This window comes from Kitasatospora sp. NPDC089797, from assembly GCF_040684795.1.
Lineage (GTDB): Bacteria > Actinomycetota > Actinomycetes > Streptomycetales > Streptomycetaceae > Kitasatospora.
In genome coordinates this window covers 1-41,847 of sequence record NZ_JBFBGS010000071.1, presented here as the reverse complement: position 1 = coordinate 41,847, position 41,847 = coordinate 1, and the positions used below count along the sequence as shown (strand labels likewise).

35 protein-coding genes, 1 pseudogene and 1 riboswitch are annotated in these 41,847 nt (G+C 75.2%); of the genes and pseudogenes, 15 read left to right on the top strand and 21 right to left on the bottom strand.

Annotated elements, in window-relative coordinates:
- Positions 1-104: 104 nt before the first annotated feature.
- The 3 genes from AB0O91_RS37700 to AB0O91_RS37690 all read right to left on the bottom strand — a co-directional run bounded on the left by AB0O91_RS37700 (position 105) and on the right by AB0O91_RS37690 (position 3,863).
- Positions 105-1,061, bottom strand: coding sequence for a TAXI family TRAP transporter solute-binding subunit (locus AB0O91_RS37700; RefSeq protein ID WP_363443063.1), 957 nt, complete (start codon positions 1,059-1,061; stop codon positions 105-107).
- Between the two features lie 95 nt (positions 1,062-1,156).
- On the bottom strand, positions 1,157-2,983 hold the full coding sequence (locus tag AB0O91_RS37695; RefSeq protein WP_363443061.1) for an alkaline phosphatase family protein: 1,827 nt from the start codon (positions 2,981-2,983) through the stop codon (positions 1,157-1,159).
- Positions 2,984-3,218: 235 nt separating this feature from the next.
- Positions 3,219-3,863 (bottom strand): TetR/AcrR family transcriptional regulator C-terminal domain-containing protein, encoded by a 645-nt coding sequence (locus tag AB0O91_RS37690; protein WP_363443059.1) that lies wholly within the window; start codon positions 3,861-3,863, stop codon positions 3,219-3,221.
- 70 nt (positions 3,864-3,933) lie between these two features.
- On the opposite strand from AB0O91_RS37690, the gene AB0O91_RS37685 reads away from it, so the two are divergent.
- Entirely contained in the window at positions 3,934-5,367 is a 1,434-nt protein-coding gene (locus tag AB0O91_RS37685) for an FAD-dependent monooxygenase (RefSeq protein WP_363443057.1), read from the top strand.
- A 91-nt stretch (positions 5,368-5,458) separates the two neighbouring features.
- Here AB0O91_RS37685 and AB0O91_RS37680 read toward each other — a convergent pair whose 3' ends face one another.
- The 4 genes from AB0O91_RS37680 to AB0O91_RS37665 all read right to left on the bottom strand — a co-directional run bounded on the left by AB0O91_RS37680 (position 5,459) and on the right by AB0O91_RS37665 (position 10,276).
- Entirely contained in the window at positions 5,459-6,889 is a 1,431-nt protein-coding gene (locus AB0O91_RS37680; RefSeq protein ID WP_363443055.1) for a SufS family cysteine desulfurase, read from the bottom strand.
- Complete coding sequence (locus AB0O91_RS37675; RefSeq protein ID WP_363443053.1) at positions 6,876-8,291, bottom strand: family 2B encapsulin nanocompartment shell protein; 1,416 nt, start codon at positions 8,289-8,291, stop codon at positions 6,876-6,878. Before AB0O91_RS37675 ends, AB0O91_RS37680 begins: the two co-directional genes overlap by 14 nt.
- A 316-nt stretch (positions 8,292-8,607) precedes the next feature.
- Positions 8,608-9,129 (bottom strand): signal peptide protein, encoded by a 522-nt coding sequence (locus tag AB0O91_RS37670; protein ID WP_363443051.1) that lies wholly within the window; start codon positions 9,127-9,129, stop codon positions 8,608-8,610.
- Positions 9,130-9,310: 181 nt separating this feature from the next.
- The gene (locus AB0O91_RS37665; RefSeq protein ID WP_363443049.1) at positions 9,311-10,276 is read right to left on the bottom strand and encodes an iron-siderophore ABC transporter substrate-binding protein; all 966 of its coding nucleotides are present in this window, start codon (positions 10,274-10,276) and stop codon (positions 9,311-9,313) included.
- Between the two features lie 82 nt (positions 10,277-10,358).
- On the opposite strand from AB0O91_RS37665, the gene AB0O91_RS37660 reads away from it, so the two are divergent.
- From AB0O91_RS37660 to AB0O91_RS37650, 3 genes are read left to right on the top strand one after another with little or no spacing between them, the layout of a single operon-like run.
- On the top strand, positions 10,359-11,357 hold the full coding sequence (locus AB0O91_RS37660; protein WP_363443047.1) for an iron ABC transporter permease: 999 nt from the start codon (positions 10,359-10,361) through the stop codon (positions 11,355-11,357).
- Positions 11,354-12,448 carry an iron ABC transporter permease gene (locus AB0O91_RS37655; RefSeq protein ID WP_363443045.1) on the top strand — a complete coding sequence of 365 codons (1,095 nt, stop codon included), beginning with the start codon at positions 11,354-11,356 and terminating at the stop codon, positions 12,446-12,448. Before AB0O91_RS37660 ends, AB0O91_RS37655 begins: the two co-directional genes overlap by 4 nt.
- Positions 12,445-13,260 carry an ABC transporter ATP-binding protein gene (locus tag AB0O91_RS37650; protein WP_363443043.1) on the top strand — a complete coding sequence of 272 codons (816 nt, stop codon included), beginning with the start codon at positions 12,445-12,447 and terminating at the stop codon, positions 13,258-13,260. The genes AB0O91_RS37655 and AB0O91_RS37650 overlap by 4 nt, the downstream gene beginning before the upstream one ends.
- Before the next feature lie 18 nt (positions 13,261-13,278).
- On the opposite strand, the gene AB0O91_RS37645 is transcribed toward AB0O91_RS37650, so the two are convergent.
- The 4 genes from AB0O91_RS37645 to AB0O91_RS37630 all read right to left on the bottom strand — a co-directional run bounded on the left by AB0O91_RS37645 (position 13,279) and on the right by AB0O91_RS37630 (position 17,719).
- Complete coding sequence (locus AB0O91_RS37645) at positions 13,279-14,490, bottom strand: cytochrome P450 (protein ID WP_363443067.1); 1,212 nt, start codon at positions 14,488-14,490, stop codon at positions 13,279-13,281.
- Between the two features lie 173 nt (positions 14,491-14,663).
- Entirely contained in the window at positions 14,664-16,586 is a 1,923-nt protein-coding gene (locus tag AB0O91_RS37640; RefSeq protein WP_363443041.1) for a cellulase family glycosylhydrolase, read from the bottom strand.
- 193 nt (positions 16,587-16,779) lie between these two features.
- The gene (locus AB0O91_RS37635) at positions 16,780-17,184 is read right to left on the bottom strand and encodes a peptidoglycan-binding domain-containing protein (protein ID WP_363443039.1); all 405 of its coding nucleotides are present in this window, start codon (positions 17,182-17,184) and stop codon (positions 16,780-16,782) included.
- A 136-nt stretch (positions 17,185-17,320) separates the two neighbouring features.
- Positions 17,321-17,719: a peptidoglycan-binding domain-containing protein gene (locus AB0O91_RS37630; protein ID WP_363443037.1), complete on the bottom strand. Its 399-nt coding sequence runs from the start codon at positions 17,717-17,719 to the stop codon at positions 17,321-17,323.
- 721 nt (positions 17,720-18,440) lie between these two features.
- On the opposite strand from AB0O91_RS37630, the gene AB0O91_RS37625 reads away from it, so the two are divergent.
- Positions 18,441-21,218: an SdrD B-like domain-containing protein gene (locus AB0O91_RS37625; protein WP_363443035.1), complete on the top strand. Its 2,778-nt coding sequence runs from the start codon at positions 18,441-18,443 to the stop codon at positions 21,216-21,218.
- Positions 21,219-21,363: 145 nt separating this feature from the next.
- A complete protein-coding gene (locus AB0O91_RS37620; RefSeq protein ID WP_363443033.1) occupies positions 21,364-22,176 on the top strand; it encodes a hypothetical protein in 813 nt (270 codons plus the stop codon).
- 108 nt (positions 22,177-22,284) lie between these two features.
- Here AB0O91_RS37620 and AB0O91_RS37615 read toward each other — a convergent pair whose 3' ends face one another.
- Entirely contained in the window at positions 22,285-23,952 is a 1,668-nt protein-coding gene (locus AB0O91_RS37615) for an FAD-binding dehydrogenase (RefSeq protein WP_363443031.1), read from the bottom strand.
- A gap of 100 nt (positions 23,953-24,052) precedes the next feature.
- Between AB0O91_RS37615 and AB0O91_RS37610 the strand changes: the two genes are divergently transcribed.
- The gene (locus AB0O91_RS37610) at positions 24,053-25,291 is read left to right on the top strand and encodes a helix-turn-helix domain-containing protein (RefSeq protein WP_363443029.1); all 1,239 of its coding nucleotides are present in this window, start codon (positions 24,053-24,055) and stop codon (positions 25,289-25,291) included.
- Here AB0O91_RS37610 and AB0O91_RS37605 read toward each other — a convergent pair.
- Positions 25,288-26,829: a fatty acyl-CoA synthetase gene (locus tag AB0O91_RS37605; RefSeq protein ID WP_363443027.1), complete on the bottom strand. Its 1,542-nt coding sequence runs from the start codon at positions 26,827-26,829 to the stop codon at positions 25,288-25,290. The genes AB0O91_RS37610 and AB0O91_RS37605 overlap by 4 nt on opposite strands.
- 276 nt (positions 26,830-27,105) lie before the next feature.
- Between AB0O91_RS37605 and AB0O91_RS37600 the strand changes: the two genes are divergently transcribed.
- Positions 27,106-27,363: a DUF6296 family protein gene (locus AB0O91_RS37600; RefSeq protein WP_363443025.1), complete on the top strand. Its 258-nt coding sequence runs from the start codon at positions 27,106-27,108 to the stop codon at positions 27,361-27,363.
- A gap of 46 nt (positions 27,364-27,409) precedes the next feature.
- Here AB0O91_RS37600 and AB0O91_RS37595 read toward each other — a convergent pair whose 3' ends face one another.
- The gene (locus AB0O91_RS37595; protein WP_363443023.1) at positions 27,410-28,504 is read right to left on the bottom strand and encodes an alanine racemase; all 1,095 of its coding nucleotides are present in this window, start codon (positions 28,502-28,504) and stop codon (positions 27,410-27,412) included.
- A 111-nt stretch (positions 28,505-28,615) separates the two neighbouring features.
- Positions 28,616-29,398, bottom strand: a complete 783-nt coding sequence (locus AB0O91_RS37590) for an SDR family oxidoreductase (RefSeq protein ID WP_363443021.1) — start codon at positions 29,396-29,398, stop codon at positions 28,616-28,618.
- A 244-nt stretch (positions 29,399-29,642) separates the two neighbouring features.
- Positions 29,643-29,814: riboswitch (M-box (ykoK) riboswitch) on the top strand.
- A gap of 220 nt (positions 29,815-30,034) precedes the next feature.
- Between AB0O91_RS37590 and AB0O91_RS37585 the strand changes: the two genes are divergently transcribed.
- The gene (locus AB0O91_RS37585; protein ID WP_363443019.1) at positions 30,035-30,688 is read left to right on the top strand and encodes a hypothetical protein; all 654 of its coding nucleotides are present in this window, start codon (positions 30,035-30,037) and stop codon (positions 30,686-30,688) included.
- A 334-nt stretch (positions 30,689-31,022) separates the two neighbouring features.
- Here the strand turns inward: AB0O91_RS37585 and AB0O91_RS37580 are convergent, their stop codons facing one another.
- The gene (locus AB0O91_RS37580; RefSeq protein WP_363443065.1) at positions 31,023-31,886 is read right to left on the bottom strand and encodes a serine hydrolase; all 864 of its coding nucleotides are present in this window, start codon (positions 31,884-31,886) and stop codon (positions 31,023-31,025) included.
- A 101-nt stretch (positions 31,887-31,987) separates the two neighbouring features.
- A complete protein-coding gene (locus AB0O91_RS37575; RefSeq protein ID WP_363443017.1) occupies positions 31,988-32,935 on the bottom strand; it encodes a LysR family transcriptional regulator in 948 nt (315 codons plus the stop codon).
- A gap of 130 nt (positions 32,936-33,065) precedes the next feature.
- On the opposite strand from AB0O91_RS37575, the gene bla reads away from it, so the two are divergent.
- From bla to AB0O91_RS37560, 3 genes are all read left to right on the top strand, one after another.
- Positions 33,066-34,001 carry a class A beta-lactamase gene (gene bla / locus AB0O91_RS37570; protein WP_363443015.1) on the top strand — a complete coding sequence of 312 codons (936 nt, stop codon included), beginning with the start codon at positions 33,066-33,068 and terminating at the stop codon, positions 33,999-34,001.
- 27 nt (positions 34,002-34,028) lie between these two features.
- A complete protein-coding gene (locus AB0O91_RS37565) occupies positions 34,029-35,066 on the top strand; it encodes an MBL fold metallo-hydrolase (RefSeq protein WP_363443013.1) in 1,038 nt (345 codons plus the stop codon).
- A gap of 76 nt (positions 35,067-35,142) precedes the next feature.
- A complete protein-coding gene (locus AB0O91_RS37560; RefSeq protein WP_363443011.1) occupies positions 35,143-35,493 on the top strand; it encodes a hypothetical protein in 351 nt (116 codons plus the stop codon).
- Between the two features lie 183 nt (positions 35,494-35,676).
- Here AB0O91_RS37560 and AB0O91_RS37555 read toward each other — a convergent pair whose 3' ends face one another.
- Positions 35,677-36,243 (bottom strand): CGNR zinc finger domain-containing protein, encoded by a 567-nt coding sequence (locus AB0O91_RS37555; protein WP_363443009.1) that lies wholly within the window; start codon positions 36,241-36,243, stop codon positions 35,677-35,679.
- 51 nt (positions 36,244-36,294) lie between these two features.
- Here AB0O91_RS37555 and AB0O91_RS37550 point away from each other — a divergent pair, with 51 nt between their 5' ends.
- On the top strand, positions 36,295-37,824 hold the full coding sequence (locus AB0O91_RS37550; protein ID WP_363443007.1) for an FAD-dependent monooxygenase: 1,530 nt from the start codon (positions 36,295-36,297) through the stop codon (positions 37,822-37,824).
- On the opposite strand, the gene AB0O91_RS37545 is transcribed toward AB0O91_RS37550, so the two are convergent.
- On the bottom strand, positions 37,798-38,613 hold the full coding sequence (locus tag AB0O91_RS37545; RefSeq protein WP_363443005.1) for a hypothetical protein: 816 nt from the start codon (positions 38,611-38,613) through the stop codon (positions 37,798-37,800). The genes AB0O91_RS37550 and AB0O91_RS37545 overlap by 27 nt on opposite strands.
- A 174-nt stretch (positions 38,614-38,787) precedes the next feature.
- Between AB0O91_RS37545 and AB0O91_RS37540 the strand changes: the two genes are divergently transcribed.
- Positions 38,788-39,768: a DUF4232 domain-containing protein gene (locus AB0O91_RS37540; protein WP_363443003.1), complete on the top strand. Its 981-nt coding sequence runs from the start codon at positions 38,788-38,790 to the stop codon at positions 39,766-39,768.
- Here the strand turns inward: AB0O91_RS37540 and AB0O91_RS37535 are convergent, their stop codons facing one another.
- Together AB0O91_RS37535 and AB0O91_RS37530 are read right to left on the bottom strand one after the other, a co-directional pair.
- Entirely contained in the window at positions 39,769-40,533 is a 765-nt protein-coding gene (locus tag AB0O91_RS37535) for a phosphatase PAP2 family protein (RefSeq protein WP_363443001.1), read from the bottom strand. It lies immediately after the preceding gene.
- A 111-nt stretch (positions 40,534-40,644) separates the two neighbouring features.
- Positions 40,645-41,076 (bottom strand): GNAT family N-acetyltransferase, encoded by a 432-nt coding sequence (locus AB0O91_RS37530; RefSeq protein WP_363442999.1) that lies wholly within the window; start codon positions 41,074-41,076, stop codon positions 40,645-40,647.
- A 215-nt stretch (positions 41,077-41,291) separates the two neighbouring features.
- Here AB0O91_RS37530 and AB0O91_RS37525 point away from each other — a divergent pair.
- A pseudogene (locus AB0O91_RS37525) lies at positions 41,292-41,847 on the top strand (AraC family transcriptional regulator); the annotation flags it as partial.

Genomic DNA, 41,847 nt, shown 5'->3' with positions numbered 1-41,847 from the left:
GGGGGGGGGGTGGCACCCCGACCCCCGCCGGGGGGGGGGGGCCCCCCGCCCCGGGGGCCGGGGGGCCCCCCCACCCCTGCGGTCCAGGCCCGAAGGAGGGGGGCCTAGCCGTACACCGAGCGGTAGTAGGCCGCCGCGCCCGGGTGCAGCGGGACGGCGCCGGTGGAGACGGCGAACCGGGGTTCCAGCCGGGCGCCCGCGGTCACCGAGCGCAGCAGGGTGGCCCACTGGTCGAAGAGGATGCCGAGCAGCCGCCGGACGTCGGCCTCGGGCACCGCGGGCCGGGCGGTGAGGTAGTTGCCGACGCCGAGGGTGGTGACCGGGGCGGGCAGGCCGTACGCGCCGGCGGGCAGGGTGACGGCGGTGTACACCGGGCCGTAGCGCTCCCGCAGGCGGGCGGCGACGGCGTCCAACGGGACGAACCGCAGCGGCAGTTCGCGGGCGAGCGCGGACACCGCGGGGGTCGGCACGCCGCCGGACCAGAACACCGCGTCGAGCGCGCCGGAGCGCAGCGCGTCGAGGGATTCGGCCAGCCCGAGCGCGTACGGCCGGACGTCGATCCCCGCCTGCCGCAGCAGCCGTCCGGCCGTCACCTGGTTGCCGGAACCGACCGCGCCGGTCGCCACCCGGCGGCCGGCCAGGTCGGCGAGTCCGCGCACCGGTCCGTCGGCGGGGGCCAGCAGGTGCAGGTAGTTGACGTACACCCGGGCCAGCGCGGCGAGGCCGATCGGGTGGTCGAAGGTGTCGTGGCCGAGCACCGCGTCCTCGGCCACGTCGGCGGTGGTCAGCGCGAGGTCGGCCGAACCGTCGGCGAGCATCTGGAGGTTGTCGACGCTGGCCGAGCTGCTCACCGGGGTGAGGGTGAGGTGTCCGCCCGCCGTGACGGCCTCGGTGAAGGAGCGGCCGAAGGCGTTGTACGGCCCGCCCTCGGGCCCGGTGGCCAGCCGCAGCGGGTGCGCCGGGCCGTCCCCGGTGGTGCAGCCGGCCGCGGAGCCGGCGGTGAGGGCCGCGCCCAGGGCGGCGCCCAGCAGGGTGCGGCGGCGCGGGGTGGCGGCGGTCATGGCACGGAAGGGTAGCCGGGGGCCGGAACGCGGACACCGTCGGGCCCCCGGTGGAACGGGGGCCCGACGGTGTCCGGCGGTGGGGCGTCGGTGCGTCAGGCGCGGGTGCCGCGCTTGCGGCGGGCGAGGTAGACCGCGCCCCCGCCGACCGCCAGCAGGGCGACGGCCGCGATCGCGATCGGGCCGGTGTCGGAGTTCGCGCCGGTCTCGGCCAGCGGCGGGCCGGAGACGGTGCTGGTGGCGCCGGCGACGGTGGTGCTGCCGGTGCTGCCGGTGCCGCCCGGGGTGGTGGCCGGGCCGGCCGGGGTGGTGCTGGGGCCGCCGGTGGGCTGGTCGCCGCCGGCCGGCTGGCCGGTGGCCGGGTCCAGGATCAGGGTGGCCGACTGCGGGCTCTTGAAGTCGAACATGCCCTCGATGGAGCCGGCGTGCTCGTCGAAGGAGGAGTCGCCGATCCGGCCGGTCTTCCAGTTGTCCTCGACGAAGCGCAGGACGGAGGACTGGTCGGTCCGGGTGTGGTCGACGAAGTTCGCCTTGGCGTACGGCGAGGCGACCAGCAGCGGCAGGCGCGGGCCGTAGCCGCAGCGGTCGGCGTAGCCGCCCCAGCCGGCGTCCTTGCCGCACTGGCCGACGCCGCCCAGGCTGTCGTTGGCCTTGTCGCTGGAGCCGTTGACCGGCTCGGCGAACTTGTGGTCGTACCAGCCGTCCGAGTCGTCGTAGGCGATGACGACGGCGGTGGAGGCCCAGTCCTTGGACTTCTGCAGCTTGTTCAGGGTGTCGACGACGAAGTGCTGCTCGTCCAGCGGGTCGGAGTAACCGGCGTGGCCGTCCTGGTAGTTGGCGGCCTTGAGGTAGCTGACGGCCGGCAGGTTCCCGCCCTGGAGGGCGGCGTCGAAGTCGGTCAGGTCGTACTGGTGGTTGGCCTGGCCGTTGTGGCCGATCTCGGCCACGTCCTTGGGCGCGAGGTGCTTCGGGTTCGCCGTGGACTTGTAGTACTGGAAGGGCTCGTGGTGCGGGTTGTAGTCGGTCTGCGAGGCGCCGACGATGTTGTTGTGCGCGGTGTCGCAGACGGCCTTGCCGTCCTTGGTGCCGGTCGGCTTGAAGCCGCCCTGGAACCAGCCCCAGCTGACGCCCTTGTCGTTGAGCAGGTCGCCGACGTTCCTGCCGGTCATGACCAGCTGGTTGTGCGCGGGGCTGGAGCACTCGTCGTAGCCCGGGTCCGGGTCGTTGATGACGGTGCCGACGCCCTTGGCGTCCGGGGAGGCGACCACGTAGGCGTCGGTGGTCTGCTGGCCGGTCTTCGGGTCGACCGGGTAGCCGCCGTGGGTCTGGCCCGAGACCAGGTTGATCGCGCCGGGCGTGGAGGGCCCGTAGTTGGTGCCGAAGGAGTTGTCGCTCATCGCGAAGCGCTGGGCGTAGTTCCACATGCCGGTGACGGTGTTGCCGTCGTAGTAGTCCATCACCAGGCCGGGCGCGGTGTACATCGGGGCCTTGCAGCTCTCGATGTCGGTGTGCTCGACGAACTTGTCCATCTTGCCGCCGTCGAAGGCGAGTTGTTCGTCCTTGTAGGTGTGGTCCTGGTCGCAGGTGACGGCCTGGGAGGGCGTCAGGCGCACCGGGTTGTTCCGGTTCGGGTTCTTGTGCAGCAGGTCGTCGCCGAGGCCGTCCACCGTGGGGGTGCCGGGCTTGGCGGTGAACTTCACCGTGTCGTCAGCGGTGTTGGCCGCGTTCGGGTAGGTGCCGAAGTAGTGGTCGAAGGAGACGTTCTCCTGGAATACCACCACCAGGTGCTTGATCGGGGTGGCGGTCTGCGGGCCGTCGGCCGCGAAGGCCGCCGGTGCACCGCCGAAGGCGGCCAGCGAGGCCGCGCCGATCAGGCCGGCACCGGAGCGGAGCCACCTGGTACGGCTGGGAACTGCGTGCATGGTCGGTTCCTCGGACGTCATCGTCATCAGTGTCATGAGTGGGGCCGTGACGCGCGTAGCTACGGGCGGCGCGGCGGCTAGACGCTAGAGCGTAGCGGTGAACACGGTTGACGAGTACATGTGAATACCTGGTGAACCGCCGGGGCACGGAACCCGGCACCCAGGCTGCCGACGGGCGGACAAGTCCGTTGAATGCCCGCCGAATCCGATGAATACGGGACGCGTTCCGAGGGTTTCAGGCCAGGAAGACCGCCTCCATCCCGGCCAGCACGGCGGTCAGCCCCTGTTCGAAGCCGTGGTCGAAGTCATCGAACATCACCCGGCCCGCCGCGGCGGCCAGCGGGTGGTCGGCGAGCCGTTCGGCCCGGGCCTCGACGTCGTAGCCCGCCTCCCCCCGGAACGGGTCGGGGCCCATCGCCTGTTCCTCGATGACGTAGCCGACGGTGTAGCTGTACGCGGTGTACCAGGCGCGGGCGGCGGCCTCCGGGGTGAAGCCGGCCCCGGTCAGCACGCGCAGCGCGGCGTCCAGGGCCGGGGCGTAGGAGGTGTCGGTGAACCGGGCGCCGCTGTAGACCCGGGCGCCGTCGCGGTAGCGCAGCAGCTCGCGGCGCAGGGTGCGCATGGTCGCGAGGTAGGTCTGCCGCCAGTCGTCCGCGGGCGGTGCGGGCGCGGCGGACATCCGGCGCATCATCTCGGTCGCCATCTCGTCGAGCAGCGCCTGTTTGTCCTTGAAGTGCCAGTACAGCGCGGGCGCCTTGACGTCCAGTTCGGCGGCGATCGCCCGCAGGGTCAGGCCGTCGAGGCCGACCCGGTCGAGCAGTCCCAGGGCGGTGTCGACGACCAGGGCGCGGTCGAGCTTGGGGGTTCGTTGCGGCGTCACGGTTGACAGTTTAACGCCGTTAAGTGCAAGCTGCGGACACCGGTTGCTTAACAACGTTAAGGGGGTTGTCGTGACCGATCACGACACGGATGTCCAGCAGGTCGACACGGACGTCCTGATCGTCGGCGCCGGGCCCACCGGCCTCGCCCTGGCCGTGGACCTCGCCCGGCAGGGCGTCGCCGCCCGGCTCGTCGAACGGGGGGCGGAGCTGTTCCCCGGCTCGCGCGGCAAGGGCCTCCAGCCGCGCACCCTGGAGGTGCTGGACGACCTCGGCGTGCTCGCGGAGATCCGCGCCACCGCCGGCCACTACCCGCCCAACCTGTTCTGGCGGGACGGCGAGCCGCAGGGCGAGCGCCGGATGTACGACCCGACCGAGCCCTCCGAGGCCGAGCCGTACACCGAGACCCTGATGCTGCCCCAGTGGCGCACCCAGCAGGTGCTGTACGGGCGGCTGCGGGACCTCGGCGGCGAGGTCGCCTTCGGGCGCGAACTGGTCTCCCTCGCCCAGGACGGGGCCGGGGTGACGGCCGGGTTCGCGGACGGGGGGCGGGTGCGGGCGCGCTACGCCGTCGCCGCCGACGGCGGGCGCTCCACGGTGCGCCGGCTGCTCGGGATCGCGATGACGGGGGAGACCGTCGACCCGGCGCCGATGCTGGTCGCGGACGTCCGGATCGACGGGCTCGCCCGCACCCACTGGCACGTGTTCCAGGCCGAGCAGGGCCTGCTGGCGCTCTGCCCGCTGGCCGGCACGGAGGAGTTCCAGCTGGTCGCCCGGTTCCCGGCGGGGCAGGCCGTCGACCCGACTCCGGACAGCATCCGCGCGCTGGTCGCCGAGCGCACCCACCTGACCGCCGACCAGGTCGCCGGGGTGGGCTGGACCTCCGAGTTCCGGCCGCGCGCGGCCCTCGCCGACCGCTTCCGGGAGGGCCGGGTGTTCCTCGCGGGCGACGCTGCCCACGTGCACTCCCCGGCGGGCGCCCAGGGCCTCAACACCAGTGTCCAGGACGCCTACAACCTGGGCTGGAAGCTGGCCGCGGTGCTCTCCGGCCGGGCGGACCGCGCCCTGCTGGACAGCTATCAGGAGGAGCGGCGGGCCAACGCGGAGGCGATGCTGAAGCTGTCCACCGGGGTCCACCGCGGCGAGGTGCGCCGCGGCCCGGCCACCCAGCAACTCGGCCTCGGCTACCGGGAGTCCGCGCTCGCGGTGGAGACCCGGGCGGACCTCCCGGCGGACGCCCTGCGGGCCGGGGACCGCGCCCCGGACGGCCGCCGCGGCGGCATCCGGCTGTTCGACGCCTTCCGGGGCCCGCACTGGACGCTGCTGGCCGTCGGCACCGACGCCGAACTCCCGGAGCTGGGTGTCCCGGTGGTCCGGATCCCGCCCTACGGGGCGTACGGCACCGGGGTGTTCCTGGTCCGGCCGGACGGTTACGTCGGCTGGGCCGGCCCGGACGCCACGGGCCTGGCGGAGTACGCGGCCCGGCACGGCGCCGCGCGGGGCTGAGGGCCGGGGCGGCGCCGTGCCGGGGGAGAGGCCGCGCGGGGCCGGGGGACCGGGGGCGGGCCGGTCGGGGAGTGCCCGCCCCCGGCCCCGGTCAGGCGGCGGCGCCCTCCGCCTGGACGCCCCGGAGTGCGGCCACCAGGGCGTCGACGTCCTGCACGGTGTTGTACAGCGCCAGCGAGGCCCGCGCCGCGCTCTGCAACCCGTAGGCGGCGAGGGCGGGTTGGGCGCAGTGGTGGCCGGCCCGGACGGCGATGCCCTGCCGGTCGAGCGCCCCGGCGAGGGCGATCGGGTCGGTCCCGGCGAGCAGGAAGGTGAACACGCCGATCCGCCCCGGGGCCTCACCGAGCAGCCGCAGCCCGGGCACCGTCCGCAGCGCCGCCAGGGCGTACCCGGTGAGCTGCTCCTCGTAGGCGGTGGCGGCCTGCCGGTCGAGCCCGGTGAGGTAGCGCAGGGCCGCCCGCAGCCCGGCGACCCCGCCGATGTGGCCGGTGCCGGCCTCCAGCCGGTGCGGCACGGGGGCGTAGCGGGTCTCCTCGAAGCTCACCGAGTCGATCATGTTGCCGCCGCCCTGCCACGGGGGCATGGCCTCCAGCAGCTCGCGCTTGCCGTACAGCGCGCCGATCCCGGTCGGGGCGAACACCTTGTGGCCGGAGAAGGCGTAGAAGTCGGCGTCCAGCGCGGTGACGTCCACCGGGAAGTGGGCCACCGCCTGGGCGCCGTCCACCAGCACCCTGGCGCCGTACCGGTGGGCCAGTGCCGTCATCTCGGCCACCGGCGGGACGGTCCCGAGCACGTTGGAGGCGTGGGTGAGCGCCACCAGCTTGGTGCGGAAGCCGAGCCGGTCCCGGTAGGCGTCCTGGTCCAGCTGCCCGTCGGGCAGCAGCGGGATCGGCACCACCCGGGCCCGGCGCTCCTTGGCGATCAGCTGCCAGGGCACCAGGTTGGAGTGGTGCTCGGCGGCGGAGACCAGGATCTCGTCGCCGACGCCCAGGTTGGCCCGGCCCCAGGTCTGGGCCACCAGGTTGACGGCCTCGGTGGTGCCCCGGACGAAGACGATCCCGTCCGGATCCGGCGCGCCGAGCACCTTGGCGGCCTCGGCGCGGCCCTCCTCGTAGATCTCGGTGGCCTGCTTGGCGAGGGTGTGGGCGCCGCGGTGGACGTTGGAGGTGCCCGCCGCGTAGTGCTCGCCGACCGCCTCGATCACCTGGCGGGGCTTGAGGGTGGTGGCGCCGTTGTCCAGCCAGACCAGGGGGCGGCCGTTCACCTCGCGGTGCAGCTGGGGGAAGTCCCGGCGGACGGCCTCGACGTCGAAGCCGCCGGCCGGTGCGACGGGCGGTGCGGTGGCCGGTGCGGCGGGCGCGGACGTCCGGTCGGCCCCGGTGGGCAGCCAGTACCGGGGGCCGCCGGCGGCATGGGCGAGGGCCCCGGGGAGCGGGGGCGGGAGGGCCGGTGCGCCGGCGGGGCGGCCGACCGCCGCCCCGGTGAGCCCGGTGCCGCGCCCGGATCCGTCAGGAGTAGTCATGGTAGGTGGACACCTCGACGTTCTGCAGCACGGCGACGGCGTCGTCCACCAGCGCGGCGGCGGAGAAGTAGGCGGTCACCAGGTAGGAGGTGATGGCCTGCCGGTCGACGCCCATCGCGCGCACCGCCAGGCCGGGCTCGACCTCGTCCGGGACCTTGGCGGGCCGCAGGCCCACCACGCCCTGGCGCTCCTCGCCGACCCGCATCAGCAGGATGTTGGTGGTGCCCGGCGCGGAGGTCGCCGAACCCTTGAGGTCCAGCTTGTCGGAGGGCAGCAGCGGCACCCCGCGCCAGGTCAGGAAGGGGCTGCCGAACAGCTCGACGATCTGCGGCGGCACCCCGCGCCGGGTGCACTCGCGGCCGAACGCGGCGATCGCCCGCGGGTGGGCCAGGAAGAACGCGGGCTGCTTCCAGACCCGGGTGAGCAGTTCGTCCAGGTCGTCCGGGGTGGGCGCGCCCCCGCGGGTGCGCACCCGCTGGGCCGGCGCCACGTTGCCGAGCAGGCCGTAGGTGGGGTGGTTGAGCATCTCCCACTCCTGGCGCTCGCGCAACGCCTCGACGGTCAGGCGGAGTTGGGCCTGCACCTGGTCCATGTCGGAGTTGTAGATGTCGGCGACCCGGGTGTGCACCTTGAGGACGGTCTGGGCGATGCTCAGCTCGTACTCGCGCGGGCTCTCCTCGTAGTCCACGAAGGTCTCCGGCAGGTACGGCTCGCCGGAGTGGCCGGACCGGAGGGCGATCGGGTGCTCGGGGCCGGCGGGGGCCTGGCCGGCCGTGAACTCGTCCAGCCGGGCGCGCAAGGCGGGCTCGCGGTCGGCGAGTTCGACCAGCGTCCGGCGGTCCAGCGACAGCACGGTACAGCCGGTGACGGCCTTCACCCGGTACGGCACGGTGGTGCCGGCGGCCCAGGCGGCGGCGTCGAAGACGTCCCCCTCGCCGAGCACGGCCAGCAGGGTGTCGTCGCCGTAGGCGTTGGTGGCGCGCTTCTCGGCCCGGCCGAAGGCGATCAGGTGCAGTTGCCCGGCCGGGGCGTCGGCGTCGGCGATCAGCTCGCCGGCCGCGACCTCGCGCTCGGTGAAGGCGGCCGCGAGCGCGGTCAGCACCGGGCCGTCGACCTGGCTGAGGACGGCCACCTCGCGCAGGTCCTCGGGGATCACCCGGGTGCTGCCGTCACCGTCGACGTAGGTGGCGACCAGGCCGTCGCCGAGCATGAAGCCCCGGCGGCGGTTGACCCGGTAGACGCCGGCCTCCAGGTCGACCCAGGGGAGCGCCCGGAGCAGGTAGCGCGGGGTGGTGCCGAGCATCTGCGGCACGGTCTTGGTGGTGGTGGCGAGGTTGCGGGCGGCGGCGGTACTGAGGCTCTGCTGGCTGGGCTGGCTCTGCGGAACGGCCTCGGTGGTCACGACTGGTCCCCTCTGCGGCAGGTGTGGGAGGACGGGGCCGACGCTGCGTCGGACCGCCCTGCCGATTCTTGCCGCAGGGATCCTGTGTCATGAGCACGTTTGGGAGCTCCGGATAGCGGACAGCCACTGCACAAATGTGCTAATCCCGGTCGCCAAACTCACTCGATCGGGTGACGTTCGTATAAGCGGCGGCGATCCCGGCGAAAGCAGGGCTTGGAAGCACGGGGGGCGGCTCGGGGCGTGCCCCGACCCGCCCGCGCGCGCCCTCCGGGCCCACCGTGCCGCCACCCCGGCGCTGCCGCGGCGTCGCCGAGGCTCAGGGGTAGATCGCGATGCGCGGCTCGACCGTCCCCCGGGCCGGGCCGTGGAGCGCGGTGAGCCGGTAGCCCTCGGTGAGGGTGTGGCCGGAGTGCAGGACGATCTTCGCCGGGGGCAGCGCGGTGTAGAGCGTGCCGGTCTGGCTGGCCAGCGGCACGGTGTGCCAGCGGCCGTCCGTGCCCAGCTGCTCCAGCCGGAAGTCCGCGGCGCTGAGGTACGGGCCCCGGTCGGGGGACTCCAGCAGGACCTGCGGGGCGACCGTCTGGTCCCCCGGGGTGTCGTTGCGGTACTGGAACGTGATCCGCTGGGGCGACCGGTCGGTCGGCAGTGCGGAGTCGGGCAGGTCCACGAAGCGCACCGGCGCGGCGGCGGCCCGGCCGGTCGTGACGGCCGTGGCGGCCGTGGCGGCCGGGGGTGCGGAGGCCGCCTGCGCGGGCGCGGTGAGCGCCGCGGTGGGCAGGACGGCGAGGGCGGCGGCGGTCAGCACCAGAACCCGACGGGGGATCGTCCTGGTCGGCATGGCGCCTCCTTCGGTCGAGGGGCGGCTGGGGGCCGGTCGCCCGGCGGACGGTGTCCGCGGGGCCACGGACCGTGGCCGGCCGGGCGGTTCGTACTCCACCACCTTGCACGTGCCCGGCGGATGGCGCATCCGCCGGGCACGGGACCCCTCTCGCGGGGGGGGGGGGAATCGCTCAGGGCGACTACTTGGCGCCGAAGGCCTTCTCGATGTCCTCGACGACCTTCTCCGCCGCGATCGGGCCGGAGCTGCTGCTCCACACCTGGCCGTCCACCCCGGCGACCCTGTCGGCGCCGACCGCCTTGAGGCGGGTGAAGGCGGGCTGGCTGCGGGCGGTCTCCAGGGCCTTCTCGCCCTCGGCGTTCAGGGTGGCGACGAACACCCGGTCCGCGTCGGCCTTGTTGAGGTTCTCCAGCGACAGCGGGTCGGAGTGCGGCTGGGCGCCCAGGTCGTCGGCGATCGGCAGGGTGGCGGCGCCGGCCTTCTTCAGCATCTCGCCGGGCATGTTGGTGGTGTTCATCACGATCGGGCCGCTGGGCATCCAGCGCATCACCACGGCGGAGCCGGACTTGCCCTCGCCCGCCTTGGCGGCGCGCTTGTCCAGGGCGTCGAGCTTGGCCGTCAGCTGGTCCTTGTGCCCGAGCGCGTCACCGTAGACGCCCAGCACCGAGCGCCAGTCGCCGCTCTTGGGCACCACCGTCGGCGCCACCGCCGCGAGCTGCTCGTACTGGGACTTCTCGACGCTGGAGGAGGTCAGGATGAGGTCCGGGTTCGCCTTCAGGACGGCCTCGATGTTGGGCTCCTTGACGGTGGCCACCAGCGGGATGCCGTCGGCCTTCAGGTAGCCCGGCGCGGTGGTGCCGCCCCGGCTGGAGCTGGTGCCCACCGGGGTGAAGCCGAGCGAGAGCGCGGTGTCCAGGGCGGTGTCGCCGAGCGCGACGATCCGCTTGGCCTCGGCCGGGACCTCGACCGTGCCGAAGGCGGTCTCGATGCCGCGCTTGCCGCCCTTGGCGGCCGTCGTCGAGGAGTCGCCGCCACCCGCCGAGTCCTTGGAGCCCGAGGAGCCGCACGCGGTCAGGCCCAGGGAGAGGGCGCCGGCCACGGCCGCACCGAGCAGGGTCTTGGTAAAGCGGGTGCCAAGCATGGACATTCTCCGGGTAATGGTAGTTTACGGACGAATTGATTATGAGGTTAGCCTAACCATAGGCAAAACCCTGACGGGGAGAACCGGTGTGACGTTCCGATCACTACTGCTGCGCGGCCTGATACCCGCCGCCGCCGCGCTGCTCGTTGCGGTCCTGGCGAGCCTGTTGCTCGGCGCGGGCGACGTGGGACCGTCACGGGCCCTCGCCACCCTGCTCGGTGACGGCGACTCCGACTCCCGCTTCACCGTGTTCGAACTGCGCGCCCCCCGCACCGCCGTGGCCGTGGCCGTCGGCCTCGCCCTCGGCGTGGCGGGCACCGTCCTCCAGGCCGCCGCCCGCAACCCGCTGGCCGAACCCGGGCTGCTCGGCGTCAGCACCGGAGCCTCCTTCGCCGTCGTGGTCGCCCTCGTGCTCGGCGCCAGCGCGGCGAGCGTCGGCCCGTACGTCGCCGTGCTCGGCGCCGCGGCCGGCTGCCTGCTCGCCCTGGGCGCCGCCCGGCTGCGCGGCGCCGGCGACGACCCGGTCCGGCTGGTCCTCGCCGGGGCCGCGCTCAGCGGACTGATGAACGCCGGCTCCTCGGTGCTGCTGCTCACCGACGCCCGGGCCGCCGACGAGATCCGGTTCTGGACCATCGGCTCGGTCGCCGGCCGCGGCACCGACCAACTCCTCGCCGTGCTCCCGGTCCTGGGACTCGGCCTGCTGCTCGCGGCGGTCTCCGGCCCGGCCCTGACCGCGCTCAGCCTCGGCGACGACGTCGCCACCGGCCTCGGCCACAAGCCCCGGCGGACCCGCGCCCTCGCGGTGGCCGCCGTCGCGCTGCTGGTCGGCGCCGCCACCGCGATCGCCGGGCCGGTCTCCTTCGTCGGCCTGGTCGTGCCGTTCGCCGCCCGGGCGCTGGTCGGCCCCGACCTGCGCCGGCTGCTCGCCGTCTCCGCGCTGCTCGGCCCGGCCGTGGTGCTGCTCGCCGATGTGGCCTCCCGGCTGTTCGCCCGCCCGTACGAGATGCCGCTCGGGGTGATGACCGCACTGTGCGGCGCCCCCGTCCTGGTCGCCGTCGTCCGCTCGCACAGGATGCCCGCACTGTGACTCCTCCCACCCCCACGCCCGACGCCCTGAAGGCCCCGGCCGCGCGACCGGTGCCGGTGCCGCCCGGCACCCGGCTGCTCGCCCTCGGCGGCCGCTCCGTGCTGCTCCCGGTCCGTCCGCTGCTCGGCAGCCTCGCCCTGCTGGCCGTCGTGGTCGTGGTGACCGCGGTCGCGCTGGCCGTCGGCGAGACCCACCTCAACCCGGTCGACGCGCTGCGCGCCGCCTTCGGCAGCGGCACCCCGCGGGACGTACTGCTGGTGGAGAAGCTGCGGCTGCCCCGGGCCGAGGCCGGACTGGCCGTCGGCGCCGCGCTGGGCGTGGCCGGCTGCCTGATGCAGACCCTCGCCCAGAACCGGCTCGCCACCCCGGACACCGTCGGCTTCAACAACGGCGCCACCGCCTTCGCGGTCGCCTCCGTCACCGGCACCGCCACCCAACTGCTGCCCTCCGCCGCCGCACTGGTCGGCGCCGCGACCGCCGCCGCGCTCGCCTTCGCGCTCGGCGGCGGGGCCGGCCGCAACGGCTACCGCTTCCTGGTGGTCGGCCTCGGCGTCGGCGCGGTGTTCGGCGCGGTCACCAACCTGATGCTCTCCCGGGCCGCCATCGACTCCGCCAACGCCGCCTACGCCTGGACGGTCGGCACCCTCAACGGCCGCTCCGCCGAAGCCGTCGGGTACCTCCAACTCGGCCTGCTGCTCTGCATCCCGGCCGGGATGCTGCTCGGCCGCCGACTCGCCCTGCTGCGCTTCTCCGACGCCGTCGCCACCGGGCTGGGCGTCCGGGTGCGCGGGCTGCGGGTCTCGGTGCTGCTGGTCGCGGTGGTCTGCGCGGGCCTGGCGGTCGCCGTCTCCGGCCCGCTCGGCATGATCGCCCTCGCCGCGCCCGAGGCCGCCCGCCGGATCGCCGGGCCGCGCTCGGTGCCGGTGCTCACCTCGGCCGCCGCCGGGGCCGCCCTCACCCTGGTCGCCGACCTGATCGGCCGCACCGTCCTGTCGCCCCTGGAGGTGCCCGCCGGACTGGTCACCGCCGTCGTCGGCGGCCCGTACCTGCTCTGGCTGCTGCTCACCACCCGTCCCCGGAGGACCGCATGACCGCCCGCACCGCCACCGCCCCGGCGCCCCGGCTGGAGACTGCGGGGCTCACCCTCGGCCACGACCGCACCCCGGTGGTGCACGACCTGGACCTCCGGCTGCCGCCCGGGCAGGTCACCGTGATCGTCGGCCCGAACGGCTGCGGCAAGTCCACCCTGCTCGGCGGCCTGGCCCGGACCGTCGCCCCGCGCTCCGGCGCGGTGCTGCTCGACGGCAAGCCGCTCGGCTCGCTCCCCACCCGCGCGATCGCCCGGATCGTCGGCCTGCTGCCGCAGTCCGCCACCGCCCCCGACGGGCTGACCGTCCGGGACCTGGTCCGCTACGGCCGCCAGCCGCACCAGGGCCTGCTGCGCCAGTGGTCCGCCGCCGACGCGGAGGCGGTCGAGCACGCGCTCACCGCGGCCGACCTGCACGAGCTGGCCGACCGCCCGCTGGACACCCTCTCCGGCGGCCAGCGCCAGCGCGCCTGGATCGCGATGGCCGTCGCCCAGGACACCGACATCCTGATGCTGGACGAGCCCACCTCGGCACTCGACATGGGCCACGCCCTGGAGGTGCTGGAGATGGTCCGCGGGCTGACCGGCCGCGGCCGCACCGTCGTGCTGGTGCTGCACGACCTCACCACCGCCTGCCGCTACGCCGACCACATGGTCGCCATGCGCGAGGGCCGGATCGCCGCCCAGGGCGCGCCGCGCGACATCGTCACCCCGGAGCTGGTGCGCGAGCTGTACGGGGTGGAGAGCGCGATCCTCACCGACCCGGTGCACGGCACCCCGGTGGTCTGCCCGGTCGGCCTGGCGCCCCGGTCCTAGCCGGCGGGCGCGGCGCCGTCACCAGGTGACCGGCAGCTCCGCCAGGCCGCCGGTCAACTGGCTCTCCTTCCAGCGGAGTTCTGACTCCGGCACGGCCAGTCGGAGCCCGGGCAGCCGCCGGAACAGCAGCTCGAACACCACCTCCAGCTCCAACCGGGCCAGGCTCGCCCCGACGCACAGGTGCGGTCCGGCGCCGAAGGCGGTGTGCGGCGGGGGCGGGCCGACCCCCTCGAAGCGCTCGGGGTGGTAGCGGTCGGGGTCGAAGCGGTCCGGGTCCGGGTAGGCCGTCGGGTCCAGACAGGCCGGGCCGTTGGCGAACAGCACCAGGTCCCCGGCGGCGATCCGGCCGTCCCCGGTGTCGACGTCGACCACCGCCCAGCGCCAGACCAGCCCCAGGTCCGGCTGGCCGACCCGCAGCAGTTCCTCCACCGTGGCGGCCCGCCGCGCGGGGTCGGCCGACAGCGCCCGGAGCCGCTCGGGGCGGGCGAGCAACTGGAGCACCCCGGTGCCGATCCTGGTCACGGTGGTGACGTGACCGGCGAACAGCAGGGCGACCGCCCACAGCACCGAGAGGTTCGCGTCGATCAGGCCCTCGTCCTGCGCCCGCACCAGGTCGGTGAGGACGTCCGCGGCGGGCGCGGCGCGCTTGCGCTCCATCAGCGCGCGCACGTAGTCGTTGAGCCGCCCGAGCGCCGTCCAGACCCGCTCGGGTTCGGCGAGGTACACCACGTCGGCGGTCCACCGCCGGAACTCCGCCCGGTCCTCGGACGGGACGCCGAGCAGCTCGCACACCACGTCGACGGGCAGCGGTTCGGCGAGCAGCGCGTGCAGGTCGGCCGGGGGGCCGGCGGCCACCAGGCGGTCGATCCGGTGCGCCGCGAGCTCCTCGATCCGCGGCCGCAGCGCCCGGACCCGGCGCACGGACAGCGAGTTGGCGGTGACCCGGCGCAGGACCCGGAACTCCTCCTCCAACCGTTCGTGGTCGGTGCCCTGCGGGCCGTAGAACTGCCCGGTCGCGGAGAGCACGGGCGCCGCGGGCGGGTCGGGGTGGGCCCGGCCGAAGCGGTCGTCCGAGAGCATCCGGACGACGTCCTCGCGCCGGGTGACCAACCAGGCCGGGTGCCCGGCGAAGGTGCGCACCCGGGCGATCCCGCCGGACTCCTGGAGGGCGCGGAACTCCGGGGCCGCGGTCATCGGATCGGGCCGGTGGAAGGGGAGTTGCTTCGACATGGTCACCAGCCCCGGTCGTGCGGTCGCCGTTCCCGGCAGGGTACCGACCGGGCCGCCCGCGCGGCCGGTACCACCGGGGTGTGGCGGGTGTGCGCCCCGGGGCGCCCGGGGCGGTGGTCCGCGCCCGGCAGATCCGGGCGCGGCACCTTCAGCGCCCGTCGGTCCGGTACCCGTCAGCCCAGCGGGCGGCAGAGCAGCGCGTCCGGGACGCCGTACTCGAGCCACCGCCAGGTGTCGGCCACCCCGGCCAGGTACTCGCCGTCGGCGCACTGGCCCTTGTAGCTGCCCGGCGCCCAGTCGCTCCCGGCCGAGCCGCCGGTGCCGGGCCGGTTGTCGCCGTGGTCGAACCAGACCGTGCGGCCGCCGGTCGGCAGGGCGCCGGCGGCCGGGGCGCAGAGCAGCGCGGCCATCGCGTTGCCGTGCACGGCGTAGCCCACCGCGAAACTGCCGTCCGGGCACTGGAGCTTGTCGTAGCCGGACGCCCAGTCGCCCCCGGTGACGTAGCGCTGGTCGGTGACGGTCACCCAGTCCCCGGCACCGACGGCGGGCTGCCCGGCGTCGGTGCACAGGCCCCGGCTGCTGCCCCGGCCGAGACCGGTCAGGCGCTGGCCGTCCGGGCAGTCGCCCTTGCGGTTGCCGGGGCTCCAGTCGGGCCGGTCCAGCATGCGGGCGGACACGTTCTGGTCGGCGTGGTCGAGGTCGAGCATGTTCCAGCGGGCGACCGGGGCGACCCGGCCGGTGCGGGAGGGGGCGTCGACCAGCTTGTGCCAGTCGGCGGCGCGCCAGTCCCCGGGGTCGTCCAGGCCGAGTTGCCGGCCGGCGGTGTCGTAGGAGAGCAGCGCCCAGGAGTCGTTCGGCACGCCGTCGTGCTGCCAGCCGACCAGCGGCCAGATCGCGAAGTCGGTGTCGGTGGAGGCCAGCAGGTCGGTGAAGCGGTCGAACCAGGCCTGTTCCCGGCCGTCGGTCGAGCCGCGGCCGGCGGCGCCGAACTCGCTGACCCAGACCGGGGCGGTGAAGTGCCGGCCGGACCGGGTGACGAACAGCGCCTGCTGGTCGACCACTTGGGCGAGCTGGTCGGGGGTGAAGTCCTCGTAGCGCGGATCGCCGGTGGCGCCCGGGCTGCCGGTGGCCGCGCCGGTGTTGGCCGGGCCGGTGTAGGCGTAGAAGTGGGCGGAGTAGACCAGCTTGTCGGACCGGACCAGGGTGTTGGACAGGGTCTCCACCGGGGTGAGCAGCGGGCGGCCGTGGGGGAGTCCGGCGGCGGGGATGCCGTACCAGTTGATGCCCTCCATGATGACCAGCAGGTCCGGGTCGGCCTGCAGGATCGCGTTCCCGGCCTCCTCGAAGGCCGCGTACGCGTCGTGGCTGTCGCCCAGGCCCCAGTTGGGGTCGTCCCAGGTGTCCCGGCGGACCTCGTTGCGCAGGTCCGCGCCCACGACCCGCTTGTTCGCCCGGTAGCGCCGGGTCATGAACAGCCAGTCGTCCTCCCACTGCTGGGTGCTCTGGCCGCTGTTCCAGCGCTCGTTGCCGTCCAGTCCGCAGCAGAACCGGTAGCCGGTGGTGTGGTTGTTGAGGATGACCGCGAACCCGTCGGCGGTCAGCGCGGCCACCACGGCGTCGTAGACCTCCAGCGGGGTCATCCCCCGGAGCCGGGGGTTGGCGGCGACGGCGACGTCGGGCACGGTGCCGGTGTCGTGGATCAGCGCGTCGGCGAACGGCAGCCGGATCGCGTTCAGGCCCAGGCCGTGGAAGCCCGCCAGGATCCGGTCGATCGGTGCCCGGTCCAGGCCGAGCGGGAGGTTGTAGGAGACCTGGCCGGCCTGGTTGTCCGCCGGGTCGGTGGTCGGGCCGCTGCCCTCCCAGGTGCCCTGGGCGCCGGACCAGTTGCCGGCCCTGAGCTTGAACCGGTCGCCGTTCGCGTCGACCACGTACCGGCCGCGGGTGCTCAGCGGGCCGGTCCAGGAGGCGGCGAGTCGGGCGCCGGCGGGCGCCGGCGCGGGGAGGGCGGCGCGCGCGGGCGGGGCGGTGGTCACGAGGGCGGCCAGCAGGGCCGCCACCGCGAGCACGGCGGTGCGGGCTCTTCGAAGAGGGGTCACGGATGCTCCGGCGGGGGGTGACGGCGGCCAGGGGTTGTCGACGGTACGTCAAGAACACCGCTCGGGACGAGACCGCGGACAGCACCGAGCGGCGCAGCCCCCGTCGAAGGGGACTGCGCCGCTCGGTGTCGGCGCGCGGGCCGGTGGCTGCCGGGCTCGCGTCTCCGGTCGCCGACCGCGCCGGCCGGGAGGCCTACTCGAACTCGGTGCGGGCGATCAGGCCGTGCCAGGTGTTCCGTCCGACCAGGCCGTCCACGCCGCCGGCGTCCGAGAACTTGCGCTGGTAGGCCACGACCGCGTCGTAGGTCTTGCCGCCGAAGTCGCCGTCCACGAAGGTGGCGACGTCCTGGCTCGCGACGAGACCCAGCTGTACGAGGTCGGACTGCAGCTCCTTGACGCAGACGCCGCCCGAGCCCTTGCCGAGCGTCACGTCCGGGAGGTCCCAGCCCAGGTAGTGGTAGCTGCCGACCTCCTGCATGCAGGACTGCCAGTAGCCGGTCTGCGCCTGGGCCGGCGTCGCGGTCAGTCCGGCGACGGCTGCCACCACCGCGCCGAGCATGGCGGTGTTCCGTACGGCACGCCTGCCTGCTGCCTTCATGGGTCTGCCCTTCGAGTGGTGGGTGGGCCGGACGGTTCCCGGGTCGGCCGTCGGGGCTGCCCGGAACGGTCGGTCGTCCGACCCCGGCCCGCGTGGTTCGGGTGCTGGAGCTGTTCCCAGGGGGCCTGGGACGGGATCAGTTGGCGACGAAGCGCAGCACGGGCCAGGTGTCGGGGCCGACGAAGCCGTCCGGGGTCAGGCTCTCCTCGCGCTGGACGACGCGAAGGGCGTCCTGGGTCTTCGGCCCGTAGTAGCCGTCCACGGTCAGGTTGCTGCCGATCGTGTTGAGCAGGCACTGCGCCTCGACGGTGGTCCAGCTGAAGGTGGACGGGGACGGGGTGTCGGTGTAGCCGTTGTAGAAGCCGAAGTGCTTGTCCGACTCGGAGGGCTTGAACGGCGCGCCACCCTGCTCGTACTCGTGGCCGGCGCAGCTGATCGAGGTCGCCGCCGACGCGGTGCCGGCGGTGGCGATGCCGCCGGTGGCGAGGAGCAGGCTCGCGGCCGCCGCGAGAGCGGCCTTCTTCATGATGGTCATCGCAATCCTCCGTAGCCGGGCGCGGGCCGCGGTCGCCCGCCTCGCCCCGTGATCCGTCGGTCCACCCCGGAGCCGACAGGGAGGACTCTGCACCAGGCGCGGGCCCGTTCGGCGGGCTGGGACGTCGACCGGGGACGCCGCTGCTCGTCCCAGCGCGCTGACCTGCGGCTTGGGACACCCGACCGGTCATCCGGGGACGAGGAGGGGACACCGGAGGGACGCGGCGGGGACGGCGCGGGCCGGGGGCGCGGGCCGCCGTCGGCCGTTCGAGTGCTCCGGCCGGTCGGGTGCGCCGTCGTGCCTCGACCGTCCCGACTCCCCACGGGTTCCTCCGACCGTGGGCGAACGTTGCTCCTGAGGCTGGTGGGTTGGAATGAATCGTGGGCGGTTCTGTGCGGGCTGTGCCGAATTTCCGGGGCATTCGTAGTGCTGTTCGAGGTGCGGTCACCCTACGTGGTCGAGCAGCTTTGTCGACATAACGTTTGTTGTGTGTCCGCCACGTCTCCGGACTCAGATTCGCGCTGGTCGAAGCGGTCGAGCCGTGAGCATCCGTCAGGAGGCGGCGTCATGGAGACGTCTGATGCATCGTCAAAGTTCCACGTTCTGCCACCCACTTGGGTGAATTCCCTTTAAGCTCACGTTAACCACGGCGGTTTCAGGCCACGCTGTGGGCTCCCTCAGTTAGTCGGGCTATTAGGCCTTCCGGACGATGAGAGCAGGGATGAGAACAACGAATGAACTGATGAACGGCGCCGCACGCGGCCCGGACCGGCTGCGGCCCGGCCGGTCCGGCCGTCGCGCCGTGGGCCGCGTCGCGGCACTCGCCATCGTCGTGGGCGGCAGCTCGCTGGCGGCCGTCCCGTCGGCGGTCTCGCAGACCGGCGACGGGACGGTCACGGTCCGGGTGATCCGGGCCGTGGACAACTCGGGCACCTGGACGCCCGCGTTGGAGCCGAACATGGCGGGCGTCAAGGTGACGCTCACCGACGATGCCGGCGTCTCGATCGACGGCACAACGGCGGCGGACGGCACGGTCACCCTGTCGCCCGCGACCAGCAAGGCCACCGGTGGCAAGTACCGGGTCCAGGTGATCAACCCGAAGCCGGGCGTGCTCTTCCCGGCCTTCGCCTCCCGGCAGGGGCTGGACGGCGCGCCGACCCAGCTCAGCTCCAACGAGGAGTTCGTCGACCTCAGCGGGGGCAAGAACGTCTCGTACACCACCGGGCTGTGGAACCCGGCGGACTACTGCCAGAAGAACGCGCCGCTGGCGACCGCCTGCCAGACCGCGACGTACCAGGGCAAGTCCCAGCGCACGCTGGTCACCTACCCGTACAACTCGCGCGGCCAGGACGGCGCCCCGGGCAACGCGGTGACGACCGACGTCGCCACCGACGGGGACACCGGCACGATCTTCGGCATCACCTGGAGCAAGGCCGACAAGCGGGTGTTCTCCGCGGCGACGGCCAAGCGGACCACCGACTACGGCCCGGCGGGCTCCGGCGGGATCTACGTCACCGACATGACGCAGACCCCGGCGAAGACGACCGTCTTCACCACCGTCCCGAACGCGGGCAGCACCGCGCACGGGCCGGGGACGGACGACGCCTTCCTCGACGTGCCCGGAAAGGAGAGCCTGGGCGGCATCAAGATCACCGACGACGGCAAGGACCTGTTCGTCGTCAACCTGAACGACCGCAAGCTCTACCGCTACGACGCGACCACGCCGACGGCCTCGGCGCCGAAGGCCGCGTACCCGATCCCGGACCCGGGCTGCCCGTCGGCCGGGGACTGGCGTCCGTACGGCCTCGGCCTCCAGGACGGCGTCGGCTACCTCGGCGGGGTCTGCTCCGGCGAGTCCACCGGCAAGCTCAGCGACGTGCGCGCCCTGGTGCTGCCGTTCGACCTCGGCAGCGGGGCGTTCGGCAAGCCGGTGCTGGACCAGCCGATGGACTACCCACGGCTGTCCACCGTCGGTTCGGGCACCTGCGACGGGGCGGGCTGGTTCCCGTGGACCAGCACCTTCCCGGCCTCGCAGAACGGCAAGCCCTGCAACATCACCACCATCGCGTTCCCCGAACCGGAGCTGGGCAAGATCCTGTTCGAGACCGACGGCACGATGCTGCTGGCCTTCAAGGACCGCTTCGCCGACCGCGGCCCGGGCGCCCCGGCGCCCAACTCGGCCACCGTGATGTCCGGCGGCGACCTCGACAAGGCCTGCCTGTCGAACGGCATGTACGTGATGGACGTCAACCTCGGCTGCGGCAAGACCGTCCGCGGCGCCCGGTTCTTCTCCACCGGCTGGGACCAGGTCGGCCACCACAACACGGTGTTCGCGGGCGCGGCGCTCTCCAGGGTCGAGAGCACCGTGGCGGCCTCCGCCTTCGACCCGGACCACACCCCGGTCGGCTACGGCACCTCCTTCATGGAGCGCGCGGACGGCAGCCACGACCCGAAGTTCGGCCTGCGGCTGACCCCGGCGACGACCAACTCGCCGTTCGGCAAGGGCGCGGCGATGGGTGACCTCGAAGTGCTCTGCGACCAGGCGCCGCTGCAGATCGGCAACCGGGTCTGGTACGACCCCGAGCGCAAGGGCATCCAGAACCCGGGTCAGAAGCCGGTGGTCGGCGCCACCGTCAACCTCTACGACGAGTCCGGAAAGGTGGTCGGCACCACCAAGACGACGGCGCGCGGCGAGTACTACTTCGACGACAGCGACGTTCCCGGCGGCCTCAAGCCGCACACCAAGTACACCATCAGGATCGACAACCCCACCGACTACGCCAAGGGCGGCCCGCTGTACCACTGGGTGCCCACGGACCACGACGTCGGCGACAACCACTTCATCGACTCCAAGGGCATCGTCCCGGCCGGGGCCAGGTTCCCCGAACGGGCGCTGACCACCGGCGGTCCGGGGGAGAACGACCACACCTTCGACTTCGGCTACCGCCAGCAGGAGGGCGCGCTGAAGCTGGTCAAGAACGACCAGGACGGCAAGCCGCTGGCCGGTGCCAAGTTCCAGCTGTGGCACGAGACCAACGGCACCGACGGCCTGCAGACCAAGGGCACCACACCGGACACGCCCGTCGGTGACCCCTGCACGACCGGTGCCGACGGCATCTGCCAGGGCAGCGGTCTGCCCGGGACGTACTACTGGCAGGAGTTGAGCCCGCCCGACGGCTACTCGGCGCCCGACAACACGGTCTTCGGACCGCTGGTGCTCACCGCCGACAACCTGGACGACGGGGTCAGCGTCACGGCCGTCAACAAGCTGATCCCCACCCCGACGCCCACCGCGTCGGCGACGCCCACCCCGACCCCGACGCCGACCCCGACCCCGCCGAGCACGCCGGCCCCACCGGCGCCCGCCCCCGGCGGTGAACTGCCGCACACCGGTGCGAGCAGCGGGATGCCGCTGATCGCGACCGGCGCCGCGGTGCTGATCGTGCTCGGTACGGCACTGTTCGTGCTGGTGCGCCGACGCCGGGCCCAGCACCGATGACCGTCCCGCGCTGACGGGGGGACAACTCCCGCAGCGACGGGGTGACGCCCGGACCGGGCGGGTACGCGGACCGTGAGGACCGCGGACCCGCCCGGTTCCGCGCCCGACCGCACGACGTGATCCACGGATCGGAGAACCCGAGCGCATGGCCCGCACGACGAAGGCTGCTGCTTCCGCCACCGCCGCCGCCCGCCCGCCCCGGCGCAGGCGCACCCCCTGGTGGACGGTGCTGATCGCGCTCGCGGTGTGCGTCGCCGCGGTGGGCGGATTCCTCGTCTACCGGGCCGGGTCCGCCGACGCCGCGGAACGGCCGGTCACCACCGACGAGGCCGCCCGGCTGGCCCTGTCCCGACTGCACCTCTACCAGGCCAGCCCGGTGGGCACGGTGCTCACCGCCGACGAGGGCGGCGGCGTGCGGATCCGGGTCGAGGGCGTCGTCGACTACCGCACCCACCGGGGCGTGGGCCGCTACTGGTCCACCGGCGCCGGCGGCGGCCCGCTGGACCACGGCCTGATCATCTGGGACACCGACGGCCTCGGCCTGGCCCCCGAACCGGCCGACGACCACAGCCCGTACTGGCAGCAGGCCGAACACGTCCCGCGCAGCGGCTGGTCGCCCCGCAGCTACACCGCCGACCCGCTGGACGCCGGGCTGCAACTGCTCACCCAGGTCGGCGCCGACCGCCCGGACAACCCGCTGCTGCTCGCCCAGTCCGGCGCCCGATGGCTCGGCCGGGACCGGATCGCCGGCCACGACTACGACCGCTTCGCCGGCCCGCGCGCCCAGGGCGCCGCGCCGGACGGCAACCGCTCACCGCTCACCTACTGGGTGGACGGCGACGGCACGCTGGGCCGGCTCACCATGCGGATGGCGGGCGTGGGCACGCCGACCGCGGTGGACTTCTCCGGCCACGACGCCGAGGCCAAGCTGCCCGAGGCACCCTGGCTCACCGACTGACCCGGCTCACCGACCGGCCCGGCTCACCGAGCGACCAGGCTCACCGACCGACCAGGGGTGCCCGGACGCTGGTGCGCCCTGACCCGGGCGCACCGACCGCCGTCGGCCTCAGCGGCCCCGGGCGAGGGCCAGCCCGGCCGCCCGGCCGGAGAAGATGCAGCCGCCCAGGAAGGTGCCCTCCAGCGCGTTGTACCCGTGCACGCCCCCGCCGCCGAAACCGGCCACCTCCCCGGCGGCGTACAGACCGGGCACCGGGGCGCCGGCGGCGTCGAGGACCCGGGAGTCCAGGTCGGTCTGCAGGCCGCCGAGCGTCTTGCGGGACAGGATGTTGAGGCGCACCCCGATCAGCGGGCCGTGCGCCGGGTCGAGGATCCGGTGCGGCCGGGCGACCCGGGCGATCCGGTCGGTCAGCGACCGGCGGGCGTTGCGGATCGCCATCACCTGCACGTCCTTGCTGAACTCGTTGCCCAACTCCCGGTCCCGCGCCTCGATCTGACGCTCGATCAGCTCCGGGTCGAGCTCCGGGCCACGGGTGATCCCGTTCATCGCCGCGACCAGCTCGGGCAGGGTCCGGGCGACCACGAAGTCCTCGCCGTGCTGCTTGAACCGCTCCACCGGGCCGGGCGCGCCCTTGGCCAGCCGGCTGCGCAGGGCGAACCCCAGGTCGCGGGAGGTCAGATCGGGGTTCTGCTCCGAACCGGAGAGCGCGAACTCCTTCTCGATGATCGACTGGGTCAGGACGAACCACGAGTAGTCGTGGCCGGTGGCCAGGATCTGCCGCATCGCGCCGATCGAGTCGGCCCCCGGCACCCCGGACATGCCGGTCAGCCGCTGCCCGTGGGCGTCGAACCACATCGAGGAGGGGCCGGGCAGGATCCGGATCGCGTGGTCCGGCCAGACCGGGTCCCAGTTGTGGACGCCCTCGGTGTAGGCCCACATCCGGTCGCGGTTGACCACCCGGCCGCCGGCCCGCTCGGTGATCGCCAGCATCCGGCCGTCCACATGGGCGGGCACGCCGGAGATCAGGTGCTCGGGTGCCGGACCGACCCGCTCGACCGGCCAGTTGGCGCGCATCAGCGCGTGGTTGTGCCCGATGCCGCCGGAGGTCACCACGACCGCCGCGGCCCGCTGCTCGAACGGCCCGACCACCTCCCGGGAGGACTCCACCCCGCGCGCGGAGTCATCGGGTGCCAGCACCGCACCCCGGACGCCGACCACCGCGCCGCCCTCGGTCAGCAGCTCGTCCACCCGGTGCCGGAACGCGAACCGCACCAGCCCGGCGCGCTCCGCCCGCAGCACCGGCCGCAGGAACGGCTCCACCACCCCCGGCCCGGTGCCCCAGGTGATGTGGAAGCGCGGCACCGAGTTGCCGTGGCCGGTCGCCGAACCGGCGCCCCGCTCGGCCCAGCCCACCAGCGGCACCACCCGGTGGCCCAGCCGGCGCAGGTACTCGCGCTTGCCGCCGGCCGCCCAGGCCAGGTAGGCCTCGGCCCAGCGGCGCCCCCAGAGGTCCTCGTCGTCCGGCCGGTCGAAGGCCGCCGAGCCGAACCAGTCCTGCCGGGCCAGCTCCAGCGAGTCCTTGACGCCGGTCCGGCGCTGCTCCGGGCTGTCCACGAAGAACAGGCCGCCGAGCGACCAGAACGCCTGGCCGCCCAGATTGCGCCGGTTCTCCTGCTCGACGACCAGCACCCGCCGGCCGGCCCGCGCCAGCTCGTGCGTCGCGACCAGCCCGGCCAGCCCCGCCCCGACCACGATCACCTCAGGCTCGAACGGCATCCAGCTCTCCCTCCGGGGGAATCCCCGTCGCCCGGTCGCGACGGCTGCGCGGTCCCATGGTCACCGGCGGCCGGCGGGCCGGCACTAGGCTTGTCAGGTGGTGACAAAGAAGACTGTGCCGACGGCGCAGGACCCCTCGGTGGCGCGGCAGCGGGTCGTGGCCCGGATCCTGGCGGACGAGGCGGGCATGGTGGACGCCTTCCTGGCCGCCGTCGCCCGGGAGATCCCCGCGTACGCCAACCTGGACCCCCGGCAGCTCGAGGAGGTCCGTTCCATCATCGCCTGGACCTTCCGCCGGGTGCTCGAACTCTGGGCCGTGGACGGGGCGTTGGGCGCCGATGACCTGCGGATGTTCCGCGGTGTGGGCGCGGTCCGGGCCCGCGACGCCCGTCCGTTGCCGGCCGTGCTGCGCGCCTACCGGGTGGCCGCGCTGGCGTTCTTCGACCGGATCGGCGAGCGCTTCGCCGACGCCGTGTCCGTCCCCGAACTGAGTGCGCTCGCCCGGGTCTGGCTGACGGTGCTCGACCAGTCCTCCGAAGCGATCTTCGAGGGCTACGAGTCCACCGGGCGGATCCTCAGCGAGGACCGCGAGCGCTCGCTCCGCGGACTGCTCACCGACCTGCTGCTCGGGCGGCAGAGCCATGCCGGCACGCTGCGCGCCCGGCTGCGCGAGCTGGACGCCGAACTGCCCTCCGCCTTCGACCTGGTGGTGGTGAGCGCGGCCGACGACCCGGCGGGCGCGGCGGCGCTGGTCACCGCGGCCCTGGACGCCCGGGCCGCGGGCGAGCCGGCCGGCCCCGAACTCACCGCGCTGCACACCGTGCTGGACGGCGTCGGGGTGGCCCTGGTCAAGGCCGTCGACCCGGCGGCGCTGCACCGCCTGGCGGCCGGGCACGGGCTCACCGGCGCGCTGCTCACCGAGGTCACCGCCGCCACCGCGCCGCGCGACTACCGGCTCGCCGTCCACGGCGTCCGGCACGCCCCGGCACAGGTCCGGGCGGAGCGCCGGGTGCTCGACCGCGGCGACCTGGAGGTGGTCGCCCTGGTGACCGGACACCCGGACGCCGATCCGAGCCGGGTCGCCGGGGCCGTGCTCGGCCCGCTCGCCCGCGACGACTCCACCCGGCGGACGCTGGAGAGCGTGATCTACGCCGACGGCGCCGCCGGAGCCGCCGCCCGTCTGCACCTCCACCCGCAGACGGTCCGCTACCGGCTGCGCCGCCTGGCCGCCGCGACCGGCCGCGACCCGCGCACCCCGTGGAACCGCTTCGTCTTCCAGACCGCACTCCTGGCGGGCACGGGCACGGGCTCGGGCAAGGATCCGGGAGACAGGCCCTAAGCCCGGTCCGTCGAGAGCCGGGCCCGGAGCTCGCGCTTGAGCAGCTTGCCGCTCTGGTTGCGCGGCAGCGCGTCGACGAAGTGGACGCTCTTCGGGACCTTGTAGGGTGCCAGCCGGCTCCGGACGTGGGCGGTCAGCTCCGCCGCGGTGGGCGCGGCGGTGCCGGGCCGGAGCACCACGAAGGCGGTGACCGCCTCGATCCACTTCTCGTCCGGCGCCCCGACCACCGCCACCTCGGCCACCGCCGGGTGGCTGTAGACGGCCTCCTCGACCTCCCGGGAGGCGACCAGCACCCCGCCGGTGTTGATCACGTCCTTGATCCGGTCGACCACGGTGAGGTAGCCCGCCCCGTCGGCGACCACCAGGTCCCCGGAGTGGAACCAGCCGCCCTTGAAGGCCTCGGCGGTCTGCTCGGGCGCGTCCCAGTAGCCGAGGCAGAGCTGCGGCGAGCGGTAGACGATCTCGCCGGGGGTGCCGGGCGGCACCTCGGCCCCGTCCCGGTCGACGATCCGGGCCTCCACGAACAGCACCGGCCGGCCGCAGGACGCCGGTCGCTCGCCGTGCTCCTCCGGCCGCAGCACGGTGGTCAGCGGCCCGGCCTCGGACTGGCCGAAGCAGTTGTAGAAGCCGACCCACGGGACGTGCTCGCGCAGCCGGTCGAGCACCGCCACCGGCATGACCGAGGCGCCGTACTGGGCCTTGCGCAGCGAGGACAGGTCGTGCCGGTCCAGGTCGGGGTGGTTGGCCAGCGGCACCCAGACCGTCGGGGCCAGGAACAGCGAGCCGATCCGGTCGCGCTCGATCCGGCGGAGCAGTTCGGGGATGTCGGGCGCGTCCAGCAGCAGCACGGAGGCGCCGACGGCGAGGTAGGGCAGCAGGAAGACGTGCAGGGCGGCCGAGTGGTAGAGCGGCATGCAGATCAGCGGCCGGTCGTCCTCGTGCAGGTCGAGGGCCTGGATGCCGGAGAGGTAGGTGTGGATCAGGGCGCGGTGGGTCATCATCGCGCCCTTCGGCCGGGAGGTGGTGCCGGAGGTGTAGAGCAACTGGGCGAGGTCGCCCTCCTGCACCCCGGCGTCGAGGTCGGGCACCGGGCCGGCGAGCGCGATCCCGAGGAGGTCGGCGTCTCCGTCGCCGTCGCGCAGTGTCACCACGTGCCGAACGTCCAGACCGTCCCGGACCCGTTCGACCTCCGGGGCCAGCGCCGGGTCGGTGAGCACCGCCCGGCTGCCGGACTGGCCGAGCAGGTAGCGCAGTTCGTCCCCGGTGAGCGCGTAGTTGACCGGGACGTGCACCAGTCCGGCCCGGGCGCAGGCGAGGAAGGCGATCGCGTACGCGTCGGAGTTGCGCCCGTACGCCGCGACCCGGTCGCCGGTCCGCAGGCCCAGCGTCCGCAGGTGCCCGGCCGCGCGGCCGACCGCGTCGTCGAGCTGCCGGTACGTCCAGCTGCGGTCACGATAGGTGAGCGCGATGCGGTCGGGGTGGCGGCGGGCGCTGCGGCGCAGCAGGCCGTCGACGGTGTCGGCTCGGGGGTCGGTCATCGGCGCGGTCTCGCTTTCGGGTGCGGGGCGGCGGGGCGTGGTCCGGACGGCCGGACCGCAGGAGCAGCCTGCCCGCTCCCGGCCGCGCGCACCAGGGCGTCGTGCCCGGGTGTAGTGCGGGTCCGGCCGGGTACCCGCCCGGGTGACGACCGGTTCCGGGCCGCCGCCTCGGGACGGGCGGCAGGAAGCCGTCAAGACCCGTACCGTTCGTGTACGGCAGCCCGGGTTCGGAGGAGAATCGACGACGGGTGGGGGAGTCCGACGAGGAGGCCGGCGATGGAGAGCCTTGAACGCCGCTACGCGGTGACCCTGCCCGGGCCGGTCTGCGGGCACGGCCCACCGTCCGTCGTGGTGGTGCACCGCACCGAGGCCCTGGGGCCCGGCGGCGGGCCGGTCTGGGAGAGCCCGGGCGGTGAGCTCCGGGTGGAGATCGTCGGTGAGGTCGCGACCGTCCTCTCCGCTCCGGCCGGGGCGGCCCCCCACCCCTGCCTGCACGCCGTGCCGCTGCCCGACCGGGCCGTCCCCGCGCCGTGACGGCGTGCCCCGGGGACCAGCGCCCCGGGGACCACGGCCCCGGGGATCAGCTGTTGGCGCCGCGGGCGGCCACCGGCCAGCGGTCGACCGGCTCACCGGCCCGGACGACCTCCAGGGTGTCGGCCAGGTTCACCGGGGTGCAGACGTGCACCGGGACGACGGCCACCCGCGACCCCAGCCGGGGGGTGGGCCGGCCCTCCGGCAGGACGACGGTGGCGTGGTGCTCGGACAGCGAGGCCAGCACCGCGTCGGGGTGGTCCGGGAGGTAGCCGTGGCCGCGGACCCAGGGCGAGGTGTCGGAGCCCAGCACCTTGCTGCCAGCGTCCAGGACGAACCGCCCGGGAGCCGGGGTGCTCACCACCGTCGCCAGCGCGTACAGGGCGAGGTCCGCCGGGGTGCAACTGCCGATGGCCAGCTGGGTGGCGTCGTTGAAGACGTACACGCCCGGGCGCAGTTCGTTCACCGCGCCCGACCGCCACTGCCCGGCCGTCGGCGTCGACCCGCCGCTCACCACCGGCACGGCGAGCCCCGCCGACCGCAGGGCCGCCGCGGCCTCGCCGAGCGCCCGCTCCTCGTCGCGGGCCGCGTGCTCACGGGCCCGGGGGTCGTGACCGTAGCCGTGCCCCGGGAAGGTGAAGACGCCCGCCACCTCCAGCCCGGCGTCGACGGCGGCCAGGCCGATCGCGGCCGCGTCGGCCGGGGCGACCCCGGTCCGGTGGTGGCCGCAGTCGACCTCGATCATCACCTGCGCCGGGGCCGGCGCCCCGCGCAGCGCCCGCCCGAGGCGCCGGACGCCCTCCACGGAGTCCGCCCCGACCCGCAGCGCGGCGGAGTCCGCGAGGGCGCGCAGCCGACGGGCCTTGGCGTCGTCGACCCACAGGGGGTAGGCGATGAAGAGGTCCGAGACGCCGCTCCCGGCGAAGACCTCCGCCTCACCGACGGTGGCCACGCTCAGGCCCGTCGCCCCGGCGTCGAGCTGGCGCCGGGCGATCTCCGGGCACTTGTGGGTCTTGGCGTGCGGCCGGACCGCGAAGCCGCCGGCCCGGGCCGCCGCGCCCATCCGGGCGATGTTGCGCTCCAGGACGTCGACGTCGACGACCAGCGCGGGGGTCGCCGGTCCCTCGGGGAGATGAGTGCTCATGCCTCATGATCACGCCTCCGGGCCGATCCGCGGTTCCCGGGCCGCCCGCGCCGCCGGGGTCGGGGCCGGTGGCGGTGCGGTGCCCGCCGCCGGCCCCGGCGCCCGGGCGGATCAGGCCTCGGGCGGGATCGGGCCCAGGTAGGTGCCGCCGGAGGCGTCGAGGGTCTGGCCGGTCACCCAGCGGCCCTGCGGGCCCACCAGGAAGCCCACGACGTCCGCGACGTCCTCGGGCAGACCGACCCGGCCCAGGGCGGTGATCGCCTCCAGGCCGGCCATCGCCTCCGGCACACCGGTCCAGGGGGACGTCATGTCGGTCAGGATCACCCCCGGATTGACCGTGTTCACGGTGATCCCGCGCCGGCCGAGCTCATTGGCGAGCGGTGCGGCGAGTGCCGCCACCGCCGCCTTGCTGAGGGTGTAGCCGATCTGGACGGGTGAGCCGATCCGGGCGGCCGCCGAGGCCACGGTCACGATCCGGCCGCCGTCCCGCAGCAGCGGCAGGGTCCGCTGGATCACGAAGAGCGGCGCGCGCACGTTGATCGCCATCAGGCGGTCGAACTCCTCCTCGGTGATCCGGGCGATCGAGCCGGCCAGGTGGATGCCCGCGTTGTTGACCAGGATGTCCAGACCGTCCTGGTCGTGCTCCGCCAGACCGGCGGTGAGGCCCTCCAGCAGCCGGTCCACCGCGTCGCCGTCCCCGAACCGGGCCCGGACCGGGAACGCCCGGCCGCCGGCCTTGGCGATCAGCGCGACGGTCTCCGCCGCCGCGGCCTCGTTGTCGCCGTAGTGCACCGCGACCAGGGCCCCGTCGGCGGCGAGCCGCAGCGCGATCGCCCGCCCGATCCCACGGGACCCGCCCGTCACCAGTGCCGTCCTGCCGTCCAGTTCGCCCATGTCCGTGGTGCCTCCCCGCGCTGCCCCGGCCGCGTCCCGGCCGGGCCGGATCGTCACGGCCCGCTGCCGGACGACCTCTCATACATGCCCGGCGCCGACGGGCTGATGCCGCCGCCGCGGCTCCCGTCGGCCGGGGCCGGGATCGGGTGCCCGTACTCATGGGCCCGCCGGGCGGGCGGGTGCGTCCTGCGGACAGGGCCCTTCGTGGGCCGGCACCGGAAGGGGTATGATCGGGAGAGTTTCAAAGGCACCTCGTTCGGTGAGGCGTCTTCACGGACACAGGCCACTGACCCGACGACGTCGAGAGACGCCCAGGTTCAGGACAGATCTTCCCGACCTAAGGGTTGATCCCAAGTGGCTTCCCCGCCGGGGATCACGCCGTGGAGTGCCAAAGCTCTGACGAGTTGGGGTGAACCGGCGTCGCCGTCGCGGCGGGCCCGGTCCGCTCCTTGCCGTGTCGAGCGGCGCGATCACGCGCCCGACCGGGAGGAGGCGAGAGAGATGGACTCCAGTAGTAGTCCGGGCCACAGTCGGCCCCGCCATCGGCTTTCCGCCCTCATTCCCGGCGCGCGCTGACGCCGGTCGGTCCACTCGCGCGCGCCCTCCCCCCGGCCTCGGGCCGTCGGAGGTTCCACCATGACCCGCTTCGCCTTCCCCGCGTTCACGTCCGCGCGCACCGCCCACGACGGCGGCACCCCCGCGCGCGGCACCCGCCTGCTGCGCGGCTTCCGCCGGCCGACGCCGCACCTGCCGCCGCTCACCCTGCCCGCCGACGCGCCGATCGTCCGCGGCCTCCTCCAACTGACCCTCCAGGACGGCGTTCCGCGCCTCTACCTGCTCGACCACCGCGACTTCTCCGCCACCACCTCTCCCGACGTGGCCTACGACTCGCGGGTCCAGACCGCCTACCTGCTCGCCCTCCAGGGCCACGGCCCCGACCGGATCGCCGAGCACCTCGGCCTGCCCCTCGCCGCCGTCGGGCTCATCGCCCACCACGCCGCCCGCTGCGGCGCCCGGGGCCCGCGCAACACCGCCCCGCGCGCCTGCGCGCCGGGGCGGGGCCGCCTGTCGGCAGGGCGAACTCCCTGCTCCGGCCCGCCTGTTCGTCCGTCCGGCGGCAGTGGGGGCGGGGTGGCCGGCGTCGGCAGTCGAGCCGCCGACCGGTCGGGCGGCACCCGTGCGCGGCCGGTGTGCCGGGCCTGTCGGCCTGTCGCTCGCCGTCGGGCTCATCGCCCACCACACTGCCCGCGCGCCTGGGCGCCCGGGTGGTCCCGCCTGCCGGCAGGGTGAACTCCCGTCCTGCGCAGGCCCATCCGGTCGTGCAGGCGTCAGGACGGCGGATCGGCCGCCGTGTTCCGACCGGATCGTCGGGCGCCGCCCAGCTTGCGGCCCGCGCAACGCCGCCCCCGCGTGCGTGAGCGCCCAGGCGGTTCCGCCTGTCGGTGCGGCGAACTCCCTTCTCCCGCCGACCCGTTCCGGTGGTGGGGGCGGGTCGGCAGTAGGGCAGCCGATGGGGCGGGCATCTCGGCCTGCCCGTCGTCCACCGCACCGCCCCGGCAGGCGGCACTCCCGCGCGTCTGAGCGCCCGGGCGAACTCCCGTCCCGCGCCGGGCCCGTGCGGCCGTCACTCCGCGGCGGCGGTCGCGGCTCGGGCGCGGAGGGCGTCGACGGCGAGGCGGGCGGTGGTTCCGATGGCGGCGTCGGCGGCGGGCAGCGTGATGGTGGTGGCGGCGGCGCGGGTGAAGACGGCGAGGGCGTAGCGGCCGCCGTCGGGGTACTCGACGACGCCGACCTCGTGGCGCAGCGTGGGGAGGGTGCCGGTCTTGCCGTGGACGCGGACGTCGTCGAAGGGGAAGCCGGAGGCCAGGCGGTGCGGCCAGACCTGGAGGCCGAGGAGGCGGCGCAGGGCGGCGCCGTGGTCGCCGGGGCAGGCGTCGCCGTGCCAGACGGCGGCGAGCAGCGCGGTCATGTCGCGCGGGGTGCTGTGGTTGGTGAAGGCGGGGTCGAGGACCCTGAGGCGGGCGACGACGGCGGGGTCGACCGGGGAGTCCGGGCCGGTGTCCTCGGCGAGGGCGCCGATGAGGTCGCGCATGTGGTGGACGGCGACGGTGCGGCTCAGCCCGAGGTCGGCCATGGTGCGGTTAACGGTGTCGAGGCCGATCTCGTCCCACAGGAGGTCGGCGGCGGCGTTGTCGCTGACGGCCACGGTGAGGTAGGCGAGGTCGCGCAGCGAGAGGCGGGCGGGGTCGAGCATGGCGGCGAGGCCGGTCCCGCCGGGGGTGCGGCCGGTGGCGGGGACGTCGACCTGCCGGGTCAGGTCGACGCGTCCGGCGGCGGCCTCGCGGTAGAGCGTCACCAGCAGGCAGAGCTTGTGGACGCTGGAGGTGCTGACGGCGGTGTCGGCGCCGAGGGCGATCTCGGCGCCGGTGTCGAGGTCGCGCGCGTGCAGCCAGCCGGTGACCCCCGCGTCGGTGAAGGCCGCGGCGATGCGCGTGCGCGCGGCTCGGCCGTGCGAGGTCCGGTCGGGTGCGGTCCGGTCGTGCGGGGCACGGCCGGCGGCCGGGTGGTCGGCTCTCGTGCGGTCGCTGGTCACAGCGGGAACTCCATTGCGGGCCGGGGGTAGAGCGGGCGGTGGGGCGGCTGGGGCAGCAGGCCGCCGGGTCCGGTCAGCGCCTCGTGGGCGGCCTCCGCGAACAGCCGGACGGCGGGCCCGCCCCGTCCGGCCGGCCAGGCGGTCGAGGTCCGCCAGGCCAGGGGGGAGCCGGTCAGCGGACGCCAGACTGTACCGGGTGGCGGCGCGGTGCGCGGCACCAGGGCGACGGCGCTGCCGGTGAGCACGAGCGCGCCCGCGACGTCCGGCCCCGGCGGGTCGACCACGGCCTCCGGGGTACAGCCGTGCCTGGTCAGCGTGGTGAGCACCTCGTCGTACAGGGCCGGGGCGGTCGCGCGCGGGGGGAGGACCAGCCGCAGGCCGGTCAGTTCGGCCACGGCGAGCTCCGGGCGGTCGGCGTACGGACTGCCGGCGGCGAGCAGGACACCGAGCGGCTGGTGCAGGACGGGCCCGAAGGCCAGTCCGTCGGCCGGGCAGGGGTGGCGGACCACGGCGACGTCGACGGTGTGCTGGGCGAGTTCGCGCACCACGGCCGCGGCGGGCAGTTCCCGCAGGTCGAGCCGGGTGCCGGGGGAGGCGCCCTCGAAGCCGGTGAGCAGTGCGGCCAGGGCGGCCGGCCCGAGTTCGGGCGGGACGGCCGCGCGCAGGGTGCCGGCCCGTCCGCTGCGCAGGTCGGCGGCGGTGGCGAGCAGCCGGGCGGCGCTGTCCAGCGTCTCCTCGGCCTCGGCGAGCAGCAGCCGGCCCGCCGGGGTGAGGGTGACGCCGCGCGGGCCGCGGTCGAACAGGGTCACGCCGAGTTCGCGTTCGAGGCGCTGGATCCGCTGGGAGAGCGAGGGCTGGGCTATCCGCAGGCGTTCGGCGGCGCGGCCGAAGTGCCGCTCCTCGGCGACGGCGCGGAAGTGGCGGAGGTGCCCCAGCAGGTCCATGGCCAGCCATCATAGGTGTTTTCTAATCGTCCGTTTCACGATTGTGGTCTTGGACCGGGGCGTCACCGACCTGTTTAGCTGAGCGCGACGGCGCGATCGCGGCGACACGGACGACCCTGGGAGACCACCGATGACACCCGCCCTCCACCGCCCCCGTACCACGCTGCCCGCCGTGGCCCTGCTGGCGGCCGCGCTGGTCGCGGGCTGCGCCCAACCGGGCAACGCCTCGACGCCGCCGGCGGCGTCCGCCGCAGCCGCGACGACGGCGACGGCCGCGACCGACCGGGCGGAGGCCTCGTTCGCGGCACTGGAGCAGCAGTTCGGCGCCCGGCTCGGCGTGTTCGCGGTGGACACCGGCAGCGGGCGGGAGGTCACCCACCGGGACGGGGAGCGGTTCGCGTTCGCCTCCACGATCAAGTCGCTCGCCGCCGGGGCCCTGTTGAAGAAGGCCTCCGACGCGGACCTGGACAAGGTCGTCCACTACCGCCAGGAGGACGTGCTGGCGTGGGCGCCGATCACCTCGCAGCACGTGGCCACCGGCATGCGGCTGCGGGACATCGCCGCCGCCTCCATCCAGTACAGCGACAACACCGCGGCCAACCTGGTCGTCGCCGAGCTCGGCGGTCCGGCGGCCGTCCAGCAGTCCCTGCGGGACCTGGGCGACTCCACCACCAGCGTGGACCGCACCGAACCGACCCTCAACGAGGCGACCCCGGGCGACACCCGGGACACCAGCACCCCGCGCGTCCTCGCCGCCGACCTGCGCCGCTACGTGCTCGGCGACGCCCTCGGCGCGGACCGGCGCAACCTGCTGACGGACTGGCTGGTCGGCAACACGACCGGCGGCCCCTTCGTGCGCGCGGGCGTGCCCGCCGACTGGAAGATCGGCGACAAGACCGGGAACGCCGGCTACGGCACCCGCAACGACGTCGCCGTGGCGTGGCCCTCGGGCGGGCGCAGCCCGATCGTGATCGTCCTCCTGTCCGACCGGGGCAAGGCCGACGCCACCTCCGACGACGCCCTGCTCGCCCAGGCCACGAAGACCGTCGTCAGCGCCCTCGGCTGACCTCCACCGACCAGGAGCCCGCCCACGATGATCAGCCCCACCCGCCGAGCCGCCACGGAAGCCGACTTCACCCGGCGCAGGCTCGCCCAGCTCGCCGTCCTCGGCATCGCCGCCGGGGCCGCACCGGCCGTCCTGCCGGGCACCGCCTCGGCCGCCCCCGCGGCCGCCCCCGGCCCGGCCCCCGCAGCGGCGTCGAGGAGAACGAAGGCGCCGACCGCCGCCGGGGCGCACTACGACCGTGCCCGCCGGCTCGCCGCGGACGACCCCGTGCTGTGCGCCCTGGTGACCGCACTGACCCCCGGCTCCGGCCTTCCCGACCTGCCCGCGCCCCCGCCCGTCAAGCTGTTCGACAACCTGGTGCTGCTGAGCGTCGGGTGGGTCTCGGCGATGGCGCTGCTCACGGACGAGGGCGTCGTACTGATCGACGCACTCACCTCGCCCGCCGACGTCGAGGGCGTCATCGTCCCCGGGCTGCGGTCGGTCGGCGCCGACCCGGCGGAGATCCGGCACGTCGTCGTGACCCACGGCCACGCGGACCACTTCGGCGGCGCGCAGACCCTGGCCGACCGCTACGGCGCCCGGGTGCACATGGCGGCGGCCGACTGGGACCTCCTCGCCCGCACCGGCCCGGCCGGCGCCCCCGTCCGCGACCTCGACATCGCGGACGGCGCCCGGCTCACGCTCGGCGGCACGACGATCGAGCTGCACCACACCCCGGGCCACACCCCCGGCACGGTGTCCCCGGTCATCCCGGTCCGGCTGGGCCGCCGGCACCACAGCGCGATGCTCTGGGGCGGCCTCAACCCGCCCTCGACGGTGGCCGACCTGCGGACCTACCTCGCGTCCGCCCAGTCCTTCCGGACCGTCATGCGCCGGGCGAACGTGGAGGTCGAGCTCTCCAACCACCCGAACGACCACGGTCTCGAACGCGTCGAGCAGCTGCGGCGCCAGCCGCCCGGCGCCGCCAACCCCTTCCTCCTCGGCGGCCCCCGCACGCAGCGGTACATGGCCGTCATGGACGCGATGCTGCGCGGCCGCATCGCCGACGCGGAGGCGGCCGGCTAGCGGCGGCGGCCCGGGCGAGGATCCAGGAGGCAGGCCGTAGGCTGCTTCCCCGGGCGGAGTTCGGGGGAGGGACGGCATGGGAGCCGAGGCCACGGGCGGGACGGACGGCGGGCCGGCGAGGGCCTGTCCGCGCTGTGAGCGGCCGCTGGTACGGCAGTTCACCCGGTCCGGGGCGTACGGCGGCACCAAGGAGTGGTGGACGTGCGGCGGTTGCGGGTTCCTGGGGCGTCCCGACCGCCGGGGCGGCCCCGTTCTCCATCCCTTCCGGTACCTGACCGGAGAGGACGGGGACTGCGTCTTCTGCGGCGGGGAGGAGAGCAACCGGGCGAGTGAGTCCTTCCCCTGGGACGGCCGGTGGTGCGAGTGGATCGTCTGTGCGGCCTGCGGCCGGGAGAACGTGCGCCGGGCCGACGGCGGGCCCTGGTAGCGCCCCGTCGGCACCACGGGCCCTCTCCCGCACCGGGATTCCGGACCCGCCCCGCCCGGACCCGCCCCGCCCGGACCCGCCCCGCCCGGACCCGCCCCGCCCGGACCCGACGCCCGTGGCCCACCGTGCACCTGCGCGGTGGGCCACGGGCGTTCCGTCGTCGGTGCGCAGGCGGTGGTGCCGTTACCCGGTGGTCCGTTGGGCGCGGTGCGCGGCGACGCGGACGCGGGTGGCGCAGCGCGGGGTGCAGTAGCGCTGGGGGGTGCGGCGGCCGGTGTCGATGAAGTAGCGGTCGCAGCCGGGGGCGGCGCAGCGGCCCCAGGCGCAGCTGCCGCGTTCGCTGAGCCACAGGCCGAGGGCGAGGGCGGCGGTGGAGAGCAGCCAGTGGGTGAGGCCGGCGTCGGCGGGGGCCCGGGTGTGCAGGGACCACGGGCGGCCGGGGAGCCGGACCAGGTGGGGGCGGGGCGGGTGGCGGTCGAGGAGGGCGTTGATCGCCTCGGCCGCCCGGTCGACGTCGTCGGTGTCGAGGACGGCGGTCACGGCGGCGGTGGCCCGGCGCAGTTCCCGGGCGTCGGCCCCGGTGAGCCGGAAGGGCGGGCCGCCGTGGCGTTCCAGGAGGGCCTGGAGTTCGGCGGCGTCCGCCTCGGGGTCCTCGGCGGCGTCCGCGGCGGGCGTCGCGCGGACGGTGTTGGCGAGGTCGGCGAGGAAGTGGAGGCCGCGGGGGTTGTCGTCCTCGGGGGGCTTGGGCATGGGCACCATGGTAACGTCAAAATCATCAGATAGGCGTTACGAAGGAGTGGCATGCGATCCCCGGAGTTCCCGGCAGTGACGTCCGTGCTCGTCGTCGGCGCAGGGCCCGTCGGCCTGGCGCTCTCCCTGCTGCTGTCCGGGCACGGGGTGGCGCACCTGCTCGTCGAGGCGCACCCCGACACCTCCCGGCACCCCAAGGCCCGTGGCGTGTCGGCCCGTTCGATGGAGGTGTTCCGGCGGTGCGGCCTGGAGGAGGAGATCCGGCGGGCCGGCCTGCCGGCCTCGCAGGTGTCCTTCTACCGCGGCCGCACCCTGGTCGACCCGGACTTCGTCCGCACCGGGGTGACCGTGCCGGACGGCCCCGAGCGGACCCCGTCGCCCGGACTGATCTGCTCCCAGGACGTCCTGGAGGCCGTGCTCGTCCGGCGGGCCCGCGAACTCGCCCCGGACGGCGTCCGGTTCGCGACCCGGCTGGTGTCCCACCGGGAGGACGGCGACGGCGTGCACGCCGTGCTGGAGGAGCGGGACGGCGGGGCGCGGCACACCGTCCGGGCCGACTGGCTGATCGGCTGCGACGGCGCGTCGAGCACCGTCCGGGAGGCCGCCGGGATCGCCATGGACGGGCCGACCGGCCTGGGCCACTTCCTCAGCGTCCGCTTCGAGGCACCGCTGGGCGAGGTGGTGGCCGACCGGGCCAGCGCCTCGTACTTCCTCACCGAGCCCGGCCGGGGCGGCTTCCTGGCCGTCGACAACGACCGGCGGTGGATCTACCAGTACCCGTACGACCCCGGGCGCGAGCCGGTCGAGTCCCTCCGGGACGACCACCCCCGACTGGCCCGGCTGATCCGGGTGGCGGCGGGCCTGCCGGAGCTGCCGGTGACCGTCCTGGACACCACCACCTGGCGGATGGACGCCCGCCTGGCCGCGGCCTACCGGCGCTCCCGCGTCCTGCTCGCGGGCGACGCGGCCCATGTGACGCCCCCGACCGGCGGGCACGGCATGAACACCGGCATCGGCGACGCCGACAACCTGGCCTGGAAGCTGGCCGCGGTCGTCGCGGGGCGGGCCGGCGGGGCGCTGCTCGACAGCTACGAGGCGGAGCGCCGCCCGGTGGCCCGGCAGGTGATCGACCTCTCGCTCGCCAACTCCCGGGCCCGGACCAGCTACCGGATCGACGACGAGCTGCTGCTCAGCGCGGCCTACACCTCCGGCGCGGTGCTCTCCGAGGCGCCGCCGCGCCCGGCGCTCGACCCGGAGCGCCAGCATCCCGAGGGCGTCCCGGGCACCCGGCTGCCGCACCTGCGGATCGGCGCGGGCTCCACGCTGGACCTGGTCGGCCCGGGCTTCACCCTGTTCACCGCCGACGGGGCCTGGCAGCGGCAGGCCGACACCGCCACGGCGGCCGGACTGCCCGTCGCCCTGCGCCCGCTGCCGGCGGATGCCGCGGCGCGGCTCGGGCTCGCGCCCGGCGGCGCGGCGCTGGTCCGGCCCGACGGCCATCTCGCCTGGCGCGCCGGGCGGTTGCCGGCCGACGACGCCCGGGTGCTCGACGTGCTACGGCAGGTCCTCGCCCAGGGCTGAGCCCACCGGGACCTCCGTGCACCGCGCGGCCTCGACGAACGGGGCGCGGAGCTCCGCGAAGCGCTCCATCAGCGGGTCGCGGAAGTAGCCGCCGATCAGCTGTGACCAGCCGGCCGGCAGCCGGTCGGCGAGGGCGAGCAGCCGGGCGCCCTCCTCCCCGGACAGGCACCGGCTCTCCCGCAGGCAGTGCTCCAGGAGGTCCCGGTCCCGCCCGCGCTGCGCCTCGTCCTTGCCGGACCACTCCACGACGACGTCCCGGGCGAGCGACGCCGCGATGTGGTGCGGGTGGTCGCAGAGCTCGGCGTTGACGTCGCACCAGCCCTGCTCCAGGGCCCGCACGGCCGAGCGGAGCACCGCCCGGTCGAGGGCGACCCGCTCCAACTCCCGGCAGTGGCCGAGCAGGGCCCGGGCGCGGGACCGCAGGAGCGGCGTCGCCGACCGCTCCAGCGGGCCGTAGCCGGTCTCCACCGCCAGGGCGTGGCGGGCGAGTCGGGCACCGCGCCGGTCGTGCTCGACCTCCGGCAGCCCGCGCACCGTCGCCGCCAGGGCGTCGGCGGCGCGCAGGAAGGCGGTCGCCGGGTCGGTCGGCGTGCCCGGCCGCCGGAGGTCGGGCACGGTCGGCTCCTGGACGCGCGCCGCCCCGACGGCCGCGCGGGTCGGCCGGAGGCCGGCGTCGAGCACGGCCGCCGCCGCGCGCCCGCCGCCGCGCCTGGCCCAGCGGGCGGTGAGGAAGCCGATGGGGAGGGCGAGCAGGGCGGGGACGGTGGTGCCGAGGTCTACCGGGTTCACGGACCCGATGGTGCCGGTTCCGCTACGGCGGCCGGAGGCGGCGACGGGAAGTGCAGCAAAGTGATCGGTACCCTGCGATGTTCCGATCGCTCACGATCGAAGCGTTGCAGGGCTGTTGCCTGCGGAGTGAGGCGAGTCACGGTGGCGGACAGTGTCTCATGATCGGATGGTCCGATGAACGAGTTCGGAAGGGCCCGCCCGTCATCGACGGCACGGGGGCTGGTCGCCGTCGTCGCCGTCACGCTGCTCGCGGGGTGCGGCACCCGGTCGGCCGGGACGGCGGCGCTCCCGTCGGCGGCCGGCAGCACCGGGCCGTGCGGGGTGGTGTCGGCCTCGCCGACGGCGGGTGCGCCGGGCGGGGTGCGGATCACCGCGGTCGGTCCGGCCTGCGCGGAGTACGAGGTGACCAACGGGGCGTCCGAGACCTCCGACATCACGGTGGTGTTCGGACGGTCGGGCGCCTCCGGGGGCCTCCTCGACAACCTGGCGCAGACGACCGAGGGGATCGCGCCGGGAGCGAGCGCCCAGGGGCGGGTCGACCTGGACGGGACCGGCACCGGGGTGAAGGTCCTCACGGTGCGCAGCGTGCCGAGCGCCGAGGCCTCGCGGCCGGACGGGCCGTGCCCGGCCTCCGGGGTGCGGGTGAGCACGGACGCCGGGGACGCGGCGATGGGGCTGCGGGTGGTCGGTCTGCACCTGCGCAACTGCGGGACGGCTGCGGTGACCGTGAACGGGTACCCGGAGCTGCAGTTGCTCGACCTGGAGCACCGACCCGTCGACGGGGTGCAGCTGCTGCGCGGGGGCGCCGGGATCGCGAGCGGCACCGGCGCGGACGACCCGCCGCGGGCCGTCGCACTGAAGCCGGGGGAGGGCGCCCGCGCCTCGCTGGTGTGGCGCAACACCACCGGGGCGGGGGACCCGGTGAACGCCCCGTACGTCCGGGTCCGGGCGATGCCGGGGGCGGCGCCGGTGATGGTCGTCCCGGAGCTGGACCTGGGCACCACCGGGCGGCTCGGCGTCGGCGCCTGGGTCCGGGAGGAGGGCGAACCGCCGCCGGCCACCAGGCGGCCGGGGCCGCTGCCCACGGCACCCGTTCCGCCGGGCGGAACGGGCGGGCCGGGCGCGTCGGGCGGTCCGTCGGCACCGGGGCGGTGATCACCCGTCCGGGGAGGTCCGCCCGCCCGGCGCGGGGGCGGCGCCGTCCGGGAGCCCCGGCCGGGGCAGCACGGCGGCGCCGAGGGCGAGCCACCCGGCCGCGAGCAGCCAGCCGCCGAGCACGTCCAGCGGCCAGTGCACCGCGAGGTAGACCCGGCTGAGGCCGACCGCGACCGCGAACCCGACGGCGCCCGCGAGGGCGGCCCCGGCCGCGGCCGGCCGGGCCCGGGCGACGGCCAGGCCGAGCAGCCCGGCGCAGACCGCCGCGGTGAAGGAGTGCCCGGAGGGGAAGGAGAAGCCGGACGCAGCGGTGGCCCAGCCGGCCCGGGGCGGCCGGGGGCGGGCGAAGACCTGCATCAGTCCCAGGCGCACCAGCTGACCGAGGGCCAGCCACAGCAGCGGGGCGAGCAGCAGCAGCGTCGCCCGGCGGCGTGGTCGCGGCGCGGGCAGGGCCCGGACGGCGAGGGCGCCGGCGGCCAGGGTCAGCAGGTAGGGCACCACCGCGGAGCCGAGCGAGGTGACCACCACGGCCGCCGTCCGGGCCGCGGCCGGCCGGTGGGCGGCGCTCCAGTCGTCGGCGGCCCGCTCGAAGCCGTACGGGGCCCAGCCGCGGTCGGCCAGCAGGGCCGCCAGCGCCGCGAACAGCAGCAGGGCGACGGCGGCGGCCACCGGCCGGCGGCGCGGCCGGGCCGCCGGGTGGACCGGTGGGCGGGCGTTCGCCGGGCGGGGGCCGGGCCGGTCGGACGAGGTCGGCGGGCGGTTCATCGGGTCGGGCACCTTTCCGGGGGGCGGGGTGACCGGTCCGCGCGGCCGGGCCCCGGGCCCCATGGTCGGGGTCGGGGGCGCCCGGTGGCACCGGGCCACGCCGCGGCGGGGTCAGCCGCTGCCGGTCGGCCGGAACATGCCGACCGAGTCGTGCCGGGCGACGTCCTGGAAGCCGTAGTGCTCGTAGAGCAGGCGGGCGGGCCCGTCCGCGATCAGCGAGACGTAGGCGCTGGCGGGCGCCCGCCGGTCCAGCTCCGCGGTGAGCGCGGCCATGATGCGCTTGCCGAGGCCGCGCCCCTGGTGGGCCGGGTTGACGCAGATGTCGACGATCTGGAAGGCGGTGCCGCCGTCGCCGATGATCCGGCCCATGCCGATCGGCTCGCCCCGGTGGTGCAGGACCACGCCGTACCAGGTGTGGGGGAGGCCGAGCGCGACGGCCTCCGGGGCCCGGTCGGAGAGGCCGGCGTCGGTGCGCAGACGGCGGAAGACCTCGACGGTGGGAACCCCGGGGCGCAGCTCGTAAGGGTCATTGATGCTCTGCATGCATTACATGCTAACGGGTGGGGGTGCGGGCCCCCGGCCGGGCTCCCGAGCACCGCGGGCGGTCGGGGGAGCCGCCCGGGGCGGGCTCGGGGGTCGGTCGTACCATGTCCGACCTGGGGGTTTGCCGAGGCGGCAGGGGCCGAGGGGAGAGCGGGGCGCGCCGCAGGGCGGCCGGGGGAGTGACGACGGCGGGGACGGGCCGGGAGGAGACGGCAGTGACGGCAGGAGTGGGAACCGTGTTCCGCGGTGAGGAGCTGCCCGCGAAGGAACGGTTCGACTGCTGGCGGGAGTTGCTGGAGCGGACGCGCGCCTGCGACGCGACCAGTGCGCACGCCGACGACTTCCGGGCGGAGCTGCGGCGCTCCGAGCTGGGCGAGGTGGTCCTGCTCGGGACGGCCTTCCCCGCCGTGCGGTTCCGGCGGACCGAGCGGATGGTGCGGCGCTCGGACGCGGAGGTCTACCACCTGTCCTTCCTGGCCGAGGGCAGCATGGCGCTGACCCGGGGCGACGGCCCGACGGAGTCGCTCCGCCCGGGCGAACTGCACCTGGTCGACAGCTCGACGCCCTACGACCTGCGGACCTACGGGGTCTCCGGGGTGGGGGTCGACTTCCCGGTCGCACTGCTGCCGCTGCCGCCGGAGCGGCTGCGCGGGCTGCTCGGCCGCGGGATCGCCGCGCGGTCGGGTTCGGCCGCGCTGCTCTCGGACTTCCTGCTCGGCCTGGACCGGCAGGCCGCCGCCCTGGGACCGGCCGAGGCCGCCCGGATGGGCG

Bases quoted from the DNA above. Each gene is read 5' to 3' on its own strand.
- AB0O91_RS37560 (WP_363443011.1), top strand. From the start codon at position 35,143: ATGGGAGCCGAGGCCACGGGCGGGACGGACGGCGGGCCGGCGAGGGCC.
- AB0O91_RS37565 (WP_363443013.1), top strand. From the start codon at position 34,029: ATGATCAGCCCCACCCGCCGAGCCGCCACGGAAGCCGACTTCACCCGG.
- AB0O91_RS37625 (WP_363443035.1), top strand. From the start codon at position 18,441: ATGAGAACAACGAATGAACTGATGAACGGCGCCGCACGCGGCCCGGAC.
- AB0O91_RS37540 (WP_363443003.1), top strand. From the start codon at position 38,788: ATGAACGAGTTCGGAAGGGCCCGCCCGTCATCGACGGCACGGGGGCTG.
- AB0O91_RS37555 (WP_363443009.1), bottom strand. From the start codon at position 36,243: ATGCCCAAGCCCCCCGAGGACGACAACCCCCGCGGCCTCCACTTCCTC.
- AB0O91_RS37600 (WP_363443025.1), top strand. From the start codon at position 27,106: ATGGAGAGCCTTGAACGCCGCTACGCGGTGACCCTGCCCGGGCCGGTC.
- AB0O91_RS37645 (WP_363443067.1), bottom strand. From the start codon at position 14,490: ATGTCGAAGCAACTCCCCTTCCACCGGCCCGATCCGATGACCGCGGCC.
- AB0O91_RS37530 (WP_363442999.1), bottom strand. From the start codon at position 41,076: ATGCAGAGCATCAATGACCCTTACGAGCTGCGCCCCGGGGTTCCCACC.
- AB0O91_RS37680 (WP_363443055.1), bottom strand. From the start codon at position 6,889: ATGACTACTCCTGACGGATCCGGGCGCGGCACCGGGCTCACCGGGGCG.
- AB0O91_RS37695 (WP_363443061.1), bottom strand. From the start codon at position 2,983: ATGCACGCAGTTCCCAGCCGTACCAGGTGGCTCCGCTCCGGTGCCGGC.
- AB0O91_RS37550 (WP_363443007.1), top strand. From the start codon at position 36,295: ATGCGATCCCCGGAGTTCCCGGCAGTGACGTCCGTGCTCGTCGTCGGC.
- AB0O91_RS37590 (WP_363443021.1), bottom strand. From the start codon at position 29,398: ATGGGCGAACTGGACGGCAGGACGGCACTGGTGACGGGCGGGTCCCGT.
- AB0O91_RS37585 (WP_363443019.1), top strand. From the start codon at position 30,035: ATGACCCGCTTCGCCTTCCCCGCGTTCACGTCCGCGCGCACCGCCCAC.
- AB0O91_RS37635 (WP_363443039.1), bottom strand. From the start codon at position 17,184: ATGAAGGCAGCAGGCAGGCGTGCCGTACGGAACACCGCCATGCTCGGC.
- AB0O91_RS37630 (WP_363443037.1), bottom strand. From the start codon at position 17,719: ATGACCATCATGAAGAAGGCCGCTCTCGCGGCGGCCGCGAGCCTGCTC.
- AB0O91_RS37670 (WP_363443051.1), bottom strand. From the start codon at position 9,129: ATGCCGACCAGGACGATCCCCCGTCGGGTTCTGGTGCTGACCGCCGCC.
- AB0O91_RS37595 (WP_363443023.1), bottom strand. From the start codon at position 28,504: ATGAGCACTCATCTCCCCGAGGGACCGGCGACCCCCGCGCTGGTCGTC.
- bla (WP_363443015.1), top strand. From the start codon at position 33,066: ATGACACCCGCCCTCCACCGCCCCCGTACCACGCTGCCCGCCGTGGCC.
- AB0O91_RS37700 (WP_363443063.1), bottom strand. From the start codon at position 1,061: ATGACCGCCGCCACCCCGCGCCGCCGCACCCTGCTGGGCGCCGCCCTG.
- AB0O91_RS37650 (WP_363443043.1), top strand. From the start codon at position 12,445: ATGACCGCCCGCACCGCCACCGCCCCGGCGCCCCGGCTGGAGACTGCG.
- AB0O91_RS37605 (WP_363443027.1), bottom strand. From the start codon at position 26,829: ATGACCGACCCCCGAGCCGACACCGTCGACGGCCTGCTGCGCCGCAGC.
- AB0O91_RS37615 (WP_363443031.1), bottom strand. From the start codon at position 23,952: ATGCCGTTCGAGCCTGAGGTGATCGTGGTCGGGGCGGGGCTGGCCGGG.
- AB0O91_RS37620 (WP_363443033.1), top strand. From the start codon at position 21,364: ATGGCCCGCACGACGAAGGCTGCTGCTTCCGCCACCGCCGCCGCCCGC.
- AB0O91_RS37575 (WP_363443017.1), bottom strand. From the start codon at position 32,935: ATGGACCTGCTGGGGCACCTCCGCCACTTCCGCGCCGTCGCCGAGGAG.
- AB0O91_RS37535 (WP_363443001.1), bottom strand. From the start codon at position 40,533: ATGAACCGCCCGCCGACCTCGTCCGACCGGCCCGGCCCCCGCCCGGCG.
- AB0O91_RS37665 (WP_363443049.1), bottom strand. From the start codon at position 10,276: ATGTCCATGCTTGGCACCCGCTTTACCAAGACCCTGCTCGGTGCGGCC.